Genomic DNA, 57,671 nt, shown 5'->3' on the forward strand with positions numbered 1-57,671 from the left:
TCACCTATTTTCGGTGCAAAGTGAGTATCTCCATTTATTTCAAAAACTACTTTTTTTCATTTGTTAATTTATATTCAAATATAGATAAATAATTATCCCTTATTTATGCTTTTTTTCTTTATCATGGATTAGCCATGGAGTTCAACTCTATGTGATTGATGTATTAATCTGTCTAAGATTGCGTCTGCTATGGTTTTCTCCCCAATGATATCATACCATCGCTGAACTGGGATTTGCGAAGTTACAATAATAGAACCGTTATTATGCCTGTCTTCAATGATCTCTAGGAGTGTGATTCTGTTGTGATTGTCGAGTTCTTGCAATCCAAAATCATCAAATATTATAATATCCTGCCTTTTGTATTTTAGTAAGTTCTCTTAAGTAAGTGCCGTCTGCTTTTGCCATTTTTAATTTTGCGATCACCTTTGAAGTATTAAAATAACTTACTCTATACCCCTTTATGCAGGCCTGATAACCCAAAGCTGTCCCTAAAAAACTTTTGCCCACACCAGTACTTCCGGTTATTAAGACATTTTCATTCTTTTCAACAAAACTGCACTCTTCAAGACGAAGTATAAGGTTTCTGTCAATATTGCGTGACTGGTCAAAATTAATACTTTTAATATTGGATATGTAGTGGAAGCTTGCATTTGCAATACTTCGTTCAATATGCTTGTTGTGTCTTTCATCCCATTCGTCATCTATATTTATCATTGATGTAAACTAATCGAGCGTATAATGATCAGTTTTTCCACTTTCAATGGCTGTTTTAAATGTGTTATGCATTCCAGGAATATCTAATTTGCTAATTTTTATGAATCAAGCGCAAAGCTTGGGTATTATCCAAAAAGATTAGATAATCTGAAGAAGAAGAAATCTACTTTACGCACTCCTCTAAATTGACTTCTAAACGCTTTTACTTTAGCATTGAAAGATTCTGCAGAAGCATTAGTACTTCTATTATCAAAATAGTTTAAGATTGACTGGTAATTAACCGTTATAGTATTTAAAAGGATATTAAAATTTTTAAAGCCTGACTCCTCTACATTCCTGTACCAATGTGCCAGTTTGGTCATCGCAATGTGTTTATTGTTATGATTGTTGTAAATACCTCGTAGTTGTTGGGTTAAACTGTAGGCTTTTTTAATATCTGGATACAAACCAAATAACAATTGGGCTCGTTCGTTTTGTCTCTGGGTCCATTTATCGCGGGATTTATAAAGAACATATCTACTTCTGGATAACAACTGTTTTACAGAGTCTCCATTTGGTAAAAGCTCTGGTATATAGTTTTTTTTTTTTTTTTCTCTCTCTCTCTTTTCGCTTGTAATATCAATTGATTCTCAGCATCCATCGCTTCCCAACGATATTTTATTCTAATCTCCTGTAATGCTTCTAGAGCTAATTTTTGAACATGAAATCTATCGGTAACCTGTACAGCTTTTGGAAAACATCTTTTGGAGATCAACTTCATAGAATTAGCCATGTCAAGTGTTATTTCTATGACACAACTTTTTTTTTGTAATCAATTTTACAGATATGTTCAATGACCTGATCCGCCTTTGTTCCTGCAACAATAACAACTAAGTAACCTTTTTTACCCTTAGCTTCCTTATTGGTTACAATAGTAAAAAGCTCATCCTGAGACAAGGCTACTTCATCAATTGACAAGTGGGTACCCAAATTTTCAGGATAAATAATCCACTCATGTGCATGTTCTGGTGGAGCCCATGTATTAAAGGAACTTAGGTGTTTTTTATATTGTCTTTGTAGTTTTTTTCCATTGACTCCGAAGAAACTTCCAATGGTTCGACAATCGATAGCGGTCTTATCTATTAATTTCTTTAAAAAAAGCCGCAAACTCTTGAGTCATGCGGGTTCCTTTAGCAACTAAATTCCAATCTCTTTTAACGATCTCACCTGTATCTTTATTAGTCCAGCGACGTCTTTTGATATGTAAATACACGAACTTCCCTCTCAGAGGAAAGTCCTGAATGGTAATCTCATCTTGAAAACCCTTTGAGACTAATTGAAGATCATTAAACTCTGCCGGAGCTTTAGCATTCTCTTCAAAATAGAGGTGTAATATTTCTTGGGTATTAGTAGATGAAACTACTTCAAAATGTTCTACTAAAAAATCAGGAAGCATAAACTTCAAAAGCTCTATAGGGGTCATATAAAATTCTTAGATTGCAAAGTTCTTATTTTATTTTGATATTTCCTCCCCAAGCTTTGTGCTTCATCCATTTTTATATTGATGATGAAGTTAGAGACATGACATTGTTGAAAAACGATAAATTGAGTATTACAATAGTTTTAGTAGATTCGGATTATGATGGTTATAATTTAGAGTTTATAGGCATAAAAACTATAGGAGATTTAACAGCAAAGTATCCGCAGCTGTTAGAGTCTAAAGTTCGATAGTGAAAAGAAAATATGGAAATAATTTAAAACTAAAAACATTCCTTGTGTAAAATGAATCGACCTTTTTGCTGGTTTTAAAAAGAGATAAATATTTAACGCTGATCAAAAAAATCAGCGCACTTTATAAGGAAGTTTGCCAAAACGTTTTTTAAAATTACGAGAAAATCTACTAGTGTTTTGATAACCCGTAACTACAGCAATATTTTTAATCAAAATATTAGAATTTTGAATCAATTGCATCGCAAGAAGCATGTTTTTTTCTTTATGATATTGCAGTATTGAGATACCAAAAACTTCTTTAAAATTAGCTTTTAATTTTGTGGGTGAAATCTTTACTTCTCTGGCAATGTAATCAATCCCTATAAAGGGAAGGTATAAATTATCTAAAATGATTTTTTCTGCCTCAAAGACGATCTGGTAATCAGAATTTTTTAATGATACATTATCTTCAATACGATTGCGCTCAAAAGAGTTGTTAAAAAAGTCAATGAACAATTTCAGGCAATCTTTCTTTAAATTGGCTGTATCGACTTGCATATTTATGTTAGATTCAGTTTTCCATATTTTAGTGATTTTTTTTATCAAAGAATGTGTCTTTAGAGTGATAGACATACCTGAAAAAAAACCTTTTTTACTATTTAAAAAATTTTCTATTGTTTGCTGATAAGAAATACTTCCTGGGATAAATGCTTTATTTGCCCATTGCTTAGTAACAGCTAACGTAAAAGAATGACTTGTTGTATTTTTATAAAATGGAGTGGTGACTTCTGTTCCGGGTTTACTAAAAGTCCAGCAGGAACTAATAAAGTCGACACTCTTTAAATCGTTAAAAGTGAATTTCGAATCAAGGACAGAAAAAGTTAGTAAATAGTAGTCATTTGATAGCTTTTTATCGTACTTGGATTTGATAACAATGTCCTGTTTTACATCAATTTCAGTAGAGAGAATCCAAAATCCTTCTTCAATTTTATGGTAGGATATGGTAGCTTTGCACAATAAACTATTCAAATAAATAGATTGTTTTAAAGGTATATGCTCCGAGATTGTTAGTTTTGTCAGACCATCAAGTAAAAGTTCCGGAGAGTTTAATGAATAGTTGAATTCCAGAAAATCATCAAAACATTTTTGAGTGCGTGCAGGCCAATGATTATTATTAATCATACGTTTAGTAATTTAATTATTTGCTTAAATCCAAGGCTTAATTTTTTTATTAAAGCTAAGGTGGAAATAAAGGACTTGTAATTTACCTTAATTAAGGCAGGGCCATTGAATCTTAAAGCTGCTCCCTTTGTAAAATCAATCCATGTTATGAGCATTTGGGTAGCTAATGTAGTTTCAATTACTTCTTTGGTATTTGCAAATTTCATTATTTATTATAGAAATGTTTTACTGATGTAATACGTGTTGCTTCCTGTGTAATACATGTGGTTGTCTTTGTAATGCATGTATATTGTCTTACTTGATAATTGATTTTTTATAGATGCAGTTTTAGAATTATGTACATAATACTTATCGGGTCTTATACCTTGATATAATAAAGTACGATCCTATATGCATTTACGACCAAAAGCATATCATTTATTACATCACTTGAAATTCTTCAAAAAGAAAATATTTACATTAGCCACAAGAAAAAGAGCCAAATTGCAGTTGATCGAAAATGATTGTGATCAGTGATTTCAGTTCTAGCGAAAAAAGGTAAAGAATTGTAATTATAAGTCTGTTTTTTACCTGTAATAAATGAGCTATTTATTTTCACATCCTAAAATTTAATAAAAGACTATTATGAAAGAATTATTCAACAAAATCAATGCTGAAATTGAAATTTTTAAATTGGAATCCGAACAACAAGTTGAGAAAAATGTAAAAGCTGCTGGAGCCAGAGCACGTAAATCAAGTTTGGAACTGGAGAAACTATTGAAAAAGTTTAGAAAAGTTTCTGTAGAAGAATCAAAAAAGTAAGCCTCAAAATAGACAGTCTGGTTAAAAGTCCTCTACTAGGCTGTCTTTTATTTTCCTCTCCGTTTTTGTCAAGAGTGCTTATTTACGTCTTAATCTCGAGCAATGCTTTGCTTACAAGTTTACCTATATAACTACTACAGGGACCTTATCTGCAACTGTAGTCTCTTCTAGTTATTTATTTTACACTCCAAATTTGACTCTTAAGCTTCCCAATACTTTTTTGTGCTTTTAATCTCTAGGGTTACTTTAGATCTGTATAGAAATTTAGGAAGAAAGAAACACTATTCTTTTCTTGCTTTAACTGAAGCGAGCTACCAGTTGTATTGTTCAGCAATTTTTTATTTCCTTATTATTTTTGTGAAAACAGTAGGTTCCAAAGCTTCTGTAAGTATCTTATTTTATAATATTTAAAGGTTACTTGTAAGGTAATAAAATAACCTTGATGTAGAACTTTACTCCAATTGTTAAATTCTATCTAATTTAGAATTAAGTAAATTTTAATTATTTTGTTTTTGATCGTCTTCAATAATGATAAACGGGTATTTCTTCTAATACTAATTTCTAATTTAGTTAAATAAATCATACTACTATATTATTTGTAAAGCGGTAAATGCGTTGGTGAAGATCTTCATCAGAAACAACTTGAGCGAACTACGCCAGATAGCGTAAAAAGATAGAAAAACTTCAGTTTTAAGGTTTATCTAAATTGAAATAATGCAACAATACAATTATAATCCTTAAATTTGAATAAGACGATGACAAATAGATCCCTGGTTTTTACATTGCATACGCAGTTATAGACGAATTGGTGTTGGGCAGCGAATGCAGCGAGTATTTCACATTTTTATAATCCGATCTCGGGTTTTTCCAAATGTAAAGTAGCTTGTCAGACTCTGGAACGAATTGACTGTTGCAATTCTAAAGTACCCTCGGGCTGTAATATTGCATATCTACTAGATGAGGCTTTGAGCGTAACTAATAATCTAAAGTAGTTTATTTAAAAACCAATACCTCTGACCGAAATAATTAAAGAGATCGACCATCAATGGATAGTAGGGGTTAGGATCGGTTGGAGAAGTGGAGGAGGTCGTTTTGTATCGATTTATGGGTACAATAATCTTGGAGCGAACAGTTTTGTCTATGTTGCGGATCTTATTTATGGGATGTGTTACATGACACTTAAAAATTTCACAGAAAATTATCTTAATGATGGGGATTGGACTCATACCTATTTAACTAAAGCAAAGGATAGTATGCTGCATTTTAATAAAGTTGATGAAAGTACGATTGAGCGGGCCATTGCAATGGTCTCGCCCGATGTTGTAATGGATTTTGATAATTTGAATGATTCTCAACTTGATTCGGGATTGATGGGGCATGATATTTACAATATAAATATAGATTCACTTAAAGGATGCAATAATATTTCATTTAATTTGATGGGTACGCGTTTTATTAGAAAAGACAATCATGGAGATAATTTTATTTTTGAATTTTCCGGTACGGCTAAAAATAGAGATCTGAGCAGGATTATTTTTGGTAACCAGTATGCAAGGAATTATTACACTGTTTTGGAATCATTACGGGAAAACTTCAAAAATATTAAAGAAGATTATAACGTGGCAGTGGTGCGATTACCTTTGTTAAAGGTTGAAGCAGTATGGCTTAGAATCATTGATGATATGGCTGATAGCTATTTTATCCCATTGTTTACCAATGATTTTCTTGATGCAGAAATACGCTATAGCATTCATGAATTTTTTGAACTTTTACGGGAAAACTCTAATAATAGTAAATTATGTGATAATGATAGGATGGGAGGTTAAAAGTATTTAAAAATGAAAAAATATATTAAGGTGAGGTAAAATTACAGTGCTGTCTAGAAAGTAGACGTGTCATGTCAGTGTCTGCAGGATGACAAGCGGAAAAACCGAAGTTAATTCGGTTTTTCCGCTTTTAGCATTTTTCTGCTTTTTGTTTTTTCATTCTTGAGCGAATTTGATAGAGGTTTCTATTGATTAAATTCAGAATGACTTTATGATGTTTTGAATTTTTATTTTTCAGACCGCGACATTGAGATACTTCCATTTTAGAAAGTGATACTTCTATGGTTTCAAGAGGAGTATTGTCTATGCGGGCAGAGAACAGCAGGGAATCGTTCTTTTTAAAATATTCGTTGGTAAACACACAGTGTCTTAAATTGTCTCCCTCTTCCATAAATTGTCTTACATTTTCCAATACGGTTATGGTTATGTCTGCCTGCGTGAAACAAAGTCCAAAAAACTGTTTTTTTTGTTCCGCGTATAAAATCTGTGCCTCCTTGATTTCGGCGCGCATTTGAAGAAGATATTTTTTTCTTTGTACTTCTTGTTTTTTCTGCACCAATTTATCGTGCTCTCCGTTTAAATCATTGGGGCAGATCAACAAAGCAGAACAGATGTCTTTTTTAAACCACCGTAGTAAATCCAAATAATCCTCCCAAATGCCAAAATCTGAAATCGTATAGTTGTTTTTAAGACAGATTTTTACCGCCTGCCAATTATTTCTAATCTGTTGATCGGGAGATTCAAGATAATAGCGGAGCAGGCGAGTCTTCGTTGTTTTTAATAGCGTTTCAGTGTAAGAATCTTTTAAAAGGGATGAAAGCAACACCTGAGGCTTTATTGTATAAAAAGCTTTTTTAAAGCCATTTCTTTTTAGAATGGGAAGTATTTTAATCTTCGGATAAATCCTGTAGGGATTGATGCGGTATTTTGGAGAGTTTTGAAAATCTTTCGGGCGGATTTCTAGATTAGAGTAGTACTGCCAGGAATCATAAGCCTGTGAAAATGGATTGGTGCTGAGTGATAGGGTACGTACTTCGCCTTTTGGATCGATCCAATGTTGCATGACTTCTTTATGATAGAAAGTAGGGAGGTTGTTTTTTTTCATGAGTTTGTGTGAGCAAATGATGCGAACGATTTGAAATTCGGACGCTTTAGTTACCACTGCGCTATATTCTATTTCTTTGAAAAGTACCTGATTATATTGGTACATTTTAAGTTTTCCTTTGCAGGAAGTGCACTTTGTAAATTTTAAGGATTTAGTTTCGCACTGTGGTTTCCAAGCGTGTCCGCAGTCAAGGCAATGGAATTTTCCTCTTGAGAGTGCGCCCCATTTCAGAAATATGTTTTTTTCCGCCCACGACTGCATTTCGGGGGTAATGGGGGCAAGGGATTGGCTTAGCGCAACAATATGTTTTTCTATGGTGGTATGTGGTTTCATAAGTCAAAGAGTGTTAAGGTGGTCTGTGTGGGTTTCGGGGTCTGTATTACCTCAGTTTTAGGCAAGTTAATTTGTAGGGTTGCGGGGAAAGCAGTAAATAAATCAGGCTTTGCAGGCTGATTTACTACTACCTTGCAACTCGGAGGCGCAGGCTCGGCAATAGTATCATCAGTATAATATTTGAGCGCCATGTCAAAGATTTCCTGATTGTCAAAGGCGCAGAATCCTGTTTTTTTGACCTCGCCAAAAATGTAATTGAAACAGCTCTCTAAGTTTTTGTCTGCTTTGGTAAGACTTAGCGCCAAGACAGTATCGCTCAGCGCAGTTTGATTCAAATAATTCTCTATGGCTGTTTTAAAAGCGTCAGTTGGTTTCATAAGGGAAAGAGTTTGATTAATAATTATTATTCAAAGACGTTTCTGTAAATGTCATAGCAGTATTCTTCAAAGCAGAGCCAACATAAAAAAGTGTAATGAGGCAGTTTATAGCGGTTTGCCACAGGATCTCCAAATGACTCTTCCAAATCATTTTTAATGTTTTCTAAATCTTCCAAATGTTTGATGTAAAAAGCTTTGCAATCGTTGTGATAGATAAATTCTCCTATCATTCCGCTGATACAGCCTCCTTTTTGAAGATCTCCGAGGAAAGATTTCAACTGCTCTTTTTTGGTTCCGTTATAGCCCTCTAAATGGCTTAAAATGATTTCGTTGAATATGTGGCTTACATCATACTCTGTGTATTGGTTTTTGTCTAAGGCTTTCATCATGTGATTTTTTGGCGTTTATAAATAAATTGCGAACCCTGTAATTAAAAAGGCAGATCATCGGGCTCCTCTGACTGATTTTGTTTTTTTGGGGTAACATCTGCTTTTTGCGCTTCTGACTCTTTTTTGGCAAAAACTAAAATTTTAAGATTGTTGATGTGAAAGGTTAACGCCCCTAGAGCCGAGCCGTCATGACCGATATAGGTACTAAGCCCAATACGTCCATAGAGCTGAACGAGCGCCCCTTTTTTGAGCCAGTCGGCAGATTTTGGACTGATCCAATAGGAACAGTCGATATAGGTTACAATCTCTTTATACTCTGTACTTCCTTTGAGTTTGTAACTGTCATTGATGGCAATTGAAAAATTGACAACTTGTTTGTCATTTGATACTTTGTGCACGGTGGCATCTTTGGTAAGGCGTCCTGTGATTTCCATGATTTTAAAATTTTAGTGATTACTATTTTTTTAAGTTTCTTTCCCCCTGCCTTTCCCATAAAATATTTTCAAAACGAAAAAACGGGAAAAAAGAAAGCAAGAATCAAGGGACCGATCTAAGGATGCGCAGTGCTATAAGTCCCGAAGGGTGGGAAAGCGTAAGCGCAGCCATTATGCGCATGGAGCATACGGCGGGCACTATCTTAGCTGCCTTTTAACCCGTTTAGAGTTGGAGATACAGCCTTTTTTCATCTTAGTTTTCTTGTTTGCACACATATAACATTATTGTGTAAACAAAATTGTTTATTTTTGTAGTATGAAATCGACACTTGAAATACTCAAAGGAATTCATCCGGGTTATGTACTGGAGCGGGAACTTGAGAAACGTCATTTGGCCAAGGGGCAGTTTGCGCTTTCTCTGGGAGAGTTTCCTCAGACCCTGACGGCTATAACCAAGGGCAAACGCAGGATGAATATACCATTGGCGCTAAAGATTGAGAAGGTATTAGGGATTGAGGAAGGTTATTTTATGATTCTTCAGGTATATTATGATATAGCGCAAGAGAAGAAGAAAGAAGATCAGCCTCAGAACAAAAGTAAAGCAGCACCTGATTTTACAAAGCTGAGAAAAGTACTGTTTTGGGATACAGATATGAAAAAAATTGACTGGCAGAAACAAAAAAAGGCGGTAATAAAAAGAGTCTTTGAGCGCGGCAATGAAGAAGAAAAAAAGGAGATTACACACACTTATGGATCCGATACCGTTAATACTATTCTGAATTCTTAAGAAAAAACAAATCCAAAAACAACAACCCAAAAAAATAAAAGGAATGCCTTTACATTTCAATACTGTTACTCCGCTTCTAAAGACTATTTTAGAAGACTTGATGAAGGCTGAGGAATTTGAATCCTTGAGACTAGTAGGAGCAACGGCGCTGAGTTTGTATTACGGGCACAGGATATCTTATCCAAAGTTATGTTAGATATAAAGTATGAATTATTGAAAATCAGTGTTACTTTTGATGATGTTATTATGATAATATTTGTTGTTTTAATAGTTAAAATCGCGTAAATATGAATTGGGAAGCGAAAATACACTCAAAACTTATAGTGAAGCATTGAAAACCTTTTTGATTTACTACCGGGAAAAACCATCGTCGAAATCTCTAATGAAGATGTGATTGTCTATTATAACGACTTTATATTGAAAAATAATCTTTCGGATTCGTAGCAAAACCAAATTGTTAATACTATCAAACTATATTTTACAACCATTCGAGAAACAAAGATTGAAATAGATAAAATTCACCGACCAAAGCGATATAAACTATTGCCTAATGTTTTGAAGTGAAATTGATTTTGAATGTGCATTGCAATAGCAAACACAAATGATGCTAAGTTTAATTTTTGGCAGTGTTTTGGTTTGTGCTGTTGTGAATTATTGGCACTTCGACCCATTCATAGCGATTCTAAAAAAAATATTGTATTGCTTAAAAACTTCAAAGGAAAGACAGACAGAATTACTCCTTTATCGTCTAAAATTTTAGAAATGCTTCGAGAATATTATATCTTATTTAAACGTAAAACTTATTTATTTGAAGGGGCAAATTCTGGTGAGTCCTATTCAGAAAAAAAAGTTTATAAAGTATATTAAAACAGGCACTTAAAAAAGTTAGCATGACAAAACCTGTAAGTTTACATTGGTTGCGCCATAGTTTCGCTACCCATTTACTTGAAAGCGGAACTGATTTAAGGTATATCCGAATTATTAGGTCATTAAAGCAGTAAGACCAGCGAAGTTTACACCTATGTTAGCACGAAAAGTATTTAACAAATAAAAAGCTATTTGATGATTTATGAAATAAAAATCCTATTTTTGAAAACAAATAAACACTGATATTTGTCAGACATATCGAACCAATTTAGGGTAGATAAGTCGGATATCGTTTGATATATATACAAGTTATGTGATAGTTTTTCGACACTGAGTTTTCAATAGCAACCAATATCTAATAACACTTAAACAAATCATATGAGAAAAATAATCTTTGCTTTTCTTCTGCTAGCGACAGTCGCCAATCTTATTCTTTTAGTAATCGCTTTAACAAATAATTCTTCAAGTTTTTACAATTATAGAGTGATAATTGGAATTTCATTTATAACGTTTGGCGGATTTTTGAGACAACATTTATTGGACTATAATAAGAAAAAAGTTGAGAAATAATTTTATGTAAAAATGTTTCCTCAGAAAATTAATAGAAAGTGAAAAAAGAATAATCCGAAATAAATACTGACAAAGTTTGCATGCTCAAGTTAGGGTAAAAAACATCATAATAACAGCTACTACAATAGATTTGGGTATTAGGCTTAATTTGAAATTGGTTTTGTATTTGGGATGATTTGGCAAATCGGGCTGTAGTACAAGAACGTCAGGCTGTGAAAAAACCTCATATTTCTATTAAAATTTTCAAATTTCAAGACACTATAATTCAAATAAAGCCTTCTGAGAAGGCTCTTTTTTTAGGGTACTAATTTGGTCGGATAAAAATTGTTAGCTCTATTTAGCTTTAAATAAATCATTTCCACTAAAAACAAGACTTTTGCCTTGTAGGGTGAATTCCATTTTTGGAGTTTTGCAATAAGTTCGGGAACGCCCAGTATATTAATACTGCGTTTAATGTTATAGACTAACATAATCAGACTATGTTCTCCGTTTACTTTTTCTAATCCCGTTAAGTTGGTGTGGTTGTAACCCCATTGCTGTTTTATAGTACCAAAGATATGCTCGTTGATTTCCTGTCGCTTGCGATAGAGTTGTGCGTTTGCGTGGTAGCGTTTATTGTTTTCCTCTACGGCATCGGCATATTGGCTTCGGTCTATATCCCGACCAGCCACCCTGCTGGTACATAACTGCTTTACGGGACATTCCCTGCATTTGGGTGTTCGGTATCTCTTGAATTCATAACTATCTTTATCGGTTTTCTTGTGCCAGTGACCTGTAGTTTTAAGTGTTTCACCTTTTGGACAAGTGTAGGTATCGGTGGTTTGGTCATATTGGAACTTCGAGATCAAATAACCCTCAGCTATCCTTTCTTTATTTTTTCCTTGTTCGGGTTGTGCTACAATTGTAGTGATGTTCGCTTTTTTGCAGATTTCTATTTGTTTGCCATTATGATAACCTTTGTCAACTAAAGCAGTATATGTTTCTATACCTAAATTCTCTTTTGCTTCAATAGCAATGGCAGATAAAGCACTGCGGTCGTTCTTGTTGATGGTATGGGTGGCTACCACAAGATTGTGTTTTGCATCTACTGCAGCCTGGACATTAAAAGATATTTCAACTACTTGTCCTTGTACTAATAAGGCTCTGGCATCACTATCAGTAGTGCTTATTTGGGGTTCGCCGCTTGCTTTTAATTTTTCTTCAAGCAAATCATAGCGAAGCTTGTTTTGTTTTAAGCGTTCTATCTTTTGTTGGATATTTTTGATTTCTGTAGAATTCTCCTTGGTATCATTTTCCTCCAAAGCATTTAGGTATTCTTGTGTTTTGATTTCAATATATTCTAAATGTTGATCTATTTTCTTTTGATTGAAATTAGCTTTCTTACTATTGTGCGCTCGGCTTTTAGTTCCATCAATGGCAATGGTTTCACAGCCTATTAAATCGGCGTCTTTTAAAAAGACAACATAGAGTTTAAACAAGTTCTTTAATGCTAATGAATTATTCTTTCTGAAGTCTGATATACTGTTAATTGGGATGAATATTTTCTAATAACCACTGCATTTCAATGTTTCTATAACATTCTTTTTCTAGTTTACGACTACTTCTCAAACCATTTAGATATCCATACAAATAGATCTTTATAAATAGCGGGCTGTTATAACTTGGACGACCCTCTTTATTAAGTGTTTGAGCTGAAAAGCCAAGTTTGGATAAGTCTAAAAAAGAGACAAAAGCGTCGATAAAACGTACCGGATTATCAAGACTTATAGTGTCCTCTAAACTTGAAATACGCATCTGGTGGCGAGAAATTCCTGAAATATGTTGCATTCTTAAAAATATGAAAATTCCTGCTTTAATACAACTTTTTTGCTATATTTGATCAAACACAAACGGAAGTTTTTTAACTTACTGACGTTAGCGGTCAGGCTGAAAAAAAAACAGATAAATGAAAAGAAATTTAGTAATTATGGGGATTATATCGACAATGTTAAGTGTACTTGGATGCTCGCCAAACGGGAAAAAAAATGACGAAAAAATCACTCAATCAATTGAAGAATTTAATAACAGAAAAATCTTTACAAAACTGAGTGAAGAAATAATTGACAATACTTCTGACGATAAATTATTACAATTAGTTTTTGATAACTTATCGCAAAAGAATTTCGAAGATTATGAAAATGAATTTGCAAATGTAATGAGTTGGAACAAATCAAAACAAGCAATTTATATGATTTGGGCTTTAGAATCAGAAGTTAATAATGGTGGATATAATCAATTTTACTTTAATTCGAGTGGACAGTTTTATAAATATTTGCCAGATGCTTTAAAATTAGTTGGAGCGAATAAATATGCCGAATTGACGAAACGAGGTAATGAAACTTTTGAAAAAGAAAATCCAAAAATCACACAACATCAAGACGGAACAATAGAAGGTTTTAGTAAATCTTATGAAGACAATCCATTAAATAAGTTTGACGAAGAATTTTATAAACTTTACGAGACTGAAAATTTACAACAATTACAAGTAGATTTTATTAGAAAGCATAAAACTGAATTTATCGACAACTGAGACGTAAAAAAAGCCCGAATCGCTAACAACTTGGCGAGATTGGCTGTTTTGGCTGAATTTAAAGATGGTTTTATATTTGGAAAATTTGTGTTTAACCGAAAAATCCCGCATTTTTAATCCCTAACCTCGACAAGTACCAGACCGTCAAGAAGTGAAAAAACCTCTTCAAACTTGGAAAGTATGTGGAGGGCTTCCAAAGAAAAATCTCAAATATGAGCTTCTAAAGAGGTTGATTTTAGTTTTTTCACAGACTGACGTCAGGCTGTGAAAAAAACTCATATTTCTATTAAAATTTTCAAATTTCACGACATTATAATTCAAATAAAGCCTTCTGAGAAGGCTCTTTTTTTTAGGATGCAATTTTCATTGGATAAAAAAAGTACGTTGTATTGAGCTTTAAATACTCCATTTTTAGTAAAAACAAGACTTTTGCCTTGTAGGGTGAGTTTCATTTTTTGAGTTTGGCAATCAGCTCGAGAACTCCGAGAATATTGATACTGCGTTTAATGTTATGGACCAACATAATTAAGCTATGTTCTCCGTTTACTTTTTTCAATCCCGTTAAATTGGTATGATTGTACCCCCATTGCCGTTTAATAGTCCCAAAGATATGTTCGTTGATTTCCTGCCGCTTGCGGTATAGTTGTGCGTTTGCGTGGTAGCGTTTGTTGTTTTCTTCTACGGCATCGGCATATTGACTGCGGTCTATATCCCAACCAGCCATCCTATTGGTATATAAATGTTTTACAGGACATTATCTGCATTTTGGAGTTCGGTATCTCTTGAATTCATAACTATCACTATCGGTTTTCTTGTGCCAGTGACCTGTAGTTTTAAGCGTTCCTCCCTGTGGGCAAGTGTAGGTGTCGTTGGTTTGGTCGTATTTGAACTTTGAGATCAAATAACCCTCAGCTATCCTTTATTTATTTTTTCCTTGTTCGGGCTGCGCTACAATTGTAGAGATGTTCGCTTTTTTGCAGATTTCTATTTGTTTGCCATTATGATAGCCCTTGTCAACTAAAGCAGTATATGTTTCTATTCCTAAATTCTCTTTAACTTCAATAGCAATTGCCGACAAGGCACTGCGGTCATTTTTGTTGATGGTATGCGTGGCCACTACCAGATTGTGTTTGGCATCAACTGCTGCCTGCATATTAAATGAAATTTCAACTACCTGACCTTGTACTAATAAAGCTCTGGCATCGCTATCAGTAGTGCTGATTTGAGGTTCGCCACTGGCCTTTAACTTTTCTTCCAGTAATTCATAGCGGATTTTATTTTGTTGTAAACGTTCTATTTTTTGTTGGATGTTTTTCATTTCCGAAGAATTCACTTTGGTATCGTTTTCCTCCAAAGTGTCAAGATATTCTTGGCTTTTTGCTTCAATATAGGCTAGGTGCTTGTCAATTTTCTTTTGATTAAAATTTCCTTTTTTGCTGTTGTGCGCCCTACTTTTAGTTCCATCAATAGCAATGGTTTCCCCTGCTATTAAATCGGCGTCTTTCAAAAAGCTAACAAAGAGTTTAAATAAGTTCTTTAATGCTAGAGGATTGTCTTTTCTGAAATCAGAAATACTGTGGTAATTCGGTCGAATGTCTTCCAATAGCCATTGTATTTCTATATTTCTAAAACATTCTTTTTCTAATTTTCGAAAGCTTCTTATTCGGTTGAGATAACCATATAGGTAGGTTTTAAGAAACAGTTTATTGTTATAACTCGGGCGACCTTCTTTTTTGAGCGTTTTAACTTCAAAACCAAGCTTAGATAAATCTACAAACGATACAAAAGCATCTATAAAACGAACCTGATTGTCTGGACTTATTGCGTCTTCTAAACTTGAAATACGCATCTGATAGTGGGAAATTCCTAGGATATGTTGCATTACTAAAAATACGAAAAATCCTGTTTTAAAGCAATACTTTCCTATATTTGTTTCTAATCAAACGGAAATTTTTTCACAGACTGACGTCATGTGTCACAAATAACTAACAGTCAAAAAAATAAGATAAATTTTAAATAGTAAAAAGTACAAGTATTAATATTCCAAATTGTTGTCTTTTTAATTATTTCTTTTGCAGAATTTACTAGTTTTATTGAATGCTTTTATATTTGTCATACTATCTGATTTTTTTTTTATTTAAACTTCTTTCCAATAATAGCTATAGAAGTTATCAGTTCCCAATAATTTCTGATGATTTCCTGATTCTTTAATGCTTTTGTTTTCTAAAACGTAAATCATATCGGCTGTGTTTTTTAAAATATTCAAACGATGCGAAATAAAAAGAATAGCGCAATTTGGTTTTATTTTTTCAAATAATTTCATTGTAAAGTTTTCGGTATTTCGATCCATTGCAGATGTGGCTTCGTCAAGAATTAAAAATTGAGGTTTTTTATATAAAACTCTAGCCAATGCAATAATCTGTTTCTGACCTCCGCTCAAATTAATTCCTTCTTCTCCCAGATTAGTTGCTAATCCTTGCGGTAATTGATTAAAGAAATATTCAAATTCATATTCGGCAATAAACCGTAATATGTTTTCAGTCGAATCAATCGAACCAAGAAGGATGTTGTCAATTACGGTTCCGTTAAAAATTGTAATTTCTTGCGGAATCACACCTAATAAATCTCTATAGTTTTTAAGTCCAATTTCTTGAAGTTGATATTTATCGTTTATAATAATATTCCCGTTTTTGAAGGAATAAAAACGTTGTAAAATTTGTCCCAAAGTACTTTTTCCAGATCCGCTTTCTCCAACGATAGCAGTGAATTTTCCTTTTTCTATTTTTATATTGATATCGTGAAAAAGTTCACTGCGTCCCGCAAATCTAAAAGATAAATTTTGAATCGTTATTTTGTCAATCTCAGCAATTTCTAAACCGTCCTCGTTCTCTTTTTCTAAAGATGCAAATTCATACATTCTGTTAAACGCAATTTTAGCTTCATTTATAGGAATTGATATTAAAGCCAAACTTGCAATCGAAGGTAATAAGGATCCTGCAATTCCTAAAATTGCCATTAATTCACCAATTTTAATTTCTTTATTAAAAACCTGAATAGAAGTATAAATTAAAATTCCAATTGAAAAAGCAAGACTAGCTAAACCAGATTGCCACGAAAGGGTATTGTTGATTTTTCCTAAATTGAAAATTTTTTCCTGATAGTTAGCAAAGAGCTGCTCGTTTAATTTATTGAAGATAGGTTGTTTATTGTTATTCTTTATAGTCGAAATCCCTTGAATTGTATTGATATAGTTACTTTCATTTATCGCATAACTTTGCATTATTTCGGTTTGAGATTTGATTATTTTTTTATTGTTTTTATAGATTATAAAAAAATAAATAGGCAAGCTAAGTAAAGCAATCAAGCCAAGTTTACAGGAATAAGTAAACAAAAATACTAACGAAATAATAGCTACTAAAATATCAATTATTAAGGAGCTGGAAAGCATTCTAATAACACTTTGTATACGTTGTGTATCGTTTAATCTTGCGACAAGATCACCAGTTTTTCTAGAATCAAAAAAAGATTTTGGAAGATGTAAAAGCGAAAAAATAAATGCATTGTTTATCCTGTTATTAAAGTCTTTTGATTGTTGTAATGAAAAATATTGTCTTAAAACACCAATGGCAACTCTGGCCAAGAGCAAAATTGTTAATAATGAAATCCCTGAGATTAGCTTTTTGATATTATGTGAGGGGAGAATATCATCAATTAGTTTTTGAGAAAATAATACCATTGACATTCCTAAACCAGCAATAAAAACACCTAATAAAACAGAAATCCAAATGAGCTTATAATCATCTTTTATGAGATTTAGAAACCATTTTATTTGTGCATCCTTTTCAATTTTTTCGGTAACAAAATTTTCATTTCGTTCAAGAGTCAAACACGTTTTTGAGAGCCAAATATCTTCTAAATCAGCTATCGACAAAAAAGAAATTCCTTTTGAAGGATCGCCTATCAAAAAGCCTTTTGTTTCTGAGTATTCATAACAAACGATATAATGTTGTAACTTGTTTTCGATTAAAACATGTAGAATAACGGGTTGTTTGTGGGCAATTAGAATATCGATATCTGCCACGCAACCTTGTGCTGTGAATCCTAATTTATTAGCCGCTTGATACAAGCCCAGCATAGTTGTACCTTCTTTTGTAGTACCACTTATTTCTCGAAGTTTCTCGAGGTTTTGATTTCCGTAATTTAACTTAATGATCGACAACAAACAAGCCAAGCCACAGTCTGATTGGTCCAGTTGTAGTGTATGTGTTTTTTCTATGTGTTTTAAATTCATTACGCTTTATTCTACATTTATTTTTTTTAGCAAAGTCGATGCTTTTGTTTGTCCTTTTATTTTTGAAATCAGTTGGTGTTTCTTGTTGTATAGAATCATTGAAGGCATTGATGGACTGTCAAAAGTAGTAGAGAAGCTAACTTTGTTATCAGATAAAAAATAAACATTGTCATAAGTTATTAGTTGATGTTTTTGGACAAAAATTTTAATTAATTCTGGATTTTCAAATGACACAAAAACTAGTTGCACATCTTTAAATTGAGTTATGTTTTCTTTTATCATTTGTGCCTCGTTTATGCAGTAATCACATTCTGTATTGAAATAAATAAAAATGACAGCAGTTTCTTTTTTTAGATTCTGATTAGTGAAGTTCTCACCAGTTATATTTTGATAGGAAAATGCTGGAATGCTTTTTATATTTTGGGCTATCTCATTTTTATGGATTATTTGAGAGATAATTCGAAAACTTAGAAAAAGAAAAACTCCAATGAATGTTACAAGAAGAATGGTTTTAAAATATCTTTTCATTTTTTTCTTCTTTGTTCATAAGTAACGAGATAATAATAAGAATCATTGAGACAACGCCAAGTGTAGTCTGAACGATGTCTCCATTATAAAAAAAATATCGCACGATGTCCACCATAAGTAGTGCGCTACACAGGACAATAAATAACTTTCTGGATTTTGACATTTTAAGTGTAATTAAGGATGAAAAACATAATTATAGTTACCCATAAAAGTAAACTGGGCACGTAACTTAAACCAACGATTTTTAATCCATAGTCTGTATTGGCATTGGCTAGCTTGCCAACTTTAAATCCTAAGTAAATAACATAAGAAAGTTCAAATAAATTAAGTACTTGAAGAGGATAAATGAACCAATTTTCTAAACCTTTATAACCAATTATATTTAAAGCAGATAGTGGATAGAAATATTGAAGATCTTGCAAGTTATAATTTTTTTGAAAAAAGTAAAACCAAGCTATTTTGGTAATGTTTGCGAGAACAAAAACAAATTCTGCTTTTAAAGTGTAATTCCATAATAAACTAAAGCTCCATTTTTTGTTTTCTGAAAGTATTATTCCAATATACACAATACATGAAATTATAATTGTTTTTAATAAAATGACAATAGGAACAATAATATAGTACAACCATTGAATCTTTTTCTGAACTTCAAAGATTCTTTCAACTTGATGAGCAGATAAATTTATAGTAAGTGAATTGTAATATAGTTCCTCAATGTTAAGGAGGTGATTACCAGTTTTTGTTGCTATTAGTGAAACAATGGACAATAATAATAGTAATAAGTAATTTGTTTTTTTTATTTCCACTTTAGTAATTATTGAAGATTTAAGTTTTATTCTAAATATGTTAAAACTAGATCTGATAATTGATTAATACTTGTTATATCTAGGTCTTTAATTTTTTTCTCTAATACGATTGTTTGATTTTTTAATATTAGAATTTTATCAGTAAAATTTTCTAAGATGTCTACTTGATTAGAGGAAATAAAAAGAGTACATCCCTTTTCTTTTAAATTAGACAAAATCTTTACTACTTCTTGTATTGTAATCAAATCTAATCCAATGAATGGTTCGTCCATAATTAAAATCTGTGGATCATTTAGTATTGATATGGCTAGTAAAATTTTTGATTTTGTCCCAAATGAAATTTCAGAAATCAATTTATTTAGATGTATTGCAAAGTCTAGAGTTTGTGAGAATTCAGTGATTTTTGATTCGATTACGTTATTTGTCAGTGCTTTTAATTTACCTGCAAGAAAAATATATTCTTTTACAGTTAATTTATCAATTAACACTTCATGACCTAAGTACAAACCAATTTTCTTTTTATCGTTTGGAACAAGGTTTATGGCGCCATTATTTACTTTTATAAATCCTGCTAAACATTTAATCAAAGTTGTTTTCCCAGCACCATTTCGACCATAAATTACTGCGAGTTCACCTTTTTCTATTAAAAAATTTATATTCTCTAAAACTATAGTTGAATTAAATTTTCTAGATAAGTTTTCGACTTTAATCATAAAAGTTTTTTATATGTAAGTTATTGAACAAAGCGTTTAAAGTATAAGACCGATAAAAAATCAAATATGTTAGAATTAAAAAAAATGTTATAAATGAGTAATCTGTCAAATATGCATTAATAAAAAAGACTAATAGGGTAGTAATACAATTTGCAATTAGAATTATTAATGATTTAATAAATGGAATCCTAAAAGAAATATTGAAAATTATGTTCGCTATTACTAAGTTCATAAAAATAAAAATATTTAAAATGATCCAGTTGCGTTGATTTATTTCGCTAAATTCTTGATAAATCAAAAAAAATAAAGCTGCCAGTAAATAACAGATATTAAACTCAAGAATAAACTGAATTTGTTTAATGGAAGAAATTTTTTTTAGTTGAATTTCTTGAAATTGGAAATAAAATAATTTCTCATTTGTATTTGACCATAATAAATTAAAAAACTTATCTGAAAATAAAATAGGAATTAACAGGTAAGCTATAAAGGTGTCTTTATAATTAGAAGCCAAGATTATCATTGACATAATGAATATGTCCATTAACTTTCCTTCTCGATACGCTTTTAAAAATATTATATAGTCTAAATTCATTGTTTAGAGGTCTTGTAATAAGTTTGTAGATATAAATAAAAACAAATGACAGTAAGTAAAAGAGTTGCAGTGCTTGATCCTAAATAAATTTCATAAAATTTTACTTTGCTAAACTCAATTAACCGCAATTGCTTTTTTGTAAAATCTAAAAAAACACCTCCTAAAAGCATTAGAGGAGATAAATAAATAAAGATTAAAACGAAATATATTTTTTTATTTATGGTATTATTATATACTATTTCTTTTAAGAAAATACTAAAAGAAATAAAGAATAGCCCAATTAAAACTAAAAGTAGTTTATTCTGTATTAAAAATAGTAAAGGGATGAATAAAAGGAACTTTAAAATTAATTCTGCCAGAAAATTTATTTTAATAGTCCTGCTAAGGTCAAGTAAATTATTAAATATGAAAATTGTATTTAAGTTTGACTTATTTGAAACCGTATGAAAGTCTAGCCCCATTATTGTTAAAAAGTATACAGATAATGCATAGAAAAAATTATTAAATAAGTAGATATTATGTAATAGAAATAAATAAAAAGGGAAAAGGATGAGTAGATAGTTGATTTTAATTAGATGCTTAAATTTGTATTCATACTCAAAACGAGTGTATAGTTTTAGTTTAATTAATAAGATTTCGTAGATCATTTATAATTTTTTTGATTGCCTGTTATTATACATATTTATTGTATATTCTTCTATTACATATTATTGATAAATAAGTAATTTTTTACCCGTTGAGTAGGTATTTCAAATAATTTTAATTTTCAAAAGTTTAATCAACGGGTTTTTAATGATTTTTTATTTAACAAGTAAACATTCCATTTACAATTCCTCCTACCCATCCTGCGAGAGCACCCGCACCACCACCAAAGATTGCTCCTCCAGCCATTCCTCCAAGTCCTGAGCATATAATGCAAGCGTCCGAACGACTAAAATCGCCTCTATTCATTGTTCTAGTACATCTACCGCCACTTACCTCATCTACAGTTGTAAGTTTTTGTTTTTGGCCACCTATCAAACTTTCCATTTGATTTAATTCTAGTTTTTTCATAAGGTAATAATTCAATGATTAGTTAATAATTTATTTGTAAGACAAATCTACAAGCGATTTGAAATTATCTTCGTTCTAAAAATGGCTAGCTTAAGTTTAATTTTACATAATTAGAAAGTACTTTTTAAGCTTTATTTTGAAAAATGTTTAATCTTAAATGTTATTTATTGTGTTTTCTATAAATTAAGATATTTGGATGAATAACTTTTATCTTGTTAAGGGGTAAAATAATTGCCCCTGTATAAAATGAATTAATGAGAGCAACTGTGTAAAAGTTTTTTTGTTTATTATTTAAGCAGAATAACGTGAGTTTGAATTAAACTAATTGTGCTTTTTGGTTACCAACTAGAACAAGCGCTAGAGATGTCTGAATCTACTATTTGAAAAAACTAAAGCTCGCTTTAGCAATAGCTCAAAATCTCCAGTTTTAGCTAGCGAAAGCTATACTTCTTAAAAACTAACAACATTTCTGTTGTCTATTTTTGCAATATCTTGTCCTACAATATAATCTAAATTTTTAAGTTTTTGTTAAGAACCTCCCTTTAAACTTTGCATTTGATTTAATTTTTTTTGTATTATGTGAATAGTTAATAATTTCGTAAATCTAAATTATTTTTTTTGGGCTAAGATGTTCTGTGTTTTTATTAACCGTTAAGTATTAGTTCATAAGTGAATATATTTGGAAACGATTTTTTTAGTTTAACAAAAATATCAAAAAAGGGAGGATATGAAAACTAAAAATAGATACTTATCTTGACAATCTTCTTCTCCTTTGCTTTTTTTTTGTTTTTCAACTGATATCTTAAATAATCGTTGACCTGTTCAGTCTGCATTAGATTATCAATTATCTTATCTAGCTTTGGTAACATTGTAAAGTATTGTTTGTCTTTAAGTAACAACAAATCTAAGATTTTCACTAAATCAGCAATAGTCAGTGTATTCTTTTGTTCCTGCAAAGCAGTAATTAATGATTCTTTAAAATGGAGTTTTTCATAAAACTGATTTCTTTTTTCTTCACCAGCAATCTTTAATCTGCAAAGTTCTTGAATAGCTTTTGCTATGTATTTTTTTTTCCAAGCTATTACCATTAAAGACATTTTTTGTCACATGATCCTAAGGTAAGCTTTCTTTACTTTTTCTAAGAACGATATACATACCTTCTTTTTCCAATAACCTTGCCAGTTCGGTCAAAGAAAATGCTGGTTCTCGTAACAATGCTATATAAATAGCATTTTTCACTCTTGATTTATCGGACATATTTCTAACCTCATTTTTCTTAAATTTCTCCTCTAAAAATTTTAAAGTTGATTTGTTTAAAAACTACTGGATTTGATCGGTGCATCTATTGGTTTGCCTTCTGAGTTTAATATGTGATACAGCAATGTTCGAGCTAAAAACATTTTTGAATTTTCACTTCCACAATCAGTCATGACATTGTATTGGTTGAGTACTGCATTAAGTTATGCAAGACTTTAGTACTTGTAATTGTTTAGAACCTCATTTAGAATATTGAATATAGCTTTCTTGGAATCAATCTTTCCGTATTGAATCCTAGCTATCAAAAAGGACTCTAAACTAAATTTTTCTTCCTTGCTGCTTTTACCAGTCCAAAGAGTTTTTCAATCGCTTTTCTTGCTGGTTCTGATTTTCTCATGTCTATATTGTGCAAATCGATTCGTTTACCATCTCTTTCAATGTTTATAGAAACTAAGTGCAGGTCCATATGCACTACATCGTGATGTTGATATACCAAATACGGCTGCTGCTTAAAACCAATTTTCTCCATATGGGTATTAGCAACAGCTATGAGTTTTTCTCTGGAAAGATTCTGTGAGAGACCAAAATTAAGCGAAATATTGAATGTATTTCATTACCTTTATAAGTTAGCTGAAATCCCCAAACCAACACAATTGTAAATGAAATATTTCTAAAAACTATTGATTCAACTTATTATAGGGGATAAGCTATTACAAAAATATATTTACAATAAAGACCACAATAGGAGTTATTATTATAATTAAAATTTGTGATATCAGTAAAAGAGGTTTTAAGGGGATTTCATCATTTAGAAAAAGACAGGCTTTAAAAATCCATTTTAACAGCCAATAAGAAATAATTGAAAATAGCCTTGATAATGCCCAAACACAGAAATATAAAAAAATTAAAATTGCGACACTAATTAACAGAAGTAAAATAGGTGATATTAAAATAATTCCAAAAAATAAATAAATTAAATCACTACTCAATAGCATTTTTAATATTTGATTTCCAGATAAATGAAAATGTCTTCTTAGGATTTCTAAAGGAAAATAAATTGCTAAGACAATTATGGCATACACAAAAAAAATAATGATACGTGTTTCTATAGATGTTAAGAGTGTTATTGTTTCTTTTTTTAAAAGTATTTTTATCTTTTTTAAATCATAAATAATCCCGAATCTTAAAGTTTGAAACAGGACAAAAATAATTCCGAGGAATAGAATTTCACTAGCAACAAAAGCATTAACCACATTATTTATCTTAGACATTAATCCTAAAATAAAAAAACTTAGAAGGCAGATTACCCCCCAATATAATATCAAATATTTAATAGTTTTAATTAAAATTTCTTTTGAGGCTGTTTCATATGTTGAATTAGATATTTCTTTAATATATAACCCGCTTTTCGTATAGAATTTATTCAGTTTAGATATAATCCTCTTATTAGTTACAACATTTTCAAACGATCTCAAGACAGTTATAATAGCTAGAATCAGCCCCAGAATAATTCCCCTCATATATTTCTTGTTTTTTCTTTAGAAAGTATGTTTGTAAAAAAATCATCAAAATCATTAAATTATATTAATGAATTGTATAATATAAAAACAAATTTAGGGTGTCAATATTCATTTTTTGATAAATAAAAGTTTTTGAGTATGTCGAAATTTGTTGATCAAATCTATCTCCTTATTCACAGAGTTCATTTTTCACGTTTAATGAGCGATATATTTTATGTAACAACTGATAATTTATTGAAAAGGCTTAAATCGTTTTATTTGAGTCAAAATTTATTAAACAAGTCAATTAAAACAAAGGAATGACTATAAAATTAAGAATTGAAAAAGGATTGATTATAGTGGTAAACTTAAAGTAATGAAATTAAAAGTAATTTTAATCTCAAGAGGCTTCACCAAAATTATTGATATTTGGATCAGAGTGTAAAACGAGATCTTTACTACAGAGATCCTTTTATAGATAAAGTGCAGGAATTAAACGGAATCAGATTGGCAAGCAAGGCGGAGATTGTGGCGATGAAGCTAGATGTGGTGCAGCGAATCGGAAGAAAGAAAGACTTCTGGGACATCGACCGATTGAAAGAAGATTTTTACGATTACACAAATGTTCGAATTGCATAAAAAAAAGGTATCCCTACACCCACCAGAGGGAATTACTTATAGAAAAATTCACAGATTTCACTCAAGCCGATGATGATTTTGAACCTCTTTGCCTCAGAGGCAGGAACTGGGAGCTTATTAAACTTGATATAATTGATTTAATTAAAGGTTTAGAAGACTGATTGTTATATGATTGATTATAGTTAAATTGATCTTAGCGGAAACTCCCAACTTCATGAGTACTCCCCATAAATGAACAACAAACAAACAAACAAACAAACAAACAAACAAACAAACAAAATTTTACCGTCAGCTGCGTTTTGAGTCCCGAAAAATACTTAAAAAAAGCAGTATGGAAAGTAGTTTTTATTCATGATTACAGGATAGTTTGCTTGATTTATTTTTATAAATTTACGCTTAGGATTCAAAAGAGAAAATGATGGAAAACACTATAAAGCTGCGGGTGAGAAAAGAAATTGACAACAGTAATGAGCTTAAAGTTTTAAAACTAAAAGGGACATTAATTACCAGGGGATATACTGAAATTATTCATATCGCTGATGAAAGCGAAGATTTCTACTTAAATTCATTTTCTACTTCACCTGATCAAAAAAAAGAAGCGGAGGAATTTGTTTTGGATTATATTTCAAATAATAATTTAACCAATACCGTTGTACTTATCAACGATGTCAGGTAATCTGTTGATGTCTCATTTTTTAAATTTAATTTAATCGTCTTTTTTTAATATAAGATTCGCCAAGGCAGGATCCTTAATGATTCTTTCCATTTCACTCTCAATTATTTCTTTTACATCTAGTTTAATTTGCAGATAATTTCGCTGTACGATGGCAGTATCGATGGTGCGGATTATGGGAATTTCTTTGTAATTATCAATTTCATCCTTAAGTTTTTGGTGGTCATTTACAATCTCACAGTGAAATGTTTTAAGTTCTATTTTACAGTCCGGATTGTCAGCGATCATGCCAACAAATTCGCCAGAGCTAAGGGCATTTATTTTAGATGCGGGCACGGCGGATTCTAATTGTTTGGAGCGGCTGATTGATACATCACTGCTGTTTATGGAAAGGCTTTCACGGTCCTGCATAATCTTGCCAAAGCGCTCGGAGAGCTGTTTTGCGGTATCACCAGTAACCTGTCCGCAAATAATGTTTCCCACTATATTAATAATTACATCTGCTTGTTCTCGGCCATAGTCTTTTCGAAGCTGGCTGAAGTCCTGAATACCCAGACAGGTTGACACTTTATTACTTCTTGCAGTAGCGATAAGGCTGTCTATATTATTGAGATAAATCGTTGGAAATTCGTCAAAAATAAGGCTACTTTTCAGTTTTCCTTTTTGATTTACCTGCTTGATAAGACGACTTACAAAAAGCGAAAGAACAGCTCCATATGTTTGAATTTTCTGTGGATTATTTCCCATTGAAACAATCTTTGGATCGAGTGGATTATTGATGTCAAGTGTAAAATCATCTCCAGAGAGTACATAATAAAGTGAAGGCGACGAGAGTTTGGCAAGAGAGATTTTAGCTGCAGCGATTTGTCCCTCAAGCTGCTCATTGGCGTTATTCAAGTAGGCACTGACAAAGGGATTGATCAGCACTTCGATTTCTTTTTCTGTTCTGAGCACAGTAAAAAGACTTTCATAATCTGTCTGAATTAGTTCAATCACATGGGGTAGGGTACAGAATTCGCCATCCTTATATTTACGAAGATACCAAATTATTGCGGTTGAGAAATTGATGGGGGATTCTACAAAAAAATCACCCTGCCTTTTGATCCATTCGCGGTTAAGTCCCATCAAGATTGTCCTTGCTGACTCTGCAGCATCCGTAATATCATTCATCGCCTTAGGATCTAAAGGATTACATCTGTGGGTACGGCTTAAATCATCAAAATTGATACAATAAAACTTAGGTTCTATGGTATAAAGATGTTTGTATTTGAGCCATGTATTGTACGCAATTATGGTCAGGTCATCGAACTTAAAATCGTAGATAAACATGGCAAAACCTTTTTTAATATGCTGGGAGATAACATGACGGATTACGAAATAAGATTTTCCTGAACCCGGAGTTCCGGTAACCAAAATTGCACGGAAAGGGTTTATGATATTGATCCAGCTTTTTCGAACTTTATCCTTAAGATGGTATCGCGCAGGAAGGTTTACGGAGTATTCATTTTCGATGAGCCTTTCTTCCTGGGGAAATGTTTCATTTTCTTTATTGAAAATGTCTTTTACACTTAATTTTTGACTTATGATTCGTGAAAGAAGTGTGCCGCCTGAGAGCTGCATCAAATAGCCTATGGATACAGTTGAGATGTACAGTATTGTTTTTACTTGATGCTCATAAACAGGTATGAGCAAGAGATACCCTACAAAGTAAATTATTACTCCTATTATCAGGTAGTATAAAGCTGTTTTAAGCTGTAGTTTTTCGTCTTTTCTACCTTTTGCTCCCAGCAATGATATGTACAATAGTCCAAGGGCGAAAAGTTTAGATTTATAAAAGTTGTTAAAGAGACCAGTATGGTAGATATTGGATAGAATCCGATTTGTAAATTCCGAGGTAAGGTTCCACTGCCTGAAAGACGCATAGCAATAAAAATAAAAATGTATGCCCAGGAGCACTATGCTCATGAGCCTTGTCATATCTAAAATTTTTCTGAGCGCCTGTTCATTTTCTCCTGTCTGCATTGCCATGATTTTTATGATTTACTGATTATCGGACTGTCCTTTTCTTTTTCTTTTTTTGCGTTTATTTTTAAGCTGGTTCGGAATATATTGTGAAACAATATCAGGCTGAAGTGCATTGTCAATTATTCTTTGGAGCTCATAAACTGAAATAAAAGATTTACTATGTTTTGCTGTTTGATTGAGAGATATGGATTGTAGTTTTGGCACACTCAAGCCTGTGGTACCCAAGCGCTCCTGAAGGCCCTTTGCAGCATAAGCTGTACCAAGGCTACTTCCATTGAAAACACATTTTGTTAAATGATCCACGTAGGTAATTCCATAAACCATATCTTGCTCATTTGTTCTGATACACATAGCAATTCCTTTTTTAACCAATCTGGATTCAAGTTCAGAGAGTTTTATTTTCGGATTTTTTAAGAGCAACAGATCCACTGCATTTTTGACTCTTTTCATATGTGGTGTTCTGGAGCTCTTATTGGCTACAAAATTAATTTCGAGCTGGGCAAGGGTTGGTTTTGAATAAAAACTGCTCGCTTTAATAGGCACGCCTATTGGTCTTTTTTGCTGATCGAGAATCTGGTAAATCAGTCCTTTGCTTTGGTACATTTTTGAGTTTTCCTTTCCTTGTTCTGCCCTTATGTTGTAGAGGTTTAAAACGGCATTTAGTTCACCGATTGTTGTATATCTGTAATGTGGAACTACGGCATTTAGAACGCGACTGATGGCTCTTTTAGAATCCACTGTTCCGTATTTAATTTTTTCAATATCAATGAACACAATAGGTGTATTACGAAGATTTTTTCTGGAGTCAGCACAGACCAGATTAAAGGTTTTCTCAATTTCTTTACGCGCAGTTTCGGATTGGTTGCGGCCTATGTTATGCATATCAATTCTTGAACCGTCTGCTTTAACTTTTATGGTGACAATGTGAATATGAGGATGAGCTGCATCGAAATGCTGGTAAACCAAATAAGGCTGCTGGCCAAAGCGGATCTTCTGCATATAGGAAGCTGCAATCTGCATTAGTTTTTCTTTGGTAAGGGCATTTTCAGATGGATCAAAATTCAGTGAAATATGAACACTGCTGCGCGTTACATTCTCATTAAGTTCAAGCTGTTTTAGCAAGAGGTTCAGTTTAAAAGCGGTTGACATTTTCTGGATATCAACAGGGTAGTTTCCCTCGCCGATACACAGGGCTTCGCCTTGAGAAACCTTATTCTCATTATAGGTAATTATACCTCTTATGGAATGTCCTGTATTTATGACTGCAACCATTTTTGCGAGAGATTTTCAATGTTTGTTTTGATTTTTTCCACGGTCTCAAAGAGTCCTTTTTTATCTGACTCAAAGGCAGTCATCCACTTTTTTAAATCGGAAATTTCAGCAATCGTATGGAGCTTTTTTACGCTTTGATTGAAGTTGTTTCCAACGGCATTGAGCTGGAATCGGAGTTGAATGAGTTCTTGAATCAGCTCATCCAGTGACTGGTTCCGGTACTTTAAAACCATAGGTTTTTGCAGTAGATTTTTCCGGGCAAAATCACTGAGTTTTCTGCAGGTTGTTTTTTTGAACTGTTTTTGAATCAGTTCAAATTCATCCGCATTAAGACGAAGGTGTAGCCATTTTGTTCTGTTATTCTTTACGGGTTCCATAGTTCACTTTTTATGTTTGTCATCTCTTTTTTAATTTTCAGGTTTCACTGCCAGCGAGTTTCGAGCAAAAGGGCAGCAAGATATCGGTTGTGATACAACCGGACATCTTGCTGACTGCAGGAACGTTGCAGTTTTTGAGCTGTTTTTAAAGAAATCTAGCTTTATTTCAAAGATTTTTTAAGCTGCTTCGTCTTTAAGACGTATAACTCCATGAGATTTCACTCGTGGGATATAACTTAAAAAAAGAAGTATCATAAATTGTTTTGCCCGGCTGAGGTACTAAATTATAAAAGGTCTAGGAGCTGACCAATCACCGCCATATTTTGACTGGGATAATCTGATTTATACTTTATAGTTTTACAGTGAGTTAAGTATTAATTTTAAATTGTAAATTATGATTACAGCAAGTGATGCAGCAAGGGTTTTTGATACGGTTTTGAGTATCCCCGGAATGAATGAGATGGTGAAGATTGATTTGAAAATTTCACGAAAAAATGTACTCTTATTAAGCCATATCATCAGTGATGGTCTGGTGATGGAAAAAGACCCTTCAGCGCTATTGGGTAGTATTTCAGAGGAAGGCAAATCAGAACTTAAAAATCTCTCACTAGAATGTCTGCAGAAGGCAGGTCTTGTAGAACTCAATGAAAAGCTTACGGCAATAAGTGCTTCTATTAAATCGTAAAGTAAAATGCTGTTAAGTAATTAGATGTCTGTACTTTTTATAAAATGTACAGGCATCTTTTTTAGTTTCTCCTCAATTGGCTTAAAATTGCCTGATTTTCAAAACTTTTGGCTTGATTCTTAAAGTATTTATAAGAAATATCTCATTTACATTTGCAGTAGAATATTATCTATAGCAGATTTATTTCGATACTGTAAACTAAATAGTTACATCATGAATTCAAGTGCCAAAATAAAAAATTATGTAGTTGAGATCATCTGCCTTTTATACGTACTGCTATTTGTATATGCGGGAGTGAGTAAAATACTGGATTTTGAAAATTTTCAAGTACAGCTTGGACAGTCACCGCTTTTAAGTGCATTTGCTTTCTGGGTATCCTGGTTGGTTCCTTTAGTTGAACTGATAATAACAGCGCTGCTGATCATTCCAAAATTTCGTAAAATAGGTTTAAAAGCTTCACTGGGTCTAATGACCATGTTTACGGCTTACATTTTTATCATCTTGCATTATAGTTCTTTTGTTCCTTGTTCCTGTGGCGGGATATTGGAAAAGATGAGCTGGAATGTACATCTGATTTTTAATATTGTATTTATGATTCTGGCCATGGCAGCAATACTATTTAGCTGTGATTCTCAAGATAAGTATAATAATGGTTCAGCAGTTTTTAAATCATTAAAATGGATTGCAGCAACAATTGTAATTAGTACTTCAATTGTGATATTTTTGTTTCTTTCTTCGGAAAATATAATGCATCATAATAATCCGTTTTTCAGACGTTATCCCACTCATTCTGCCGAATTTTCCAGCGAAGTAGATTTAAAATTCAATTCCTATTATTTTGCCGGTTTCAGTAGCGGAAGAGTGTATTTAGGGAATTATACAAACCCCTCGCATGTAGTAGCACTGAATGAAGATTTAAAAGAGCAGGATACATTAAAAATAGCCTTTGATCCAAAAGCTATTCCCTTCAAAATTGTCACCATAGCTGTGCGTAATTCTCATTTTTTTCTCTTTGACGGAAGCGTTCCTATATTTTTTAGAGGTGATCTAAAAAACTGGAGAGTCACAAAAGAACTTAAAGGGATGCCTTATTTTACCAGGGCCATTCCAATTGACAGCACTACTATTGTTTTTAGGTCTAATAATGCGGTGAATTCTGCAAATGTACTGGGGATTTATAATTCAATTGACAGTCTAAAAGTTAACTACAAAAGAGGTTTACTGCAAAAACAAATTGACGGTATTTTTGATACTGACGGTACATTAGTATACAGCGAGGAACTAAAGAAAATTATATATGTCTATTATTACCGCAATGAGTTTATTGTGGCTGATCAAAATGGCTTTCTTGATTACAGGGGAAATACCATTGACACAATTAAACAGGTAAAAATAAAAGTTACCTCTTTAAAAAACGGAACAGAACGCGCTATGTCTTCACCTTCTTTTGTCGTAAATGCGCATACTGCAGTTTATAAAAATCTTCTTTTTGTACATTCAAAAGTAAAGGGGAGAGCTGAAAATGATCAGTTGTGGGAACGTTCTTTTATCATCGATATCTATGATTTGAACAACAAGAGTTATCTGCTCAGTTTCCCGATTTATCATCGTACAGATGAAAAACTACATTCTTTTATTGTCACGCAAACACATCTCTATGCTTTAATAGGAAAGAGAATTGCAGTGTATAAATTTAGAGAGATCATAAAGAAAGAATTTAAATCCAAATAAAGATATAAAAACATTAAAAATATACTGATCAGTATCAGGAAAAGAGATCGAAAACCTGTAGAAAAAAGTAGATCAAATTTTAATTTAAATATCAATATCATGAAAACGTTATCTTTTAAAAACATGCTGCCATTCGGAGTTGTAGTTTTGGCGGTTTCGGGAGCTTTTGTTACCACTTCTATGCAGAGTGCAGTAAAAACTTCTATGGCTCCGGAATCCGGATATGCAGCTAATGCACAGGGACAATGTGATGATTTACCAATTAAATGCGACAGTACGCCGAAAGACGAGTTTTGTCATGTATCAGGTACTTCAGGTCCTTTGGCCTACCGTAATCAATCTGATAATTGTATTGTACCACTTTACAAACCCGACTGATTTATTTATTAAAAGTCAAAGCAGTTCCCTTGGGAACTGCTTTGTTTTTTTCTCTCATTACAATTTTATTCTATGGTATTTTCAATCCATTTTATACCTTTTTTTCCTTTGAGGAAATAATCAAACCATTCGAGTATTTTTTGTGTTGTATTTTTCTGGTTTTCAGGTTTTATTAAAAGATGTCCTTCATTGGGATACAGCAGCATGATTCCTTTTTTTCTGAGCCTTCGAAGCGCTGTATAAAATTCTGTACTCTGACGGCTGTCTACCTGCCAGTCTTCTTTTCCAGTCCATAACAGAACAGGCGTTTTAATGTTACCAATGTGTGTAATTGGGGAATTGGAAAGATACTCTTGCTGGTTTTCAGAGGGAGGTCCCTGCATGTTCCATTCTTCGCTTTCAAATCTCCATATATCAGGCTGTCCAGTATTTTGATTCACAGTATGATAGTAACTGTTTAAATCTGTAATGGCCCCGCTGCCAATTGCAGCAGAAAATAACTGTGTCTGTGTTATGGTGAACAAACTCTCAAATCCTCCGAAGGAATGGCCCATAATTCCTATTTTAGAAGGGTCAATTATTCCCAAATCAATTATTTTTTTCGTTCCTGCGATAGCACAATCCGCGGCAGAAAATCCCGGATTTTTCTCTTCAAGAAGGATATCAGGTAAAAAGATAAAATAATTTTCAGCGGTTAAAATACTAATGTTAAAACCATTTGAATTATAGTGTGTCGGATTATCATAGACATGAAGTTCTTTTGATTGTGTTTCGTAAACTTTGACAATCATGGGGTATTTTTTTGTTGGGTTATAATCTGCCGGATAAAAGAGTACACCTTTAAGTTTTTTTCCTTTAGAATTCTCATAGGTTATCAGCTCAGATTTCCCCCAGTAGTATTTTTGCTGATGTGTATTACTGTTAAAAAATACAGTCGACTGTTCTGTGTTTTTTTGTACCAGCAATCTTGGAGGCATATCGAATCTTTGCTCTCTGAAAAAAAAGCTGTTCTTTTTTGAGCTGTAATTTAACTGATCGATGTAGCTGTCTGTATAGATAATTGGCTTCTCTCCATTTACAGCATCCCATTTAAAATAACCGGTTTTGCCGTCTTCGCCTTCTGCTCTGAGCAGTAGTGTTTTACTTAGGTCAACAGATGGAATTACAAATCCGTCATAGCTGTGTTTTTCTCCTGTTTTATTGGGAGGATCGGCTATTCGGTATTTGATTTTTGTTTCCCTTCCATGTGTTAATCTTTTAAAGGTTTTTCCATCAGGGGTAAAGGCCCAAATGTCATATTGGTCATAGAGTAAAATTTCTTTATCGCTCAGGCTCCATCCCGGATTGCCACTGATCGATTCAGGGACTAATGATTCTTTTTTTTCTGTAAATTTACCTTGTGATATGCCTGTGATATTGGTATGTTTATTTTGTGCAATATTATATACCCACCAATTATTTTCTTTAAAATAGGCAAAATAATTGCCGTTTGGCGAAGCATTAAGGGCAATAAGTGTATAGGGATGTTTTTCCAACAACATATCTTTTTTAAAAGTCTTCAGATCCACGATATAAAAATCTCTGGGGCCATTATATTCAAATTGCGGTTCATACGCTTTAGGATTAGAAAGCAAGGCATGCTCCAGATCACTTGTAAGTATAATATTTGGCAGTTCATTTGTGGTAATGATATCAAAACGATCAGATTCAGGCCGCCATAGCGCTATCTTTGGTTTGTTCTGAAAATTCCCGCTTTTCTCTTCCTGAATGTATGTCCATTTATCAGCGGTATTCCAGACTTCAACACCTGAGTGGTTTTCGCTCTTAGAAAGATTTTTCTTTTTCTGAACAGAAAAAAAGACTTTCTGAAGATCGTCTGAAATTAGGATTTTATTGAAAGCCCCTGAAACAATGGAGGTACTGTCCGGAAACTCAGAACGTGTTAACGGATTAAACTCGTACAATTTATCGTTTTCAATGGTATAGTAAAAAAGACTGTTAATTCTACGGTCGACTGTTTGCTTGCAAAAGGCAAGTGAACGAGCATCTTTTTGCCAGGTAAGAAAGCTGAATTGATTTGTACTGTCTGAAGCAAGCGATTTTGGACTATTAGTTTTTTTCAAATCCATTAGCCATAAGATATTTTTAGCATTAGATAAGGTAGAGTATATAAGTCTGGTTCCATTTGGGCTCAGTAAAAAATGGTTTACATTACTAATAGACTTTATTTTGCCGCCGTTTAAAGATGCAATTATCAATTTCTTTTTATCGGTATCAGATTCAATGAGATAAATCAACTGGTCTGTTTGGGGACAATAGCTAAAAAGTTTCACACCAGAAATTGATTTTTGCTCTGCTGTTTTTAAATTTAGTATCTGCATGCCTTCAGGGCTTTTGCAAATAAAATGATTACTACCTGTAAAAACTGAATTGTCTCCTTTGGCAAAAGGATATGTTTTATTCGTACTAATATGGCGTACAAACAAGGTGTCACGGCCATCTTCGTAAGACATTGAGTAACTTGCCCATTTTTCATCAAATGAAATTTTATTCAGTTTTACTTCTCCCCACAAATGGTAGTCAGAGGGAGTCAGTTGTTTTTTTTGCACTACCTGCCCCCAGTAGGGACAGGTCACTAATTGCAAAACAAATAATAAAACTAAAAAAAGAATTATGGCAAAACGGTTTGAATAGATATTAAAGTAATAGATATCCCTTTTGTTGTATTTTGTTAGCATGGTAATAAATTTAATATCCTGGGTTCTGAGGTTTTAAATTGGGATTTGCACTCAATTCGGTGTTGGGAATCGGAAAAAGTCTATCGGTAGTTTTCCAGCCGGACTTTACTGATTTGAGCGTACTATCGAGTTTTTCCAAACGCTTTAGATCAAAAAAACGGTGACCATACTCTGTAAAAAGTTCCCATTGTCTTTCCTGAAGAACAGCATCAACTATTTCCTGCTGCGTTACGGCCGCTGTATCATTCAGATTGGCGCGATATCTGATTTTATTCAGGTCCTCCTTTGCACCAATTAAATCACCTTGCATCGCTCTGGCTTCGGCTCTTATTAAATACTGCTCGGCCAAGCGAAACACTATGGAGTACTCCTTAGAGGCTGAAGTAGTTGTGTTTTCTTTATATTTATAAGCATGGTACCAGGTTGCACTTCCATTGGAAACCGATTTGATCCACAAAGAGCGGCGCAGATCTGTAGCTGTAAAGGAATTGACCAGCGTGTTACTTAGAGAAATTAGTGGAGGGGGAGAAACCGTAAAAATAAAGTAAGTTGCCTCGGCAGTATTTTGACCCAAATTAGCTGATTGCAGCTGCCAGATTGTTTCCTTGGAAGTAACAAGAAAAGCAGTGGTAATACTTTCTAATTTAAACAGCGTTTGCTGATTGATAACAGCTGAAGCCATATTAGCCGCCTCATGATATGATTTTTTGTACAGATAAACCCTTGCTAAAAGTGCTTTTACGGTAAGTGTATTGGGACGTTTCCGGTCTGCAGAAAGATAGGTGGAAGATAAGAGACTTGCCGAAAGCTCTAAATCTGCAATAATCAAACGGTACAATTCATCAGATGGAGTTCGGGTAACCTTGCTGTTTATTTTATAGTCCGTTTGATTAATGTATGGGACATCTCCAAAAATATTAACCAGATAAAAATGTATTAGTGCACGAATAAAAAGCGCTTCACCCTGCAGTTGATTTTTCTGCGCCTGAGTCAGGTTTTTAGTGGACTGGATTCCTTCCAAAACGGAATTGGCTGCATATATTTGATTATAGGCAGTATTCCAGTATAAGGCAACATAAGAGTTTGTAGGCAATAGTGTATTGCTGTAAAAATAAAAGCTAATGTTGGTTGGGTTTGTCGTGCTTGTGATTTCGTCCGCATAATTACCCAGTTGATTGGAGATACCAAGTCCACCGCCGGTTAAAATTCCTTTATCCCTAATACTGGCATAAATTTCTGTGAGGGCAGCACTGGCGGTATTATAGTCCTCAAAAACCGTTTCACTGGTCAGTTGTGATTTAGGGAGTTCTACTTCTACGAAGGATTCGCAGGAGATCATGGTACTAAATAAAAAAAAACACAATAGTATTTGTATGGATTTAAAATGGATTGTTTTCATGGTTATAGTTTTAAAAGGTTAGCTGAACTCCGGCTGTTATTACTTTTAGGGGAGGCAGAAAGCCATAGCTTGAAAATTCAGGATCTCCGTCTTTGTATTTTGTGAAGGTCAGCAGGTTTTGCCCCTGCATGATTACCTTGAACTGAAAAGCCTTTACATGTATGGGTACGTCATAGGAAATAGAAATGTTTTTAAGACGGATATAAGATGCATCGGTAATGGAGCCAGTACTTTCGGTATATAAATTATCCCCGTTTACAGCATTAATGTTAGATCCTGTCGCATATCTCTGAAAATCTGCCATATCATTGGGCTGTTTCCAGTTGTCGACCATTCTTACTGGCTGATTTGACATCAGGCCTGCTACTCCCATAGGATAAGACCTGTTTTTTTGTTTCACAAATTGAAATAAGAAATCCAGTGCAAATTTTTTATAACTAAAGGTATTTTGGATTCCTCCATAGTATTTCGGGTTTAAATCAACCACCGTTTGTTTGTCGTCAGGAAAAGTAATTTTTCCGTCTTTGTTTACATCTTCAAATTGATAGATTCCGGTTTGCGAATTAACGCCCTGAAATTGATAGAATAGCTTTATGTTTAAGGGCTGTCCGATGCGATATTGCTGGCTGTATGAAGAAGCTTGAAGTCCAGGAAAGCTTACGAGCCTGTTTTTTGCAAAAGTAATATTGAAATTGGTCGTCCAGTTAAAACTTCCACTATTGAAGTTAACAGTACGCAGTGTAAATTCCAAACCACTATTTTCGACTACTGCATCCAGATTGGACTGTAATGAGGTAAAACCTGTTGTACCAGGTAAAGGATAACCGACCAATTGGTTCGATGACCTGTTTTGATACCATGCCCCTGTTGCTAAAATTCGGTCCTTAAGAAACCCCAATTCCAGCGCTATTTCCAGTTTTTTGTTGGTTTCCCAACCAAAATCGGCATTAAAGAGTCTGGATGGCTGCAGTCCAATAGCGCCATTGTATAATACTCCTGATGTTCTGTAGGTATCCAGATACTGGTAATCACCGATTTGATCGCTCCCGGTAATACCATAACTGGAACGCAGTTTTCCAAAGCTGAGCCATGAACTATTTACCAGAAGATTCTCTTTGCTAAAAATCCATGCAATACCCGCTGCCCCGAAATTCGCAAATTGATTCCCGGGACCAAAACGACTAGAACCATCACGTCTGGCGGTCAGATTCAAAATATAACGTTGTTGAAGGGTATAATTAAGTCTTCCAAAAAAAGCCTGATATTTATAAACCGTTTCATCATCGAGTGTAATACTGACTGTTTTGGCGGCAGCCAGATTATAAATCAGGCTGTTGGAGGCAAATCCTATACCGGACTGGTAAAGCTTTTCAGTGGTTTGGCTTTGAAAGGTTGCCCCCAGAAGAACATCAAATTTTCCAGCCCCAAACGGCTTAGACCAGTTGATCTGAGGCTCAACGATCCATGAGCTGCGCTGGGTATCATTGAGGAATATACCAGCGTTGGCACTGCTGACATTATAAACAGGATTATATATCGTAGTGGGCACTATTCTGGTTTCTTTTGTCTCTAGTGAAGTAAAACCAAAACTGCTTTTAATAAAAAGATTGGGAAGTATTTCATAGGATAACAGCGTATTGGCAAGAAGATCATTGGTTTTAGATTCAAATTTGGTATTGAGGTTTCTGAGCGGATTGTTCCATGTTGCGTTTTCCCAATTCAGATCTCCATTGGTCTGGTAGAGTGCCGGTGCATTAGGAGGCAGTGCACGCGCATCATATGTAAAATCATAGGAAGGCTGATTATTGTCCTGAATAGTATAGCCTGCAGAGAAATTGATTTTGAATTTATTATTCTGGGAATGGTGATTCAGATTCAACTGACCTCCTCCTCTTTTATAGAGAAAATTACCGGGGAAAACGGTACTTTCACGATGGAAACTCCCACTGAGCAGAAACTGTGTGTTATCAGAACCACCCGATAGGGTGCCTTGAAAGTCAGAAATCTGCGCTGTTCCGCCTAAGAGTTCTTTCTGCCAGTTGGTGTACCGATTTTGGTCCCATGTTCCGTTGATGTCATAGTCTGAGGCTTTATACTTTGCAATTCCATCATTGGCATAAGCCTGTTTACGCATTTGCAGATACTGCTGTGTATTCATCAGTTTCATGAATTTAGTCACACTGCCTGTTCCTGTAGAAGTATTGAAATTAAAAGTTGTTTTCCCTGCTTTCCCTTTCTTTGTGGTAATGAGTACCACGCCGTTTGCTCCTCGGGAACCATAAATAGAAGTTGCATCTGCATCTTTTAAAACTTCAATGCTTTCTATATTATCGGGATTGATATTGTTTAGAGGACTTGTAACTTTTGGAAAGGCAGTGCCCGTTAAATTTGACCCAATTGGGTCAGAGGCATAAGGCACGCCATCTATAATATAAAGCGGCGCATTGGCATCTGTTCGCAGGCTGTTTTGTCCCCTGATTTTGATATCAAATCCACCTCCGGGCAAACCGGTCTGCTGAGTGATGTTAACTCCTACCATGCGTCCTTGCATAACGGCCAGTACATTCACTACCGGCTGGTTTTCAATATCTTTGGAGGTGATGCGTGCAATGCTTCCTGTTCGCTCACTTTCCCTGACGGAATAATATCCGGCATTCACCCGTACTTCCTGGAGTGTAGTTGTATCATAAAGAAGTTGAATGTCTACAACTTTGCGTTCCTTAACAGGAATATAAGCCGTTTTGTATCCAATAAAAGATACTACTAAAGTATCTGATGGCGCCGCAGCAAGTGAATATTGTCCACTGTAATCGGATATGACTGCAGAATTTAGTTTGCTCTTAATAGAAACAGTCACCCCAGGGAGAGGACTGGATCCATCGGTTATAGTTCCATGAACCTGTGATTGCTGAGGTAAAAATCTGAAAGACGGTTTTGTATTGGCAAAAGAAGATGAAAAAGCGAAGCAGATACCCATAAAAATTAGGCAATAAAGAGCTCTTCCATCCTTGTAAAATGAAAAATTATTCATAATATTGGGATTGGTTAGTTAAAGTGATTTGATTAGCTACGGTCCTCTATGAAAGTTTGGCTACAGAATAGAGGGCCATTTTTTATGTATTAAGTAAACGGCTTAATGATCATAATGAACGATTTTTTTTTAACGCAGGCATTGATAGTTTAAAGGATTCGACTTTTTAGGATGCGAAATTCAAACAGATAAGAAGAATGTTGCTAAGAATAAATAAGAGAGTTATTTTAAAAAAAAGGCATGGAACTCGACTTATAGTTTTCAAGGCACTGGCGGCGCCCTACCACAAATAAGTGAGCCCACGCCATAAGACGTGAGCATCTTACTTATCCTCTCGTGGTATTTAAAACGCCAGTTTTTGAAAACGAGATTCTAAGCGAATGCTTCAATTTTTTATATGAAGAATCGCAAAATTATTTAATTAAATGCTTAAAGCAAATATTATTGAATAATAATTCAAACAATAAGCAAATATAACAAAATATATTAATTTGTTATAAGATCTTATAACATTTTTTTAAAGAATTATCACGCCTTTTGTTTAAAAGCTTAAAAAATGGAGAAACACAAGGAAAAAAAATTAGAAAAATTTGGTTTACATATAAAAAAGCTTCGAACCGAATTGGACATAAGTCAAGATAAAGTGGCGTTAAATAGTGATAAGCTTATTAAAGCTACAATAAGTGATATTGAAAATGGAAAGAGAAATCTCTCATTCACTACTCTTTTAGATCTAGCAAAGGGGCTAGGTAAGCACCCAAAAGAGTTATTAGACTATGACATAGATAAATAATTGTAAATTTTAAATAATTAGAAAGATGCTTAGGCATCTTTTTTTATGCTCGATAAAAATTTAAAACAGGTATTTATACGGTAGCCTTTTCATTATTAAAAGAATTATTTTACAACTTAGTACTGATAGAAATTATGGAAAACCGTAATAGAAAAATAAAATGGTTTTATATGTTTGGTCTTGAAGTTAATAAATGGGATAAAGCTTTATAAAATTAGATTAGTTGAGGCCATTTTAGAGCATTTATAAATGAATTACCTGCAAGTATATCGTAACATATAACAAAAAAACAGCATTTACATATGAAAATTAAAAAAATAAAAATTAAGAATTTTAGAAGCTACAAAAACGAAGTAGAAATTGAATTTGATGATTTGACAGCTTTTGTTGGTAAAAATGACATTGGAAAATCAACGGTTTTAGAAGCTTTGGATATTTTCTTCAATGACAGTAAAGGTGTTGTAAAACTTGACAAAGATGACATAAACAAACAAGCAGTTGCTGACAATGACAACGAAATAGTAATATCCGTTTGTTTTGAAGAATTGCCAACAACAATAATAATTGACAGTACAAACGAAACCACACTACAAGCAGAATATTTATTAAATTCTAGCAATCAACTTGAAATAATAAAGAAATATCCAAATGCAGGTAAAGAAAAAGTTTTTGTTAGAGCAAATCACCCGACAAGCGACAACTGTAAAGACTTGTTACAAAAGAAAAATACTGATTATCAAAAAACTATAAGGGAAAATACAATTACTTGTAGTAATCAAACGATAAATGCAGTAATGCGTAAAGCTATTTGGACACATTTTAATTCTGACCTACAATTAACTGAAATTGAAATTGATGTAACTAAAGGTGAGACCAAATCTATTTGGGATAAATTACAAAATTATTTACCTCTTTATTCGTTATTTCAATCTGATAGAAAAAATAGTGATGGAGATAGTGAAGTGCAAGATCCGTTAAAAGAAGCAGTAAAACAAATTTTGAATGATACAATACTTAAGCAAAAATTTACTGAAATTGCATTAGAAGTAGAAAATAAATTAAGAGAAGTTTCTACTAGAACACTTGAAAAAGTAAGGGAAATGAATCCCGAAATTGCGAATAGTTTAAATCCAATTATTCCACCAGTTGAAAGTTTAAAATGGGCTGATGTATTTAAAAGTGTTTCCATTACAGGTGATGATGATATTCCGATTAATAAAAGAGGTAGTGGAGTGAAAAGACTTATTTTACTTAATTTTTTTAGAGCAGAAGCTGAAAGAAGAAAAGTAGAAGAAAATATACCAAGCATTATTTATGCAATTGAGGAACCAGAAACTTCACAACATACAGACCATCAGAAAAAATTAGTATCTGCTTTTTTGGAACTTGCTACAACACCAAATACACAAGTAATTATTACGACACATAGCGCAACATTGGTTAAAGCACTAAAATTTGAGCATTTAAGGTTAGTTACAAATGATAATAATACAAAAAACATAGAAGTCATTTTGCCAAATCAACTTCCTTATCCTTCACTTAACGAAGTTAATTTTCTTGCATTTTCAGAAGTAACAGAAGAATATCACAATGAACTTTATGGTTACATCGAGTTAGAGGGAGAATTAATTAATTTCAGAAATGCAAAACCAACTGTTGCTTACAATAAGCAAATGCGAGATGGAACTTTGAAAATAGAACAGATAATTCTCACAGACTATATTAGACATCAAATTCATCATCCTGAAAACACTAATAATACAAAATATACTTTTAACAATCTCAATGACTCAATAATTATGATGAGAACATTTATCCAGACAATAATACCTTAAAAAAATACCAGCAAGTAACTGGTGATATGTTATTATCTCAAAAAATGATAAATTTTGACAAAAAAACTTTATACAATTTAAAATATGTTTACAAATCAATTCCAGCAACACATTTCAAAATTTTCAACTTCACCATTTTTATTTGTTGGTTCAGGATTTTCAAGAAGATATTTAGGGCTTCCAACTTGGGAATTATTACTAATGGAAATATGTAAGGATTTAAAATTAAGTAGGCCTTATAATTTTTATAAATCAAATGCTGACTCAAAGCTTCCAAAGGTAGCCTCAATAATTGGACAAGACTTTAATGATATTTGGTGGAGCAATCCGGAATTTGAAGAGAGTAGGAATCGGTTTTCCTCTTTAGCAGAAACAAAATTTTCTCCTTTAAAATTTGAAGTGGCAAAAATGATTAGTTCAAAAATTGAGTTGGTTCAAAATGACATAATAGACAAAGAATTAAAACTTTTAAAAAAAATTAATATTGACGGTGTTATAACGACAAATTGGGACCAATTATTAGAGCGTACATTTCCTGATTTTAATAAATTTATCGGGCAAGAAGAGTTAATTTTTTCTGAACTATATTCTATCGGTGAAATTTATAAAATTCACGGTTGTTCATCAAAACCTAACTCATTAATAATAACGGAAGAGGATTATTTAAACTACGAGGAACGTAATGCGTATCTCGCAGCAAAACTATTAACTATTTTTATTGAAAATCCAATAATATTTGTTGGTTATAGTTTAGATGATAAAAATATACAATCAATTTTAAAATCTATAATCAAGTGTCTAACAAAAGAGAAAGTTGAAAAATTAAAAGATAGACTAATATTTTGTCAGTGGAGTTCTGAACAAATAGAACCAACAATAATTGATAGTACATTGCTTATTTCAGATACTGTTATACCGATTAAATTAGTTGTTTTACATGATTTTATTGATCTATTCACCGTATTAGCAAATAATAAAAGGAAATTACCAATAAAAATTCTTCGTCAAATGAAAGGAATGGTTTACGATTTTGTAAAATCGAATACTTCAAAATCAAAAATTTACGTAACTGATAATTTGGAAGATATTGAAAAATTACATAATGCGGAATTTGTTTATGGAGTTGGGTTAAAAGATAAATTTGCCGAAGTTGGAATAAAAGGTATTGAGTTAAAAGATATTCTTACTGATACGATTAATTCTAGAGAATGGGATGCTGTAAAAATATCACAACTCTGTTTGCCATATTTAAACGGAAAATATATTCCCTATTTTAAGCATTTAAGAAATGCAGGTTTTTTGAATGAAAATTCGAAAATTGACGAAGATAATGATACGACAGAATTTTCTCCAGGTTTTATTAAAAAAGTTAACGAAGTACAAATAGAAAGTTTTTATCCATCAGCAAATTATATCCGAAAAAAGGACGAAATAAATGCAATTTTTCAATCGTTTAATGAATTGAAAGAGACAGGGAATCATTTACATGTTTTAGTTTATACGCCCTTATTGTTTGTGGACAAAATAAATTTAGAGCATTTAAGACAATATTTAGATGAAAATTGTGAATTCTTAAATAATAGTTCATTGGGAACACATTTTAGAAAATTAATTTGTCTTTATGACTACTTAACGTATACAAATAACCACAGTTAATACATTGTAGCAATATGAGCTGCCATATCTTTGCAAAATACTCAGAGCTGACCAGCGCAATAATAAGTTAATAAAACCAATGAAAGTTAACTAAATGAAAAAGCCCGCAGAAATCTGAAAGGCTAATTAGTTAAAAGTAAGAATGAATCTGTTTTTTAGATTCCTCGATAGAAACTTTTCGAAACTAAATTATTTTTTAAGATTTTTTTTGAAATTTAAGATTTATAAAAAGTCAATTACTATATTCGTTAAAATTATTTTTATGATCGCTTTAGAAGAAGATTTACGTGTAAGAAAAGATACTTTAAATGAGTTTAAAGATGTTACATTAAGAGTTTTAAATTATCTTCCCAATGTTCTTACAGGAGATAAAATTAAGAGAGATTATAAACTCCATGTTTCAAATTCTGCCGGACTTACAAAGGCACTTCGTCCAATAAATCAAATTTTATTTATCTATGACCCTATTATCTTTGAAAGTGATTTTAATCGCTTAATGATGCTTTTTAGTAAAATGAAGATTAGAGATAATGAATATGCTGAAGCGGAATTATTTTTGATAGATAGTGTGCTTTACACAATTCAACAATCAATTGGATGTGGGTTTGATTTGCTTTCGACTTCGAATAGTGGAAGAAAACATGTAGGAAATCGCTTTGAGGAATTAATGAGGGCTGTTTTTAATGAATTAGAAATATCAAATACCCGTAAAGTTCTACAGATACCTTACGTGACGGATGATGGGGAAAAAATTTATAAATGTGAAATGGACTTAATAATTTCACCATATAAAAAAGTAAAATCAACAAGCACGCATTTAGATGAGAATGAAATTGTAGTGTCGGTAAAAACTACTTCAAAAGATAGAATGGGTAAAATGTTTATAGATAAAATATTACTTGAAAAGTTTGTAAAACATAAACAAAAGGTAATTGGAATTTTTTTAAATGATGTACAAAGAAGTAAAGACAATAATACTTCATTTACATTGGTGTCCAATCTATTTATGGTTTATACTCAATTCCTAACTGAGCTTGAAGGGGTGTACTATTTAGATCCGCCACCCAATGCTCATAAAAGCCCATTTAATAAACATATGGCTCCTTTCTCACAATTAGTGACTAAAGATATTTGGAATCTTTTACCCTCTCAACTTTGATCTTCTTTTTTGTGAGGCATCTGAGTCGTTGCCAGCCTTTATCCTCTTTATAAGTTTAGAGTCAGATACTCGATTTTTTATAACTTCACAGTATTCTTCTTCTAATTCTGTTCCTAACCATTTTCTGTTATAAGCCTCCGCCACAGCGTAGGTGGTTCCAGAGCCTCCAAAAGGGTCTAATATAATGCTATCCTCATTTGAAGAAGAAAGAATAATCTTTCGTAATAGTTCAATAGGTTTCTGCGTTGGATGTACAGTTTTTTCCCAAGAACCATTTGAGATAGTAGGAATTTCAATTACATCTTTTGGTTTTGCTCCTAGTGGGTTAGGAGTCCATTCGTGTTTGTTTTTCGAACCATTTGCAAAATGTGAACTATCTCCTTGCTTTCTTGTAGGGTATTTGGTCGTATGTTCATTGTAAGGAATTCTTACATGATCTAGATGAAATATAAAATTAGTACTTTTTCTTAAATGTAAAATACTTTCATGAGATCTACCCCAGTCCTTTCCTAAGTTACCTTTATTTCTATAAAACCAAATTAACCATTTACATCCGTTAAATAAATCAGATGAGGCCCATTTAAGATCAGCTAAAATTTCAGAGAAACCACAGATATATAGTGACCCTTTTTTAGTTAAGACACGATGAGCTTCTGTTATCCATTGCATACTCCATTCAATATATTCTTTCTGTGAAGAAAAAGTATCCCATTCTGCTTTTTTAATATTATACGGAGGATCTGCAAAGATTAAATCAATTGATTCACTTTCAATGCTTTTTAGAAAATTGATTGCATCGGATCTATATAATTTACCTATTTTTGTTTCGATATATGGAGTGAAATTTAGAGTCTTTCTTTCTTCGAGAACTTTTGGGTTTTCGTTAGAAATTTCTAATTTTAATCCATTTATACTGCTTTCATCATATACTCTGTAATTATTAATAGGGTGCCTAAAACTTTTAAACTTACCTGATTTATCCCAACGACGTAAAGTAGTTGAACTTACACTTAATTGATTAGCAGCTTCGCTCACAGTATAATATTTTTCCATATTTTAAGATTATACAACGTTGTACAAGATTACGCAGCGAAGATACAATATTTGTATTAAAATAATAATATTTTGTTTTCTTAAAATTTAAATTTATTTTCATTTCTTAAAATTAAATATTAAGTAGTTTAAATTGTTTATTTAGTTTTAAGAATATTTTTGCGTTGTTGTTTCTAAAAAAAAAATACTGGATTATTGCTTTTTAAGGCTTTGTATTTCAATAAGGGATGATTACTTGAGTTAAAATTTTCAGATTATAAGAAGATTAATTGCGCTGGGCAATTCAAGAGAATAAAGTGTTAGGGTCAGTTTATTATGAAATTTTCTATTTTCTAAACAGTTTTTTTGATGAAAAAAGCCCTCCAGAAATCTGAAAGGCTTAATTAAGCAAAAGTGAGAATGAATTTATTTTTTAGCTTCCTCGATAGAAACTTTTCTAAACTCTTTTAAAAGTTTCTCAATTTCCAAAGTTGATTTACGAGCTCTTGCTCCAGCAGCTTTCACACTTTTTTCAATTAGTGAATCTGATTCTGTTTTAAAAGTTTCTATTTCTGCGTTGATTTTTGCAATCAGATCTTTCATGATACATTTTTTTAAATTAAGATTGCAAAAGTAAAATTTTGCGCCAGAAACAAAACGGTACAATCGAGAAAATGTTGTTATATGTCTTCTTTTTTTAACTGTTTAATAAAATAGCTAACAGATAAACCAGTCCTGGATTGAAATGCATTTGTAAAACGAGCAGTGGTACTAAAGCCTGCTTCATCACCTAATGCACTAATTTTATAAGTGCGGTAGGTACTAGAATTTTTAAGAAGATCTATGAGATAGTCAATCTTCAGGTCATTAATGTAGTCTACAAATCCTTTGTCTTTGTGATGGTAAATTACTTTAGATAAATACTTGCTGTTGGAATTAAATGCAACTGTAAGTGTGGCTAGTGTCAAAGTTTTGTCAAGAAATTTTTTCCCTTTTTCAAATTTTTCCAATTGCTTTAATATTACCTGAACCGCTTGTGGTGTGACATCTAACAAGTCGGATTTCTCTAATCGTGGTTTTAAAACATTTTTTGCATCAATTTTTTTTAATAACTCATCAAATTTTATTTTGTTGAGCTTTTTATTTTTGAAATGTCTGTAGGTAAAATAAATGATTACTAAAAACATAATTAAAATAATGGCTATGAACACGACATCATAGTATCTCTCATAAATCAACTGTTGGCGAATTTTAGCTCTATCAATTAAGAGTTCCTTCGTATCATACTCTTTATGAACTTTTCCAATCAAATATTTATTTGTATCAGTTAGTAAGGAATCTGCTTTAAGGAGCTGATCTATATAGTATAGTTGTGAGTTAAGATCTTTCTGTTTTTTATAGTATTTAATTAGCAGTTCAAATACTTCCTTTAAATCCGGACGAATGTATGCTTTTTCTTTAAAGGTCTGATTAACTTTTTGAAAGTAAGGAATTGCTTTGGAGGGAGAGTTAAGTTTCCAGTAACTCTTTCCGATATAAAAGTTAGCTATTGATTCATTAGCAAATTCCGTACTGCTATTTAATTTAGGCAGAACATCCTGCAATGTTTTTATAGCGGTATTAAAGTTATTTTTAAAATATTGATTAATGCCTTCCGAGTGCTCGAAAAACACTTTCATCTCGGGAATTTTTAATTTGTCGCATTCTTGAATTCCCAACAGATTAGTTTTCGAGCAGAGATCGTAATCACCTACTTTGTTATAACAAACTCCTAAGGAATGAAGTGAATTTAAATAGGGTCGGGGCTCTTCGTTTCTAAAATAGTCAATGCATTCTTTTAAAAGAGAAATAGCCTCATCATAAAATTCAAGATAATATTTTATCTGCGCGATGTTATATTTCACCTTATAAATAAGGTACTTGTCATCGGATTTTGAAATGTGCTCGTTCGCTTTGATATAATAATTATATGCTTCATTGTACTTCTTCTGGCTATAATATACAATTCCCTTTGATAAAAATGCAGAACCAATTATTGCCTGATTATTTGATTTTTTAGCGAAGTGAATCATACTGTCAGCATATTGCAGGCGTAATTCAACAGGTGACTGATGAAGCATGTTTTGATAGCCATAAACAACTTCTCTCCAGTTATTTTCTTTTTTAGCCTTGAATAAATAGGAATATAAGTAGAGAGAAGCTTTAGTGCTGTCATTTTTATTCTCATAGATTTTTTCGTCTAGATAATCAAAACTTTTTGTCTTTAGAGAATCAGGGATTTGACTTAGACTCGTTTGGGCAGTAAGGCATTTTGTTAAAAGTAGAAATAGAAGTGCATATAATTTACTATTCATAATGCATGGATATTGTGAATTCATGCCTATAAAAAACATGGATCTGATTAAAACATTTAAATGAAAGCTACAACAAAATAAAGTATTCAAAAATAATGTAAACATTTGTAATACAATGTTTTGTTGTAAGAAAATTACTTTGTTGATTTCATGGAAATCGATAGTCGATTTCATGGATATCCACAAACATGCCCTTTTTTTATTGTTTTGGTCCTCATAGATTTGCTTCGAATTCAATAGCAAAAGGTTTAGCATAGTGCTAAATAAAAGTTCTGCTACCCCGGGTGAAATGAGCTGAGAAGAGATTCTCATTCACATAACCATTTTATATCATGAAAAATTTATTATTTACCATTTTGACCATTTTGTTTTGTTCATGTTCAACAGATGATTTCGCAGATAGTGAAACGCAGATCAATCCGAAAGCTTCTGTTTTAGAATCATTTGAAGTAAAATCAAACTTTCACTATGAATCAAAGGAGAAAGGTTTGTTAAGAAAAATTAAAGTTAGAAATCAAATACTAGTAGTTCCTGAGAGAATATCTGATCAAATCATCTCACTTGTAAATCATAGGCACGTAAAAGCAAGTTCAACGAAGTTAGATAATCAGACTTTATCCAATGATACAATTGTGATGGAAACAACTCCTGTAGGAGCCTTATTTGTAATTGTAGAAGAAAGCTTGCTAGGTATTCCTCTGAAGGAAAACATTAAGAATTATATTGTTAGTCTAAATGCCTTAAAAGGCCAAGACGATGGTATAATAGATGATTATATTATACAGTATGAAATAGGAAAACGTACTGACCAATCTCTGAGCGTTAATGAAAAGAATACGATTTTGACTATTTCGTCTGTTTCAGAAGCTGTACTTTACAGTGAAAAGAAACGTAAGGACAGAGATTGGGAGACATCAACTACTAGTAGATAGAATAACTTTTTGTGATGCTTAATTCTAGCAATATGATTGTAAATCGCATGATTTTTTAACTCTCATTTTTACCACTATCTAGCCTTTTGTATGATGAAAAAACGACCAATATTCTATTTTATACTTTTCCTTTTTAATCTGTTCACTCTTTATTTTATTATTGACCTGTTGAGTTACGATGAACTTATCAAATATATTCTAAATCAAGGTAGGCATATAGAATGCCCGAGGAAGCTTGCTTATTTGCTGCTATTGTGCTCATTTGCTAATCTATATTTTCAGTTTTTTATGTGGATGGAATATCTTTTTAAGGACAAAATCTAAAAAAATAATATGCTTTAAATGATAATTTATGATCAAGGAAATATTGAATACGGAAGTTAAAAGCAAGGAAAATGAAGGGTTATTTGTAAATGTTATTAAAAACTATATCGTAAAACACGAAGTGAAAGTGCCATTTCAGATCCCTAATTTTTCTGTGCTTTTAATTAAAGCTGGTAATTTGAGAATACAGTTTTCTTCTCATGGAAAAGTTATAAGACGCAGAAATTTATTGGTAATACCAGTCAATTCAATTTGTACAAGTTTGAAAGCTACTGATAATATTGAGCTATATCTTATCAGGACCTCTTTTGATTTTGTACTCGATAATTGCTATAAGAAAGAACTTGCCGATGCTTTTAGCATACTAATGCTACAGTCAGATCATAAAATCAAACTTGAAGAGAAAGATTTTACAGTTTTGTGGATGATTTATAAATTAATGTATTTTTTACAACGCAGTTCAGAGAGTCAGGAAGTTTATAAAGATCTAAAACGTATCAGTTTTAATTTATTCATATACGAACTTAAAGTCATTTACTCGAAATATGTACCTGATGCAAATTTAGATTTCAGCAGGAAGGAAAGTTTGATAATTCAGTTTCTAACAGTACTGGCGATACATTATAGAAAACAACATCATGTCCAGTTTTATGCAGGTTCGCTTTATGTGACTCCAGGGCATTTGAATAAAATGGTAAAATTGCTAACAGGTAAGTCGGCAAAAACCTTTATAATTGAAGCTCTTGTGATTGAAGCTAAGAACCTTCTTGATGATTCACAACATTCCATTGCAAAGATTGCTGATGAATTGGAGTTCAGCAGTGCAGCGAATTTTAGCGTATTTTTTAAAAGACATACTAGTGTTTTACCATCGGAATATCGTTTGAATAAAAATCGGCCACTTTAAAATCACTTATTATAATGCTAGAGATTGTTTAATTAAAACAATATAATGATGATTAAGATGTATCCTTTGGAATGGTTTGATTCATTAGTAATAACGACATTTAATCCAAATATAAGTTCCATCAATTCCATTTCAGATTTTGATTTGAAAGTGCTGTGCGACAATATTAACAGCGAATCTCAAAGAATTAAAGCCCAAATAAAAGTGGAAATATTTGAGATGAAAAGCAAACGACAAATACGATTGCTGGTTCGAAAATATCATTCATCATTTGTGTTTCTATTAGACAGTATTGTTGAAAGTAGAAAAAATGAAGTGTTTTTCACTTCGGAATTTTTGAAAATTTCTGATGTTATCATTACATCTCTTAATGATTTACTGTCATTTGTGGAGATAAGGTTTTCTAGTTTTATCAGTTTAGATCAAAGAGTACCAATTACATATCTTACCGTATGGAGAACAGAGTTTCAAACGAATTTGGAAGTATTACTCAAAAAAAAAAGATTGGATGAAGAGCAAAATAAGGAATTCAAAATGATTATTAATTTGTTGCTATCTCAGCTTTATGGAAGTAAAAAAGTTAAGCTTACTTATAGGCATATACTATATCAGCGAGAATTGTTAAAAGAGCTTGAAGATTTTAGTTACTTTGAATCTGAAATAGAATGTGTTTCCTCTTTAGATATATTGCTAATTAGATTGAATTTTAACTGTACCGAATATACAGATCATTTAATTGAAAAATTTGTCAATTATTTAAGCAGTTTTGAGATCTTATCTGAAAGATTTGAAAATGTGCTCTACTGTTACACAAAGTTAGTTCAGATTAATTCCAATTTAAAAATAACATTTAATCCTTCACGACAAAACCTCATTACATTTCTAGAATATTGGTTTGAAAATGAAATCAAGTATTTTGAAAAAAAGATAAAGCTTTTGCTTCAGGAACAGAGGAGTATGACCGATGGGAACAGTATTAGGCAGTCATCAGATATTGGTAAACTTGAATGCATCTTATCAGTTGATCAAATTGGTCTTATTTTAAGGGCAACAGATGAAGCAAGAATAATAAAGGCAAAATCAATGAGTCATTTCTTTAAAAATATTGTGCCTTATCTTTCTACTCCTTTTAAGAAAGAGCTTTCTTATCAATCTGTTAGAAGTAAATCATATGGAGCTGAAGATAGGGATAAGCAAATTGCAATTGAGACTCTTGAGAAAATTATTAAGAAGATTAAATCCTATTGAACAACTTTGTAAAATTATTATATTTGGAACGAAAGTCAGTTTTTACATTTGTTAATTTGGGTATACAGATTGACTTTTTAATTTGAACGTATTATTAAAAAATAAAAATTATGACATTAATTGCAATTTTTTTTCCGTTTGTTTCTTTTTTTCTTAGAGGAAGAATTGTGACTTCGATTATTTGTTTGATTTTGCAAATTACTTTGATAGGCTGGTTGCCTGCTGCTATCTGGGCGGTTATATCCCTGCAAAATTCAAGAGCTGAAAAACGAAATAATAAATTGATAAAAGCTTTAAGGAAATAAGTAGTTTGAGAATTATTACAAATCTTTATTATTCAATTTTTACTTAGTTAATGAAGTACTATCTACTATAAATTTTTATATAAGAGTTAAATTATAAAATAAGGAAGAGGGATCCCAAAGGATTCCTCTTCCTTATTTTATGGGCTCTGTCAAGGGGTACAAAAAGGTACAACAAAGTTGTACTTGTAGAATGGATACCGTTGTTGTTCCTTTGACTGTATAATAAATCATATTCTTTATTTATGATTTTATGATGGAGTGAAAGTGATGTTGAACGATTAAGGAAAAGGCTATGTTTACTACTATTTCGTGGAGTAATTATTTAATTACTGTTGGTGTCCTATTATTTTGCTGGTATTTATTTTTAATAGTAAAGTTTTACGCTGTGGAACTAAAACAGCTCTTTACAGGAGAGAAAAAACTAAGTTTTCCAAGTAGGAAAAATTCCTTCGTCACCAATTCTGGTTTTAATATTTCGGATGGGGGATTATTGAAAAATTCTCAGAATACTGCAATTCCAGATTCGCATTCTGTTGCTATGGAAGACTTAAATGAATTGTCTTTACGCCTTTCTCTTGCTATTGAAGAAAGTGCAGTAGAGAGCTTAGGTTCCCTGGAATTTCAAAATTATCTGCGGTTTATTCTTAGTGAATATTCTTTTGTAAAGATTTCTTCTTTACGTGAAAACATAAATAAACATATAGTCTCTGAATGCGTTAAGCACCCACAACTTATTTTAACTTTTGAGCAGGTTGATCGATTGTGGGAAGAGACTATTTAATAAAAAAAGTGGAGGAATGATACCTGTTCTCTCTGGTGCGGTATGGCTTTATGTGACAAGGAAATAGAGTTTGCAACGGTGATATTCCTCTACTTATTTATAGTATGAATTAAAACTTTAAAAATGATGTGTGATGAGAAAGAGTGATTGGAAATTAAAGGAAGTTGAAAGAAAACTGGCACTGCAGTTCTTTCTTGTACTGTTGTGTGTTTTTTTTCATTTTGAGAGTTTTGCTCAAGATGGAGTAGCAGGAATTAATGAAGCAAACCAGAAGGTTAGGAGTTACTTTGATGCGGGTACAGAGCTTATGTATGCAGTTGGAGCATTACTTGGTTTAATTGGTGCTGTCAAGGTTTATCAGAAATGGAATGCCGGTGATCCGGATACGGGAAAAGTCGCTGCGGCCTGGTTTGGAAGCTGTGTTTTTTTAGTGGTAGTAGCCACTGTTATCAAATCATTTTTTGGAGTTTAGAATTAAAAATAACAAAAGAATGAGTAATAGTGTGTATCAAATCAACAAAGGGATTAATCAAAGTATAGAATTTAAAGGACTTAAGGCTCAATACATTTGGTACTTGGGTGGTGGTGTAGTAGGGCTTATGATTCTTTTTGCAATCTTTTATATAATTGGACTACCGTCAATTTTCTGTGTAGGTTTTATTGGAATTTGTGGAGGCTTTCTGGTTTTTAAAATTTACCAAATGAGCAATCAGTACGGAGAATATGGTATGATGAAGGCGTTAGCAAGAAAACAAATTCCTAAGATAATTAAAATCTACACAAGGAAAGTTTTTCTAATGTGATGGTTCTACAACGTTAACGATAAAGAGGGATTGAGATGGAGAAGAAGATAGATGATATTTTGCCTATTATGGCAATTGAACACGACTGTATTTTATCAAAACAAGGAGATGTAACCATTGTGTTTAAAGTTGAACTTCCTGAGATTTTTACTTTGTCTGACCAGGAATATGAAGCTTTCCATCAATCGTGGATTAAGGCTATTAAAGTGCTTCCTAAGTTTTGTGTTTTTCATAAGCAGGACTGGTTTTTGGAAAGTACTTATCAAGCTGATTTTTCAAGTGAGGATAGTAGTTTTTTAACTCGAAGCAGTGAGCGATTTTTTAATGAAAGACCTTTTTTAGATCATTCTTGTTATATTATGCTGACTAAGAAGCCGATGGGAAGAAAAAGTTCGAGTTCTTTATTTTCAAATTTGATAAGAAGCTCAATAGTGCCTGAAGAAACCTTAAAAGCAAAATTACTACAAGATTTTATTGACAGTACAGGGCAGTTTAAACGCATCATGGAAGATAGCGGTTTTGTAAAGTTTAAACGCTTGGGGAATAATGAACTGAAAAGTCAGAGTAGAAAGATGGGCCTTATAGAACAGTACTATTTTTTATCTGAGCGAGAGAGCTCTTTTATTTATAAAGATATAAAATTTGATAAAGGTTTGGAAGTAGGAAACAAACACTGCCAGCTTTTTACTTTAGGAGATGCGGCAGACCTACCGTCTTTATGCGGATCCAGAATTAATTATGATCGTTATTCCACTGACAAAACAAAATTCAGTGTTGGTTTTGCATCGACTCTTGGACAACTTTTATCATGCAATCATATTTACAATCAGTATATTTTTATTGAAGATGCTCAAAAGACTATTCAAAAGTTAGAAAGTAAACGACTGCGTCTGCAATCCTTATCCGCTTACAGCAGAGAAAATATGATTGCCCGCGATGCTACAAATGATTTTTTGAATGAAGCCATCGCCCAACAGAGACTTCCAGTAAAAGCACATTTCAATGTATTGGCCTGGACAAGTGATCCCGAGGAATTGAAGGAAATTAAAAATAAGGTTTCCTCAGCTCTGGCTCAAATGGATTCCGTTGCAAAGTTAGAGACGGTAGGGGCTCCTCAAATCTATTGGGCTGGAATTCCTGGAAATGCGGCTGATTTCCCTATGAATGACACCTTTGATACCTTCACGGAGCAGGCTGTTTGTTTTTTGAATATGGAGACAGGTTACAGATCCTCGTTAAGTCCTATGGGAATTAGACTTGGAGACCGCCTAACGGGAAAACCTGTTCATGTAGATATCAGCGATGAGCCTGTAAAGATGGGTATCTGCACGAACCGCAATAAATTTATACTTGGGCCATCAGGAAGCGGCAAATCCTTTTTTACCAACCATATGGTCAGAAGTTATTATGAGCAAGGAACTCATGTAGTTTTAGTAGATGTAGGACACAGCTACAAAGGCTTATGTGATATGGTAAATGGGTATTATTTCACTTATGATGAAAAGAATCCCATCCGATTTAATCCTTTTTATATCGGAGAAGGAGACCACCTCGATACAGAGAAAAAGGAAAGTATAAAAACACTTTTGTTAGCGTTGTGGAAAAAAGACGATGAGACCTTTAATCGAAGCGAGTATGTAGCCTTATCGAATTCTCTGCAGCTATATTATGAAAAAATGGAAGTTAACTCTGATATATTTCCATGTTTTAATAGTTTTTATGAATTTTTAAAAGAGGATTTTGTGTCAATTTTAGAAGGCGATAAAGTAAAGGAGAAAGATTTTGACGTGAATAATTTTCTTTATGTACTTAGACCTTATTACAAAGGAGGAGAATTTGACTACTTGCTCAACGCAACTGAAAACCTTGATCTTTTAAGGGAACGGTTTATTGTTTTTGAACTGGATAATATTAAAGATCACCCGATTCTTTTTCCTGTGGTAACCATTATTATAATGGAAGTTTTTATCAGTAAGATGAGAAAACTGAAAGGAATTCGTAAAATGATTTTGATTGAAGAGGCATGGAAAGCAATTGCAAAAGAGGGAATGTCAGAATATATTCGGTATTTATTTAAGACTGTTAGGAAGTTCTTTGGAGAGGCTATTGTAGTGACTCAGGAGGTAGAAGATATTATTTCATCACCTATAGTAAAACAGGCTATTATCAACAACAGTGATTGTAAAATACTGCTGGATCAAAGTAAGTATCAAAATAAATTTGATCTGATTCAGGAACTTTTGGGACTTACAGAAAAGGAAAAAGCTTTAGTGCTTTCCGTAAATAAGTCTAATGATCCTGACAAAAAATACAAAGAGGTCTTTATCTCACTAGGGGGGATGTCATCCAAGGTATATAGAACAGAAGTTTCACTCGAGGAATATTTGGCTTACACAACCGAGGAGAGTGAAAAAGTAAAAGTGAATGCTTATGCTAAAAAATTTGATGGTGATATTAAAAAAGGAATTGCAGCGCTGGCTTTGGATATGAAAAATGGAAAATAAAATGAAGAGGAAAAATGAAAATAAAAATTGTTGTTGGTATAATATGTTTGTTGCTTGTCTGTACTCCGGTAAGACCATCTACTACGATAGCTGTAATTCCTATTTTGGAAATTGTAAAAACGGTTACTAAAAAAGTAATCAAGGCTATTGATTTAAGAATACAAAGACTTCAAAATAAAACGATCTGGCTACAGAATGCCCAAAAGCAGATAGAGAATGTCTTATCTAAATTAAAACTAGATGAGATATCGGATTGGACAAAAAAGCAGCGTGATCTCTATAAAAATTATTATGAAGAACTCATGAAAGTAAAGTCAATTATTACCTATTACCAGCGTATAAAAGAAATTACCAATAAGCAGACAAGGCTGATTTCGGAATATGAAAGGGCCTGGAACCTTTTGCAAAAAGATAAACATTTCACTGCTTCAGAGGTCGAATATATGGAAAAAGTTTATTCGGGAATTTTAGAAGAAAGTGTAAAGAATATTGATCAAATATTTTTGGTTTTGGATTCTTTTACAACTGAGATGAGCGATTTTAAAAGACTGGAAATTATAAACAGTGCTGCGGATCAGATTGATGCCAATTATGATGACCTGCTTATTTTTAATAGGCAGAATGTGCTCTTGAGTCTTCAAAGAGCCAAAACGACTAATGATGTAAATAAAGTTAAACAATTCTACGGAATTCCGTAATTAAATAGAGGTATCATGAAAAAGTTAATTTTAGTGCTATTACTGTTATTTATTAGTACTGCGTATTTGCAGGCACAATCAAAGTGGCGAAAAGAACTAATTCTACAGATTGCTGCTTTGCAAGTGTATATTGATTATGCCAAAAAAGGCTATGATATTGCAAAAAAGGGGCTTCATTTTATTGGAGATCTTAAAAAAGGAGAAGTGAATCTACACAGTGATTATTTTAATTCGCTGAAGAAAATTAATCCCAATATCAAGGGGTATACAATAGTTGCTGAGATTGTTTTACTGCAGCTCAAAATTATCAAAATCTCCAACGGCACTTTTAAGCAATTAAGACAAGATGATTTATTTCACAGTAATGAATTGGATTATATAGAGCGGTCATTTAACAGACTCTTTGAGAACTGTAACAGGACATTGGATGATCTTTTAATTCTTACAACAGAAACGAAACTGGAGATGAAAGATGATCAGAGATTAAAACGAATTGATAATTTGTATAGAACAATGATGAATGATTATACTTTTTGTGTGTCTTTTAGTAACGAAACAAAAATGCTTTCACTCTCTAAGTCTAAGGATAGTAATGATACTAAAGTTGGTTATTCATTAAACGATTTGTAAATCAAAGGATCATGAGAAAAGCAATTGCATTATTTACGATGATTGTCTTATTGTGCTTGCCAAACAAAGTAGTGGCGCAGGCTCAGGAAATTCAACAACTGATTTTGAATATTGAAAAACTCAGCCAGTTCAAACAGATTCTCAGTGATATGAAAAAGGGGTACGAGATTTTATCAGGAGGCTACAAAGCTGTTAAAGATATGTCTGAGGGAAATTTTAGCCTGCATAAAACGTTTTTGGATGCCCTGATGCTGGTAAGTCCAGTTGTAAAGAACTATAAAAGAGTGGGAGATATTATCAATTATCAAGTTCTTCTGGTAAAAGAGAGCAAAAGGGCTTTTAATCGTTTTGCCAAAAGCAATAGCTTTAGTCCTGAGGAG

Annotated in this window: 60 protein-coding genes (1 of these 60 only partly in view); 27 read left to right on the forward strand and 33 right to left on the reverse strand. The window is 32.6% G+C overall.

Annotation, left to right across the window (positions count from 1 at the left end; translation table 11 throughout):
- Positions 1-128: 128 nt before the first annotated feature.
- From ACHRVZ_RS15700 to ACHRVZ_RS15725, 6 genes are all read right to left on the reverse strand, one after another.
- Positions 129-323: an ATP-binding protein gene (locus ACHRVZ_RS15700; RefSeq protein ID WP_395423667.1), complete on the reverse strand. Its 195-nt coding sequence runs from the start codon at positions 321-323 to the stop codon at positions 129-131.
- Positions 324-333: 10 nt separating this feature from the next.
- The gene (locus ACHRVZ_RS15705) at positions 334-714 is read right to left on the reverse strand and encodes an ATP-binding protein (RefSeq protein ID WP_395423669.1); all 381 of its coding nucleotides are present in this window, start codon (positions 712-714) and stop codon (positions 334-336) included.
- Positions 715-839: 125 nt separating this feature from the next.
- Entirely contained in the window at positions 840-1,247 is a 408-nt protein-coding gene (locus tag ACHRVZ_RS15710) for a transposase (RefSeq protein WP_395423671.1), read from the reverse strand.
- Between the two features lie 5 nt (positions 1,248-1,252).
- Entirely contained in the window at positions 1,253-1,486 is a 234-nt protein-coding gene (locus ACHRVZ_RS15715; RefSeq protein ID WP_395423672.1) for a transposase, read from the reverse strand.
- A gap of 14 nt (positions 1,487-1,500) precedes the next feature.
- Positions 1,501-1,860, reverse strand: a complete 360-nt coding sequence (locus ACHRVZ_RS15720; RefSeq protein ID WP_395423674.1) for a hypothetical protein — start codon at positions 1,858-1,860, stop codon at positions 1,501-1,503.
- Complete coding sequence (locus ACHRVZ_RS15725; protein WP_395423675.1) at positions 1,829-2,176, reverse strand: transposase; 348 nt, start codon at positions 2,174-2,176, stop codon at positions 1,829-1,831. Before ACHRVZ_RS15725 ends, ACHRVZ_RS15720 begins: the two co-directional genes overlap by 32 nt.
- 122 nt (positions 2,177-2,298) lie before the next feature.
- Here ACHRVZ_RS15725 and ACHRVZ_RS15730 point away from each other — a divergent pair, with 122 nt between their 5' ends.
- Positions 2,299-2,424 (forward strand): hypothetical protein, encoded by a 126-nt coding sequence (locus tag ACHRVZ_RS15730; protein WP_395423677.1) that lies wholly within the window; start codon positions 2,299-2,301, stop codon positions 2,422-2,424.
- A gap of 111 nt (positions 2,425-2,535) precedes the next feature.
- On the opposite strand, the gene ACHRVZ_RS15735 is transcribed toward ACHRVZ_RS15730, so the two are convergent.
- Together ACHRVZ_RS15735 and ACHRVZ_RS15740 are read right to left on the reverse strand one after the other, a co-directional pair.
- Positions 2,536-3,585 carry a helix-turn-helix domain-containing protein gene (locus ACHRVZ_RS15735; protein ID WP_395423679.1) on the reverse strand — a complete coding sequence of 350 codons (1,050 nt, stop codon included), beginning with the start codon at positions 3,583-3,585 and terminating at the stop codon, positions 2,536-2,538.
- Positions 3,582-3,791 carry a hypothetical protein gene (locus ACHRVZ_RS15740; RefSeq protein ID WP_395423680.1) on the reverse strand — a complete coding sequence of 70 codons (210 nt, stop codon included), beginning with the start codon at positions 3,789-3,791 and terminating at the stop codon, positions 3,582-3,584. Before ACHRVZ_RS15740 ends, ACHRVZ_RS15735 begins: the two co-directional genes overlap by 4 nt.
- A 418-nt stretch (positions 3,792-4,209) precedes the next feature.
- Between ACHRVZ_RS15740 and ACHRVZ_RS15745 the strand changes: the two genes are divergently transcribed.
- Together ACHRVZ_RS15745 and ACHRVZ_RS15750 are read left to right on the forward strand one after the other, a co-directional pair.
- Positions 4,210-4,386, forward strand: coding sequence for a histone H1 (locus ACHRVZ_RS15745; protein WP_395423682.1), 177 nt, complete (start codon positions 4,210-4,212; stop codon positions 4,384-4,386).
- Positions 4,387-5,558: 1,172 nt separating this feature from the next.
- A complete protein-coding gene (locus tag ACHRVZ_RS15750; protein ID WP_395423684.1) occupies positions 5,559-6,212 on the forward strand; it encodes a hypothetical protein in 654 nt (217 codons plus the stop codon).
- Positions 6,213-6,342: 130 nt separating this feature from the next.
- On the opposite strand, the gene ACHRVZ_RS15755 is transcribed toward ACHRVZ_RS15750, so the two are convergent.
- The 4 genes from ACHRVZ_RS15755 to ACHRVZ_RS15770 are packed head-to-tail and all read right to left on the reverse strand — an operon-like array spanning position 6,343 to position 8,850.
- Entirely contained in the window at positions 6,343-7,650 is a 1,308-nt protein-coding gene (locus tag ACHRVZ_RS15755) for a PcfJ domain-containing protein (RefSeq protein ID WP_395423686.1), read from the reverse strand.
- Positions 7,647-8,027 (reverse strand): PcfK-like family protein, encoded by a 381-nt coding sequence (locus tag ACHRVZ_RS15760; protein ID WP_395423688.1) that lies wholly within the window; start codon positions 8,025-8,027, stop codon positions 7,647-7,649. The genes ACHRVZ_RS15755 and ACHRVZ_RS15760 overlap by 4 nt, the downstream gene beginning before the upstream one ends.
- A gap of 26 nt (positions 8,028-8,053) precedes the next feature.
- Positions 8,054-8,416 carry a hypothetical protein gene (locus ACHRVZ_RS15765; protein WP_395423690.1) on the reverse strand — a complete coding sequence of 121 codons (363 nt, stop codon included), beginning with the start codon at positions 8,414-8,416 and terminating at the stop codon, positions 8,054-8,056.
- Positions 8,417-8,457: 41 nt separating this feature from the next.
- The gene (locus ACHRVZ_RS15770) at positions 8,458-8,850 is read right to left on the reverse strand and encodes a single-stranded DNA-binding protein (RefSeq protein WP_395423692.1); all 393 of its coding nucleotides are present in this window, start codon (positions 8,848-8,850) and stop codon (positions 8,458-8,460) included.
- Between the two features lie 316 nt (positions 8,851-9,166).
- Between ACHRVZ_RS15770 and ACHRVZ_RS15775 the strand changes: the two genes are divergently transcribed.
- From ACHRVZ_RS15775 to ACHRVZ_RS15785, 3 genes are all read left to right on the forward strand, one after another.
- The gene (locus tag ACHRVZ_RS15775; protein ID WP_395423694.1) at positions 9,167-9,637 is read left to right on the forward strand and encodes a transcriptional regulator; all 471 of its coding nucleotides are present in this window, start codon (positions 9,167-9,169) and stop codon (positions 9,635-9,637) included.
- 576 nt (positions 9,638-10,213) lie between these two features.
- Positions 10,214-10,504, forward strand: coding sequence for a hypothetical protein (locus ACHRVZ_RS15780; protein WP_395423696.1), 291 nt, complete (start codon positions 10,214-10,216; stop codon positions 10,502-10,504).
- Positions 10,505-10,527: 23 nt separating this feature from the next.
- On the forward strand, positions 10,528-10,638 hold the full coding sequence (locus ACHRVZ_RS15785; protein ID WP_395423697.1) for a hypothetical protein: 111 nt from the start codon (positions 10,528-10,530) through the stop codon (positions 10,636-10,638).
- Positions 10,639-11,370: 732 nt separating this feature from the next.
- Here ACHRVZ_RS15785 and ACHRVZ_RS15790 read toward each other — a convergent pair.
- Positions 11,371-12,552 carry a transposase gene (locus ACHRVZ_RS15790; protein WP_395423699.1) on the reverse strand — a complete coding sequence of 394 codons (1,182 nt, stop codon included), beginning with the start codon at positions 12,550-12,552 and terminating at the stop codon, positions 11,371-11,373.
- Between the two features lie 46 nt (positions 12,553-12,598).
- Complete coding sequence (locus ACHRVZ_RS15795; RefSeq protein ID WP_395423701.1) at positions 12,599-12,901, reverse strand: transposase; 303 nt, start codon at positions 12,899-12,901, stop codon at positions 12,599-12,601.
- 118 nt (positions 12,902-13,019) lie between these two features.
- Here ACHRVZ_RS15795 and ACHRVZ_RS15800 point away from each other — a divergent pair, with 118 nt between their 5' ends.
- Positions 13,020-13,643, forward strand: a complete 624-nt coding sequence (locus ACHRVZ_RS15800) for a DUF4375 domain-containing protein (protein ID WP_395423703.1) — start codon at positions 13,020-13,022, stop codon at positions 13,641-13,643.
- A gap of 448 nt (positions 13,644-14,091) precedes the next feature.
- On the opposite strand, the gene ACHRVZ_RS15805 is transcribed toward ACHRVZ_RS15800, so the two are convergent.
- From ACHRVZ_RS15805 to ACHRVZ_RS15850, 10 genes are all read right to left on the reverse strand, one after another.
- Positions 14,092-14,367 carry a transposase gene (locus ACHRVZ_RS15805; RefSeq protein WP_395423704.1) on the reverse strand — a complete coding sequence of 92 codons (276 nt, stop codon included), beginning with the start codon at positions 14,365-14,367 and terminating at the stop codon, positions 14,092-14,094.
- A gap of 195 nt (positions 14,368-14,562) precedes the next feature.
- Entirely contained in the window at positions 14,563-15,525 is a 963-nt protein-coding gene (locus ACHRVZ_RS15810; RefSeq protein WP_395423706.1) for a transposase, read from the reverse strand.
- Positions 15,526-15,780: 255 nt separating this feature from the next.
- Entirely contained in the window at positions 15,781-17,934 is a 2,154-nt protein-coding gene (locus ACHRVZ_RS15815) for a peptidase domain-containing ABC transporter (protein ID WP_395423707.1), read from the reverse strand.
- A gap of 6 nt (positions 17,935-17,940) precedes the next feature.
- A complete protein-coding gene (locus ACHRVZ_RS15820) occupies positions 17,941-18,462 on the reverse strand; it encodes a peroxiredoxin family protein (protein ID WP_395423708.1) in 522 nt (173 codons plus the stop codon).
- A 164-nt stretch (positions 18,463-18,626) separates the two neighbouring features.
- Positions 18,627-19,268 (reverse strand): hypothetical protein, encoded by a 642-nt coding sequence (locus ACHRVZ_RS15825; RefSeq protein WP_395423709.1) that lies wholly within the window; start codon positions 19,266-19,268, stop codon positions 18,627-18,629.
- Between the two features lie 26 nt (positions 19,269-19,294).
- Entirely contained in the window at positions 19,295-19,981 is a 687-nt protein-coding gene (locus ACHRVZ_RS15830) for an ATP-binding cassette domain-containing protein (protein ID WP_395423710.1), read from the reverse strand.
- 1,396 nt (positions 19,982-21,377) lie between these two features.
- Positions 21,378-21,626: a hypothetical protein gene (locus ACHRVZ_RS15835; RefSeq protein WP_395423712.1), complete on the reverse strand. Its 249-nt coding sequence runs from the start codon at positions 21,624-21,626 to the stop codon at positions 21,378-21,380.
- Positions 21,627-22,360: 734 nt separating this feature from the next.
- Complete coding sequence (locus ACHRVZ_RS15840; RefSeq protein WP_395423713.1) at positions 22,361-22,714, reverse strand: hypothetical protein; 354 nt, start codon at positions 22,712-22,714, stop codon at positions 22,361-22,363.
- A gap of 482 nt (positions 22,715-23,196) precedes the next feature.
- Entirely contained in the window at positions 23,197-23,481 is a 285-nt protein-coding gene (locus ACHRVZ_RS15845; protein WP_395424149.1) for a relaxase/mobilization nuclease domain-containing protein, read from the reverse strand.
- 112 nt (positions 23,482-23,593) lie between these two features.
- The gene (locus tag ACHRVZ_RS15850) at positions 23,594-24,403 is read right to left on the reverse strand and encodes a hypothetical protein (RefSeq protein WP_395423714.1); all 810 of its coding nucleotides are present in this window, start codon (positions 24,401-24,403) and stop codon (positions 23,594-23,596) included.
- A 408-nt stretch (positions 24,404-24,811) separates the two neighbouring features.
- Here ACHRVZ_RS15850 and ACHRVZ_RS15855 point away from each other — a divergent pair, with 408 nt between their 5' ends.
- Together ACHRVZ_RS15855 and ACHRVZ_RS15860 are read left to right on the forward strand one after the other, a co-directional pair.
- Positions 24,812-25,021: a hypothetical protein gene (locus ACHRVZ_RS15855; protein WP_395423716.1), complete on the forward strand. Its 210-nt coding sequence runs from the start codon at positions 24,812-24,814 to the stop codon at positions 25,019-25,021.
- A 418-nt stretch (positions 25,022-25,439) separates the two neighbouring features.
- Positions 25,440-25,697, forward strand: coding sequence for a hypothetical protein (locus tag ACHRVZ_RS15860; RefSeq protein WP_395423717.1), 258 nt, complete (start codon positions 25,440-25,442; stop codon positions 25,695-25,697).
- A 30-nt stretch (positions 25,698-25,727) separates the two neighbouring features.
- Here ACHRVZ_RS15860 and mobC read toward each other — a convergent pair whose 3' ends face one another.
- Genes mobC through ACHRVZ_RS15875 form a run of 3 tightly spaced genes read right to left on the reverse strand, consistent with a single transcriptional unit; the run spans position 25,728 to position 29,368 of the window.
- Positions 25,728-27,716 (reverse strand): conjugal transfer protein MobC, encoded by a 1,989-nt coding sequence (mobC, locus tag ACHRVZ_RS15865; protein ID WP_395423719.1) that lies wholly within the window; start codon positions 27,714-27,716, stop codon positions 25,728-25,730.
- An 18-nt stretch (positions 27,717-27,734) separates the two neighbouring features.
- Complete coding sequence (locus ACHRVZ_RS15870) at positions 27,735-28,991, reverse strand: relaxase/mobilization nuclease domain-containing protein (protein WP_395423721.1); 1,257 nt, start codon at positions 28,989-28,991, stop codon at positions 27,735-27,737.
- Positions 28,976-29,368, reverse strand: a complete 393-nt coding sequence (locus tag ACHRVZ_RS15875) for a plasmid mobilization protein (protein WP_395423723.1) — start codon at positions 29,366-29,368, stop codon at positions 28,976-28,978. The genes ACHRVZ_RS15870 and ACHRVZ_RS15875 overlap by 16 nt, the downstream gene beginning before the upstream one ends.
- A gap of 394 nt (positions 29,369-29,762) precedes the next feature.
- Between ACHRVZ_RS15875 and ACHRVZ_RS15880 the strand changes: the two genes are divergently transcribed.
- The 3 genes from ACHRVZ_RS15880 to ACHRVZ_RS15890 all read left to right on the forward strand — a co-directional run bounded on the left by ACHRVZ_RS15880 (position 29,763) and on the right by ACHRVZ_RS15890 (position 32,162).
- Positions 29,763-30,053 carry a hypothetical protein gene (locus tag ACHRVZ_RS15880; RefSeq protein WP_395423725.1) on the forward strand — a complete coding sequence of 97 codons (291 nt, stop codon included), beginning with the start codon at positions 29,763-29,765 and terminating at the stop codon, positions 30,051-30,053.
- A gap of 213 nt (positions 30,054-30,266) precedes the next feature.
- A complete protein-coding gene (locus ACHRVZ_RS15885; protein WP_395423727.1) occupies positions 30,267-31,784 on the forward strand; it encodes a MauE/DoxX family redox-associated membrane protein in 1,518 nt (505 codons plus the stop codon).
- A 99-nt stretch (positions 31,785-31,883) separates the two neighbouring features.
- The gene (locus tag ACHRVZ_RS15890; protein ID WP_395423728.1) at positions 31,884-32,162 is read left to right on the forward strand and encodes a hypothetical protein; all 279 of its coding nucleotides are present in this window, start codon (positions 31,884-31,886) and stop codon (positions 32,160-32,162) included.
- 65 nt (positions 32,163-32,227) lie between these two features.
- Here ACHRVZ_RS15890 and ACHRVZ_RS15895 read toward each other — a convergent pair whose 3' ends face one another.
- Genes ACHRVZ_RS15895 through ACHRVZ_RS15905 form a run of 3 tightly spaced genes read right to left on the reverse strand, consistent with a single transcriptional unit; the run spans position 32,228 to position 39,330 of the window.
- Positions 32,228-34,900 carry a prolyl oligopeptidase family serine peptidase gene (locus ACHRVZ_RS15895; RefSeq protein ID WP_395423730.1) on the reverse strand — a complete coding sequence of 891 codons (2,673 nt, stop codon included), beginning with the start codon at positions 34,898-34,900 and terminating at the stop codon, positions 32,228-32,230.
- Positions 34,901-34,910: 10 nt separating this feature from the next.
- The gene (locus ACHRVZ_RS15900) at positions 34,911-36,299 is read right to left on the reverse strand and encodes a RagB/SusD family nutrient uptake outer membrane protein (RefSeq protein ID WP_395423732.1); all 1,389 of its coding nucleotides are present in this window, start codon (positions 36,297-36,299) and stop codon (positions 34,911-34,913) included.
- Positions 36,300-36,309: 10 nt separating this feature from the next.
- On the reverse strand, positions 36,310-39,330 hold the full coding sequence (locus ACHRVZ_RS15905) for a SusC/RagA family TonB-linked outer membrane protein (protein ID WP_395423733.1): 3,021 nt from the start codon (positions 39,328-39,330) through the stop codon (positions 36,310-36,312).
- 556 nt (positions 39,331-39,886) lie between these two features.
- Here ACHRVZ_RS15905 and ACHRVZ_RS15910 point away from each other — a divergent pair.
- From ACHRVZ_RS15910 to ACHRVZ_RS15925, 4 genes are all read left to right on the forward strand, one after another.
- A complete protein-coding gene (locus ACHRVZ_RS15910; RefSeq protein ID WP_395423735.1) occupies positions 39,887-40,123 on the forward strand; it encodes a helix-turn-helix domain-containing protein in 237 nt (78 codons plus the stop codon).
- A 302-nt stretch (positions 40,124-40,425) separates the two neighbouring features.
- Positions 40,426-41,958, forward strand: coding sequence for an ATP-binding protein (locus tag ACHRVZ_RS15915; protein ID WP_395423737.1), 1,533 nt, complete (start codon positions 40,426-40,428; stop codon positions 41,956-41,958).
- 84 nt (positions 41,959-42,042) lie between these two features.
- Complete coding sequence (locus tag ACHRVZ_RS15920; protein WP_395423738.1) at positions 42,043-43,614, forward strand: SIR2 family protein; 1,572 nt, start codon at positions 42,043-42,045, stop codon at positions 43,612-43,614.
- A gap of 262 nt (positions 43,615-43,876) precedes the next feature.
- Positions 43,877-44,773 carry a hypothetical protein gene (locus ACHRVZ_RS15925; protein WP_395423740.1) on the forward strand — a complete coding sequence of 299 codons (897 nt, stop codon included), beginning with the start codon at positions 43,877-43,879 and terminating at the stop codon, positions 44,771-44,773.
- Here ACHRVZ_RS15925 and ACHRVZ_RS15930 read toward each other — a convergent pair.
- The 3 genes from ACHRVZ_RS15930 to ACHRVZ_RS15940 all read right to left on the reverse strand — a co-directional run bounded on the left by ACHRVZ_RS15930 (position 44,756) and on the right by ACHRVZ_RS15940 (position 48,159).
- Positions 44,756-45,826, reverse strand: a complete 1,071-nt coding sequence (locus ACHRVZ_RS15930) for a DNA methyltransferase (RefSeq protein WP_395423741.1) — start codon at positions 45,824-45,826, stop codon at positions 44,756-44,758. The two genes, ACHRVZ_RS15925 and ACHRVZ_RS15930, sit on opposite strands and share 18 nt — an antisense overlap.
- A 405-nt stretch (positions 45,827-46,231) precedes the next feature.
- A complete protein-coding gene (locus ACHRVZ_RS15935) occupies positions 46,232-46,408 on the reverse strand; it encodes a histone H1 (RefSeq protein ID WP_395423743.1) in 177 nt (58 codons plus the stop codon).
- Between the two features lie 77 nt (positions 46,409-46,485).
- Positions 46,486-48,159, reverse strand: a complete 1,674-nt coding sequence (locus ACHRVZ_RS15940; RefSeq protein ID WP_395423745.1) for an AraC family transcriptional regulator — start codon at positions 48,157-48,159, stop codon at positions 46,486-46,488.
- Between the two features lie 332 nt (positions 48,160-48,491).
- Between ACHRVZ_RS15940 and ACHRVZ_RS15945 the strand changes: the two genes are divergently transcribed.
- The 11 genes from ACHRVZ_RS15945 to ACHRVZ_RS15995 all read left to right on the forward strand — a co-directional run.
- The gene (locus tag ACHRVZ_RS15945) at positions 48,492-49,091 is read left to right on the forward strand and encodes a hypothetical protein (RefSeq protein WP_395423747.1); all 600 of its coding nucleotides are present in this window, start codon (positions 48,492-48,494) and stop codon (positions 49,089-49,091) included.
- Between the two features lie 352 nt (positions 49,092-49,443).
- Positions 49,444-50,322, forward strand: coding sequence for a helix-turn-helix domain-containing protein (locus ACHRVZ_RS15950; RefSeq protein WP_395423749.1), 879 nt, complete (start codon positions 49,444-49,446; stop codon positions 50,320-50,322).
- Positions 50,323-50,367: 45 nt separating this feature from the next.
- The gene (locus ACHRVZ_RS15955) at positions 50,368-51,570 is read left to right on the forward strand and encodes a hypothetical protein (RefSeq protein ID WP_395423751.1); all 1,203 of its coding nucleotides are present in this window, start codon (positions 50,368-50,370) and stop codon (positions 51,568-51,570) included.
- A 110-nt stretch (positions 51,571-51,680) separates the two neighbouring features.
- Positions 51,681-51,875, forward strand: coding sequence for a YqaE/Pmp3 family membrane protein (locus ACHRVZ_RS15960; protein WP_395423753.1), 195 nt, complete (start codon positions 51,681-51,683; stop codon positions 51,873-51,875).
- A 292-nt stretch (positions 51,876-52,167) separates the two neighbouring features.
- Complete coding sequence (locus tag ACHRVZ_RS15965; RefSeq protein ID WP_395423755.1) at positions 52,168-52,656, forward strand: hypothetical protein; 489 nt, start codon at positions 52,168-52,170, stop codon at positions 52,654-52,656.
- A gap of 133 nt (positions 52,657-52,789) precedes the next feature.
- Positions 52,790-53,128: a DUF4134 domain-containing protein gene (locus ACHRVZ_RS15970; protein ID WP_370433004.1), complete on the forward strand. Its 339-nt coding sequence runs from the start codon at positions 52,790-52,792 to the stop codon at positions 53,126-53,128.
- A gap of 19 nt (positions 53,129-53,147) precedes the next feature.
- Complete coding sequence (locus ACHRVZ_RS15975; RefSeq protein WP_395423757.1) at positions 53,148-53,459, forward strand: DUF4133 domain-containing protein; 312 nt, start codon at positions 53,148-53,150, stop codon at positions 53,457-53,459.
- 35 nt (positions 53,460-53,494) lie between these two features.
- A complete protein-coding gene (locus ACHRVZ_RS15980; protein WP_395423759.1) occupies positions 53,495-55,963 on the forward strand; it encodes a TraG family conjugative transposon ATPase in 2,469 nt (822 codons plus the stop codon).
- Positions 55,964-55,977: 14 nt separating this feature from the next.
- Entirely contained in the window at positions 55,978-56,661 is a 684-nt protein-coding gene (locus ACHRVZ_RS15985) for a conjugal transfer protein TraI (RefSeq protein ID WP_395423760.1), read from the forward strand.
- A gap of 15 nt (positions 56,662-56,676) precedes the next feature.
- Positions 56,677-57,291, forward strand: a complete 615-nt coding sequence (locus ACHRVZ_RS15990) for a hypothetical protein (RefSeq protein ID WP_395423761.1) — start codon at positions 56,677-56,679, stop codon at positions 57,289-57,291.
- 11 nt (positions 57,292-57,302) lie between these two features.
- A protein-coding gene (locus tag ACHRVZ_RS15995) for a TerB family tellurite resistance protein (protein ID WP_395423762.1) crosses the window boundary here: on the forward strand, positions 57,303-57,671 show its 5' portion. It continues 267 nt past the right edge of the window; 369 of the gene's 636 nt are visible here — the first part of the coding sequence; its start codon is at positions 57,303-57,305; its stop codon lies off the right edge, out of view.

It is taken from the genome of Flavobacterium sp. FlaQc-57, from assembly GCF_044007395.1.
GTDB lineage: Bacteria > Bacteroidota > Bacteroidia > Flavobacteriales > Flavobacteriaceae > Flavobacterium.

Coding starts and splice junctions, on each gene's coding strand:
- ACHRVZ_RS15945 (WP_395423747.1), top strand. CDS start 48,492: ATGAAAAATTTATTATTTACCATTTTGACCATTTTGTTTTGTTCATGT.
- ACHRVZ_RS15850 (WP_395423714.1), bottom strand. CDS start 24,403: ATGAGGGGAATTATTCTGGGGCTGATTCTAGCTATTATAACTGTCTTG.
- ACHRVZ_RS15830 (WP_395423710.1), bottom strand. CDS start 19,981: ATGATTAAAGTCGAAAACTTATCTAGAAAATTTAATTCAACTATAGTT.
- ACHRVZ_RS15770 (WP_395423692.1), bottom strand. CDS start 8,850: ATGGAAATCACAGGACGCCTTACCAAAGATGCCACCGTGCACAAAGTA.
- ACHRVZ_RS15785 (WP_395423697.1), top strand. CDS start 10,528: ATGACAAAACCTGTAAGTTTACATTGGTTGCGCCATAGTTTCGCTACC.
- ACHRVZ_RS15870 (WP_395423721.1), bottom strand. CDS start 28,991: ATGGTTGCAGTCATAAATACAGGACATTCCATAAGAGGTATAATTACC.
- ACHRVZ_RS15775 (WP_395423694.1), top strand. CDS start 9,167: ATGAAATCGACACTTGAAATACTCAAAGGAATTCATCCGGGTTATGTA.
- ACHRVZ_RS15740 (WP_395423680.1), bottom strand. CDS start 3,791: ATGAAATTTGCAAATACCAAAGAAGTAATTGAAACTACATTAGCTACC.
- ACHRVZ_RS15905 (WP_395423733.1), bottom strand. CDS start 39,330: ATGAATAATTTTTCATTTTACAAGGATGGAAGAGCTCTTTATTGCCTA.
- ACHRVZ_RS15795 (WP_395423701.1), bottom strand. CDS start 12,901: ATGCAACATATTTCAGGAATTTCTCGCCACCAGATGCGTATTTCAAGT.
- ACHRVZ_RS15965 (WP_395423755.1), top strand. CDS start 52,168: ATGTTTACTACTATTTCGTGGAGTAATTATTTAATTACTGTTGGTGTC.
- ACHRVZ_RS15875 (WP_395423723.1), bottom strand. CDS start 29,368: ATGGAACCCGTAAAGAATAACAGAACAAAATGGCTACACCTTCGTCTT.
- ACHRVZ_RS15805 (WP_395423704.1), bottom strand. CDS start 14,367: ATGGCTGGTTGGGATATAGACCGCAGTCAATATGCCGATGCCGTAGAA.
- ACHRVZ_RS15960 (WP_395423753.1), top strand. CDS start 51,681: ATGACATTAATTGCAATTTTTTTTCCGTTTGTTTCTTTTTTTCTTAGA.
- ACHRVZ_RS15970 (WP_370433004.1), top strand. CDS start 52,790: ATGAGAAAGAGTGATTGGAAATTAAAGGAAGTTGAAAGAAAACTGGCA.
- ACHRVZ_RS15990 (WP_395423761.1), top strand. CDS start 56,677: ATGAAAAAGTTAATTTTAGTGCTATTACTGTTATTTATTAGTACTGCG.
- ACHRVZ_RS15810 (WP_395423706.1), bottom strand. CDS start 15,525: ATGCAACATATCCTAGGAATTTCCCACTATCAGATGCGTATTTCAAGT.
- ACHRVZ_RS15940 (WP_395423745.1), bottom strand. CDS start 48,159: ATGAATAGTAAATTATATGCACTTCTATTTCTACTTTTAACAAAATGC.
- ACHRVZ_RS15820 (WP_395423708.1), bottom strand. CDS start 18,462: ATGAAAAGATATTTTAAAACCATTCTTCTTGTAACATTCATTGGAGTT.
- ACHRVZ_RS15815 (WP_395423707.1), bottom strand. CDS start 17,934: ATGAATTTAAAACACATAGAAAAAACACATACACTACAACTGGACCAA.
- ACHRVZ_RS15910 (WP_395423735.1), top strand. CDS start 39,887: ATGGAGAAACACAAGGAAAAAAAATTAGAAAAATTTGGTTTACATATA.
- ACHRVZ_RS15840 (WP_395423713.1), bottom strand. CDS start 22,714: ATGGTAATAGCTTGGAAAAAAAAATACATAGCAAAAGCTATTCAAGAA.
- ACHRVZ_RS15715 (WP_395423672.1), bottom strand. CDS start 1,486: ATGGCTAATTCTATGAAGTTGATCTCCAAAAGATGTTTTCCAAAAGCT.
- ACHRVZ_RS15750 (WP_395423684.1), top strand. CDS start 5,559: ATGACACTTAAAAATTTCACAGAAAATTATCTTAATGATGGGGATTGG.
- ACHRVZ_RS15800 (WP_395423703.1), top strand. CDS start 13,020: ATGAAAAGAAATTTAGTAATTATGGGGATTATATCGACAATGTTAAGT.
- ACHRVZ_RS15900 (WP_395423732.1), bottom strand. CDS start 36,299: ATGAAAACAATCCATTTTAAATCCATACAAATACTATTGTGTTTTTTT.
- ACHRVZ_RS15950 (WP_395423749.1), top strand. CDS start 49,444: ATGATCAAGGAAATATTGAATACGGAAGTTAAAAGCAAGGAAAATGAA.
- ACHRVZ_RS15725 (WP_395423675.1), bottom strand. CDS start 2,176: ATGACCCCTATAGAGCTTTTGAAGTTTATGCTTCCTGATTTTTTAGTA.
- ACHRVZ_RS15745 (WP_395423682.1), top strand. CDS start 4,210: ATGAAAGAATTATTCAACAAAATCAATGCTGAAATTGAAATTTTTAAA.
- ACHRVZ_RS15755 (WP_395423686.1), bottom strand. CDS start 7,650: ATGAAACCACATACCACCATAGAAAAACATATTGTTGCGCTAAGCCAA.
- ACHRVZ_RS15735 (WP_395423679.1), bottom strand. CDS start 3,585: ATGATTAATAATAATCATTGGCCTGCACGCACTCAAAAATGTTTTGAT.
- ACHRVZ_RS15705 (WP_395423669.1), bottom strand. CDS start 714: ATGATAAATATAGATGACGAATGGGATGAAAGACACAACAAGCATATT.
- ACHRVZ_RS15935 (WP_395423743.1), bottom strand. CDS start 46,408: ATGAAAGATCTGATTGCAAAAATCAACGCAGAAATAGAAACTTTTAAA.
- ACHRVZ_RS15930 (WP_395423741.1), bottom strand. CDS start 45,826: ATGGAAAAATATTATACTGTGAGCGAAGCTGCTAATCAATTAAGTGTA.
- ACHRVZ_RS15885 (WP_395423727.1), top strand. CDS start 30,267: ATGAATTCAAGTGCCAAAATAAAAAATTATGTAGTTGAGATCATCTGC.
- ACHRVZ_RS15835 (WP_395423712.1), bottom strand. CDS start 21,626: ATGAAAAAACTAGAATTAAATCAAATGGAAAGTTTGATAGGTGGCCAA.
- ACHRVZ_RS15920 (WP_395423738.1), top strand. CDS start 42,043: ATGTTTACAAATCAATTCCAGCAACACATTTCAAAATTTTCAACTTCA.
- ACHRVZ_RS15975 (WP_395423757.1), top strand. CDS start 53,148: ATGAGTAATAGTGTGTATCAAATCAACAAAGGGATTAATCAAAGTATA.
- ACHRVZ_RS15765 (WP_395423690.1), bottom strand. CDS start 8,416: ATGATGAAAGCCTTAGACAAAAACCAATACACAGAGTATGATGTAAGC.
- ACHRVZ_RS15915 (WP_395423737.1), top strand. CDS start 40,426: ATGAAAATTAAAAAAATAAAAATTAAGAATTTTAGAAGCTACAAAAAC.
- ACHRVZ_RS15780 (WP_395423696.1), top strand. CDS start 10,214: ATGTGCATTGCAATAGCAAACACAAATGATGCTAAGTTTAATTTTTGG.
- ACHRVZ_RS15985 (WP_395423760.1), top strand. CDS start 55,978: ATGAAAATAAAAATTGTTGTTGGTATAATATGTTTGTTGCTTGTCTGT.
- ACHRVZ_RS15890 (WP_395423728.1), top strand. CDS start 31,884: ATGAAAACGTTATCTTTTAAAAACATGCTGCCATTCGGAGTTGTAGTT.
- ACHRVZ_RS15955 (WP_395423751.1), top strand. CDS start 50,368: ATGATGATTAAGATGTATCCTTTGGAATGGTTTGATTCATTAGTAATA.
- ACHRVZ_RS15980 (WP_395423759.1), top strand. CDS start 53,495: ATGGAGAAGAAGATAGATGATATTTTGCCTATTATGGCAATTGAACAC.
- ACHRVZ_RS15860 (WP_395423717.1), top strand. CDS start 25,440: ATGGAAAACACTATAAAGCTGCGGGTGAGAAAAGAAATTGACAACAGT.
- mobC (WP_395423719.1), bottom strand. CDS start 27,716: ATGCAGACAGGAGAAAATGAACAGGCGCTCAGAAAAATTTTAGATATG.
- ACHRVZ_RS15895 (WP_395423730.1), bottom strand. CDS start 34,900: ATGCTAACAAAATACAACAAAAGGGATATCTATTACTTTAATATCTAT.
- ACHRVZ_RS15880 (WP_395423725.1), top strand. CDS start 29,763: ATGATTACAGCAAGTGATGCAGCAAGGGTTTTTGATACGGTTTTGAGT.
- ACHRVZ_RS15760 (WP_395423688.1), bottom strand. CDS start 8,027: ATGAAACCAACTGACGCTTTTAAAACAGCCATAGAGAATTATTTGAAT.
- ACHRVZ_RS15925 (WP_395423740.1), top strand. CDS start 43,877: ATGATCGCTTTAGAAGAAGATTTACGTGTAAGAAAAGATACTTTAAAT.